The sequence below is a fragment of the Vibrio sp. L85 genome, assembly GCF_963871815.1.
Lineage (GTDB): Bacteria > Pseudomonadota > Gammaproteobacteria > Enterobacterales > Vibrionaceae > Vibrio > Vibrio harveyi.
The window spans coordinates 1-57,671 of the sequence record NZ_CAWMYL010000122.1 but is presented as its reverse complement, the minus strand read 5'-3'; the positions used below and the strand labels follow the sequence as shown (position 1 = coordinate 57,671).

Here is a 57,671-nt window from a genome sequence, read left to right as displayed (position 1 = left end):
CGAGTCAATTTCAGCAAGAATAGTCATAGCGTCAGAAATGCACCAATCCTCGAGAAACTCATTTAACGCACTTATATCACTTGCCTTAAACTGAGTTAATTTATAGAGAAGGGGGATTCCTGCCCTCGACTTTTCTATATTTATTGCAGCTTTAAATGCAAGTTCTAATAGCTCAAGCTTTATATCTGGGTTTTCAGTAAGTATCTGGTCTAAAAACTCGTACAACTCTCGTCGTGCAAGACTCGGTAACTCACTCATTTCATTCTTATGCTTGTCTACAACCTGCCGTTTAGCATTCGCGAGCTCTGTTTTAGAAAGCTCTAAGTAGCAGGCTTTGACAAACTTGGAGATGTCTTCACAAATCAGTGAAATTGAAGCGAAATCTGACCTAAATCCAGACCAATCAGCTTCTATGTAGTCAAATAAATCTTCTGACTCCGCGATAAGCGTATAACGTTTTGCAAACGAGCGTCTTCCATCTAGAATCTGAATTCCGTTAACTGCCCAAGAAGGATCACCTAAAAGTCGTCCTCCTAACCAAAACGCCACACCATGCTGTCTAGAGTTTCTTGAAGCAACCGAGGAATCAACCAAGGTAAGACGCAGTTTAATATTTCCTACAGGGTTGATCTCTGCTCGTCTTACTACGCCTGGATGCTCTGATAATGTAATCAAAACACCATTTATGAATACTTTAAACTCTGGATTAAACAGAAATCTAGCAGAGATAATTTCAGATAGTTCTTCAAACGATATTAAATTTCGCTTAACAACTACTGAAACCGTTGTGCCGTGTCCCTCAGCAGTCGTATCAGTATGATTGACAACTCTAATTGGTTGCATACCTGACGACAAAGCAAGCTCATAAGTGTTTTTTATCCCATCTTTCCTTGTTTCTACTCTGTATTCATCATTGAAACAAAGACCCGCATGCCGCCCGACACCATTTCGACCAAATGCTAACCTTTTCCGTTTAATTTCATTGCCCTCAGGGATTTCAACAAACGAACCCTGATGCTTTTTACGGTCATATCTTAATCTCAACCAACGTTGTTCAAATTGACCTGCACTCATTCCAATACCATTGTCAGATACCGTGAGCACTCCAGACTTGTCACTTGGTAAACTTACTCTGACTTCTGAAGCTCCTGCATCATGGGCATTCGCAATTAATTCAGTAATTGCTATATCTGGCTTGCTTGCTATGGAACCAATTTCTCGAACAAGAAAACCCTCTTCGTAAGTGACTGAATAATCCATAACACGATCCTTACTGACGTATAAAAAAATAAAAATTATTATATTTCATATAATTACTAATCACTAAAACTAGAAAGTAAACAAGATTAGATGCTAGTTATGTCGAAATTACTTAAGCATCGCAATCGCTGAGAATCTACTTCTTCACTATCCGTCCACTTGTATTATCCATACGGTACTTAGATATATCACCATCCAGAATATGCTTGATGACTTCAAGCACTGTCGCTAGCGGCACATGAAACCACTCTCTGGGGTTATAAGTTTGACCATCATGCCCTTTCAGGGTGACATTAAGCCTTTGTTTGCCTAAAAAACCGTGAACAAGCGTTTCAAGTTTATGAGCATCTATGTTGTAACATTCCGTCGTCATCACTATACGTACAGGTGCTTCTAGGAATGTTTTGTCCTTCTCAGCATATTTGATGCGGTCTTCGACATTGCCATCGGTAAAGCCAACTTTGTACAGGTTCGCCTTGTAAGGATCTAGTACACTCTCAGAACTCTTCGTTGCCAGAACGTAAACCATTCCGGTCGGAACTGGAGCATCACTAGGCTTGAGATCTGGTCCATGCCGGATAACTTTATAACCTTGCTCATCTCGCACTAGTCCATGCGTCAAAGATTGAAACAACATATGTAGCTCTGTGCCGTTTTCAAAAACTAAGTGCAGCCTTGCATTATAGCTACTGTAACCTTCCAACTTCTCACCAGCAGAGTGCACGTAACCCATGACACCATTAAGAATGAAAAAGTCGCCGACGTGCATTTTTAACTCATGACGAAAACGTTCTAATTTTGCAGCCCCAATTTTAAGCTCTTTCTGAGCAATCTCAAAAAGTGGCACATAACGAGGAAAATCCGCACATGGCTGCCGCTTGGCGATTTCATCTGGCTGTGATTTTTTCTCTACTGGTACATGGCGCATTGTAAAGATGTCTGGGGCATCAAACTCTAGTAAATCATCATCATCAGCAAAAATGTCATCCAGTGACGTCACCAACTCTGCTTTATCTACTTCATAAGACTTCACTGACTCTAGAACCGCTAAGTTTAGTCTCTCTACAGATGCCGCACCGTCAGCAAAATCGATCCCCAAAAGCAAACCAAAGGGATCGAAATCTTTCAATACATTATGTTGCTCTGGGTTTGATTTAAATGCCTTTAAACGTCTAGCTAGAAGCTTTTCATCAAAGGAATCTGCATCTTCTCTAGGCGTACGACCATGCTTTTCATAAAACGCGGTAATATCTTCAAACTGACTGACCAAAAGGTTTCCTGATGACGCTTTCTTTTTCGGTGGTGCAACATTTAGCAACCCCAAATCATCATCTTCAGAAAAAATATCATCCAACACACGCTTTGGCATTTTCTTCGAGGAACGTAACCTGATCACGTGTTAGCCCTCTTGCTGAGCCATTCGCTGTTGTTTCATCTTACGAATATAGGCAAGTACTTCAGCGTAACGCTGTTCGATTGGGTCTGATGAGTTTAAAGCAGGTTCACGCTGATGTTCCTGTCTAAACGCTTTAATTCTCGGCCACAGCATGACTGCCTCTTCCTCAGAAACCTTAGCTTGGCTAGCCCTCACCGTTTCTTGAATCGTTTTCAACATCGCCGCGTTAACAGACTTAGATAAAATTTCATAAGCCCCATGGAACGGGTTTACCGAATCAATCAGATCAATGTTAAGGTTTTCGATATTAATGAACTTATCGCCCATCTTAATAAATTGACGACTATTCCCTGCATCGTTGCTACCAGATGATGTATTTGAACCATGCTCTGGAGAGTTGTTCTCTTCAATCACAGCATCATCAGGCAAATCATTTTCATCAATCAACCCACCATGCTGACTGATATAAAGGCTCTGCAACAAGCCCGATCTCACCTGTTCGATTTCATGCTCTTCTAGGTCTGGATAAAGCGTTTGAATAACCGATGGCAATTCGATTTCGTTGATCACTTCTGGCGGCATTGTTTCTGTAATAACACCTTTCACTACAGGTTCTTTCGCCATCAGTGCTGATAGGATCTCACCTTTGTCACCATTCAGAATGTCTAGAACTTTCTGTGATACTTTTGAAACTGTATCATCGATGATAACGGTATTCTTGGGTAGGTCACCACCAGTCCATTGTGAACGAGGCTTGAATTGAATGCTCGGTGCAAGAATTTGCTCCATCAGTAGCGATGTTGTGATCGCTTTGAGCATGTTGTTCACCGACACCTTAACGTCATCATCTTTCGCATCTGGCTGTGCGATAAGGTTGGTAAACTGCGCATGCGTTTTGCCTTCACAATCTCTAGTGGCACGGCCAATAATCTGCACGATTTCAGTCATCGAACTACGATAACCAATGGTTAAAACGTGTTCACAATATGGCCAGTCAAAACCTTCCTTTGCCATTCCCAAAGCAATGATGATGTCCATTTGATCCGCGCTTTCGATGTTACGTAAGTAAGCTTGAACCTTTGGCCGCCAGTAGGCATCATCATCAACCAAGTTGGCAATAAGTAGCGTTTTCCCTGATTTCCGACATTTTACTTTATAGATACCGGTCTCGGGATCTTGCATAACATCGTCACCAAGAACTTCAAGAATAGCGTCGACTTCCGTGTATTTGTCCTTGGTCGACTCACCAGAATTGACATTAGGAATGTGGATAATCGTTTTCTTGGTCGGGTCAAGTACTGACGGTAAGGCATCTATGTATCTGTTCTGATAGAAGTGGTAACCAATACCCAATGTTTTTAGGTACTTGTAGCCATTTAACTGCTCGTAGTAGGTATACGTGACTTTAGTAAACTTTGCTTCGTCTTCAGGTAGCAAAATGGGTACAGTATCACCACGAAAATAGGAGCCTGTCATAGCCAGAATATGTGCTGATGAGTGGTTCATCAACACGTCAATTAGACTACCTAAACGGCTATTCTCATCCGCCGAAACATGATGAAACTCATCAATAGCAACTAGGCAATTATTAAAGTCCGTTGGAGAAAGCTTATCAAATACACTACGTAGCGTTGAATGGGTACACACCAATACTCGGTCTTTACTTTCCATAAAACGCTGAAAGGTAATCGCTTTTCCTTTTTCACTTCCGCTGATACAAAGGTTGTATTCAGGTTTTATCGTCCAATCAGCAAAAAAACCAAATTTTGTAAGGTCGGTGTCTTTAAAAGAACTACCGATAGACATTTCAGGTACGGCAACGATGACTTTATGCAGTCCTTGATTTATCAACTTATCTAGCCCTAAAAACATCAACGCACGCGATTTGCCAGATGCTGGTGGCGCTTTAATTAATAGATATTGACTGTTGCGCTCGGCGAACACGCGCGCCTGCATTTCGCGCATTCCCATTTCATTGTGACTGGCACTTTGCCCCGTTTGGGCATAACTAACTTGTAGGATGTTATTGTTCATTCGTTAAAACCTTTTGCCAACGTATCAGAATTTATTGTTCTTGTTTTGCAACCATTTCTTCGTAGCGAGCCAATAGACAGCTCAAACGATCGGCGGTGTCTTTAAATGGCTTTTCTCGGTACAGTTTATCAACTGCGATATCCAATTCTTGATGAGCAGCTAATAGCTCAGAAGGCATTGAGTCGGGGTTATATAGCTCAGCCAAAGTCTTTCCTGGGAAGTCTTCTCTAACAAAAAGTACATTCTCAGCTAATTTTACAATTTGACTTCTTTGTGCGTCATTTACACTTGGCCAAGGAAATGAGTTATATACGACAGATGCCGTGTATCTATAGTCACTTTTTAAACGCCCCGCTACAAGACGCATCCAATCATTGTGAATAGTTGAAGTAAGGATTCCGAAATCATAAAGACTACCGTTAGGTATAATGTAATTTAGGTTCGTGGAGATCACATCTGCATTAAAAATGCCTATAGGAATATATTTGCGTCTTTCAGAAGAAACACTAGGAATCAGAATGAAACTTTCAGGGTTATTTAAGTCACGAAACAGATGAGGCCGTTCTGCCAACTTTTGAGCCCCTTTGTCTGGACTAGCTGATCTTATAGCCGCAACTTTCTTTACTCGTTCGTAAACAAGAGGCATTGATTTCAGCTCATCTTCCGAAATACCCACTAACCATAAACACCATCTCTCTTTTCCATTTAAAAACTCAGTAGCACCCAATGCCTTTTTTAACCAGCGAGCCGAGGCTGGTTCCTTGGTCACAAGGTCTTCATATTCTGCACGTTCCAGAAGTAGGTGTCCTCCATCATTTGGCTTGTTCCCAAATAAAAGAGGAGGTATTTTATCTGTCAATGATTGACGATGAGCTAATACTGAAGTGTTGCTTCCCTCAACTAAATATGGACCAATGTTCTTAACTGATTTGCAATGCCACTCGCTCCCCACCATCTGATACAAGTTACGAGCTGACGAGTATGTAGTTAAGCCAACGATGACAACGTGCACTGCTGCCTTATCTCGTGCATTATTAGCCCAAGTAAAAGCGGGATATGCAAAATGTATATTAAGCCCCAGACCAAAAATATTTGGCCACAAAGTACCAACCTGCTCTCCCTGACAAATAGAATTGGTAGATACGAACGCTAATTCTGCACGTGACTCGCGAATGTACTGCGCACCTTTCCAAAACCAACACGCGACATAATCCAACGTCCCGAGTGTTTTGAAATCTCTAAAAACACTCTTCATATCTTCGCGCTGAGTTTCATTCCTTCCTACAGTCCCAAGAAATGGAGGGTTACCAATTACATAAACTTCGTCTTCTGATTTCTTAGGACAAACATCATTCCAGTTAAACCTTAGACTGTTTCCACTAACTATCTTACCCGTAGACTTTAAAGGTAAAGATGGCTCAGCGGGTCCTATATGCTCTTCCCATTGCTTATTAATTTGATGCTCTGCCAGCCAAAGAGACAGACGAGCAATTTCACAGGCAAAGTCATCGATCTCAATACCATAAAACTGATCGAGATGAATATTACTGATGAAGAAACCTTGGTCCAACTTCATTAGAGCTTGAATCACATCAATCTCAAGTAACCTAAGCTCTTTGTAAGCGATGATCAGGAAGTTGCCTGATCCGCAAGCAGGATCAAAAACTTTAATTTTACCCAAACGCACTAACAATTTTTTAAGACCATTGACGCTGTTACGTTGCTTCTCCAACTCTGATCGAAGCGGATCAAGAAACAGTGGTTGAATGACCTTCATGATATTGCTGTAAGAGGTGTAGTGCTGTCCTAATCGCGCACGTTGATCAACATCGATTACCGCTTGGAACATACTGCCGAAGATATCTGGATTAATCGCACTCCAGTCCTCCTGCCCACACTCGAGCAGAATTCGACGCCCCTTTTTACCCAACTCAGGAATTGGCTCATCACTCTCAAATAAACCACCGTTTACGTAAGGGAAATCCGTCAGGTGCTTTGGCAAGCGTTGTCTTAATTCGCTGCCATAGGGACTATTCATCACAGAGAACAAATCATAGAGGAATTGGTCTAAATCACTGCCGTCCTCAGCAGTACAACTCTTAATTGTCGATGAAAACTGACCTTTCTGCTTGAATATGCCGGTATCTTCTGCAAACAAACAGAACAGTAATCGAGTAAGGAATACGTTTAACGCATGTATATCTTCAGGGCTGCTGAGGTCATTGTTGATGCGGATCAGGTCAAACAACTTACCCATTTTCACTGCGGCTTTTACATCAGCGGGCTTTTCACTGTTTAAAATGGCCTTTTCCAAACCGACTAACGGCAAGAAAAAACTGTAGTTCAGGTGCAATACTTCAAAGTCAATATCCAAGCGCTCGTTAGTTGCAGTGTCCCATGCAAGGAAACGCTCAAAATCCGTCGTAACGATGTAGCGAATTTTGTTCTTCGCCATTGTTGGATCAGCAATTTTGTCATCGAAAGCGGAATCTATATCCTGCCCAGCTTCAATGGGAAAATAGTAAAGCTTGTTCTTTAATCCTACGTGACCAGGAATTTTTGCAATGTTGCGCGTACCACCCTGGCGTATCTGAGTGATCGTAGCTTTAGGAAATTGAAAGGCGGTAAGAAAGCCATAAATAAATTCGTTTCGAGCAGTCGAGGTTACGAGCTGTTCGAGCTGTTCTAAAATCTTTGCCTGATTAACGGCCATGCTGGTTCCTTGGTACGAAGGGTATACAACTTTATGAGCCAGATTATACACTTCCGAGTTTTTAACTCATCACTCTATTGCATACGCGAATCACGAACTGATTAAGACACCTCGTCACTATCTAATCTATAATCGTCTAGCTAGGCTGTAAAAATGGGAGCTGAATGCTCCCGGTCACCTTTTTTATTTTGTTTACCTTTTAAGCTGTTTTAGCCCCAGATATCGGTACAACGTTGGTAGCCGTCAGAGCTTGAACCTTCTCGCCCCAAGCCTGTAATACCACCAACTGCTCTTCAAGGTAATCGTGATGGTTGTATACCCGCAACATACCTGGTAGCTGGTGGCCAACCGTCTTTTCAATCGCCACAATATCTAACCCCATTTCACTACAACGACTGATAAAGGTGCGGCGCAGATCGTGTGGTGAGAAACGTTCAAAATCATCCGGTAAGTTACGTTTGATTAGCGCACGTACTGCTGCTGGCTCTTGAACCTTATCGACCAAAAGCTGAGGCCAAACTAGTTTCCATTTGCTTGGTACACTCTCACGCTGTTCTTTAAGCAGTGCCAACAGGTAATCGCTTAATGGTACTTTTCGGCTCTCTTGGCTTTTGGTGTGACGATCCTCTGAACTGGCAGGCAACAACCATACCTTCTCTTGCAAATCTACCTCACTCCAGCGCATTTCAAGCACGGCACTAATACGTTGCCCACACCCAAGTAAAAACTGCATTAAACGGACGTTTGAGGGCTCTGTACGCCAAGAAGGCAAACTGGTTAGCAAAGTCTTCAACTCTGAAAAGCTCAAATTGCGTTTTGTGACCTTAGAGCCACCACCGACATCCTTGGATTTCAAATGTGGTGCAGGGTGAGCGCCGAGCATATTCAAAGCCAGCGCATGGTTGATCACCTGATTGATGATTTTGTGGCATGCACCAATAGCCCCTGCTTTTCTCTTACCACTCTCATCAACCTTGGCATCAAACACTTTATTGAGATCATGAATTCTCAACTCTTCTAGTTTGATGTGACCTAGAAACGGTTTGATATCGCGGGTGTAGATTGCCCTCGCCTGTTCTCCCCGCAGCTGCTTAGATAAACGCTTTTCATCAAAACTGGCAAAAGCATCGTCAAAGGTTTTCGCTTCCTCTTGCTCGCGCTGCTCTCGCGCTAGTTCCTGCTTCGGATTCTTATTATTTTCCAGCCAACTGCGGTAACGCCCTGCTTCTGTTCGAGCCTGTTCAAGCGTCATCCCCGTTTCCGGTTTTAACTTAACATACCGCCCCATGGTGATTTTTTCGTGTTTGTTACCAGCCTGGAAGCGAAAGATCCAAGTCATCGTGCCCGTTGGTCGAACGCGAATATTTAATCCTTCTATTTTCTTATCTGGAATTAAATATTCCTTGTTTTGTGGCTTCAATGCTTTCAGTGTGGCGTTCGTACTAATTTTATCGACTGGCTTGATCATGACTGAAAAACCTCTGTATTTCTGGGTACGGCTCTGGGTACGGCGTGGGGTACGGGAAAAGACGAGTTTTCATTGTACGGCTAAAGACACCCTTGGACAACGAGCAATTGAAAACCAAATAAAAACAACAAATTAAAATTCAAACCTGGATTTTGGAAGACATTACAAGATTCAGAGTTCGATTTACACACCACATGGAAGCAGGTGTACTGTTGGAACGCAAAGCGTAATCCACCAGCATCAGACATAAAAAAGCGAGCTCAATGGCTCGCTTTTTTGTTGGATTCGTTTTGCTTATTCAGCGGTGGTCTTCTTTTCCATGAAGCCCAACTTCTTACCGATCCACGCTAGAAGAATCATTGAAACCAGAATTGCGAAGAAGTTAGAGCCTGCTTCTGGGTATTGCGCTTTAATAAACGCAGAGTGACCAAATGCACCTACGAAGAAACACGCCAGACCAACAAGTGGGATATCTTCTGATACTGGGTTGTTAAGGTATTCTTGGTACAGCGCCTGTACAGCTAGCACGAGTGCAATCAGAGGGAAGATTGAAAAAGATACTTCACTCATGGTCAACCATGACAACAAAGCATCACCACACATACCTGCAACCAGTGCCAAAATCAGCGTTTTCTTTTCAGATTTATTTCCATTCGACATTATTCTATCCCGCCTTTTAATCGGTTACGTTCACGTTCTTTGCGATACCAATAGGCCCCTTTGGCTATCATTCGCAATTGCATGATCAATCGCTCGGCGAGTTCATCGCGCTCGCGTCGATCTAAATCTAAAGCTTCCGCACCAGAGCTAAACACCAAAGTAACCGACGCCTCTGCTTGAGTGAACGCCTCTTCTTTGGTCATGCCGGTGCTCATTAAGTACTCAGTTAATTCTGCCGCAAAATGCTGAATTTCTCGAGCGACGGCAGTACGAAATTCAGAGGAAGTGCCGGAGCGCTCACGCAACAATAAGCGGAAAACGTTAGGACTACTTTCAATGAATTCCATGAAGGTTTCAACTGAAGTTCGAATCACACTGCCTTCTTTGACAATACGCTGACGCGCCTGACGCATCAGCTGTCGCAACAACAAACCACCTTCATCAACCATGGTTAAGCCCAGCTCGTCCATGTCTTTGAAGTGACGGTAAAAAGAAGTCGGTGCAATTCCTGCCTCTCGGGCAACCTCACGCAAGCTGAGATTGGAAAAGCTGCGATCCGCACTGAGTTGATTAAATGCCGCATCGATCAACGATCGACGTGTTTTTTCTTTTTGCTGCGCGCGGATTCCCATCGATTTCATTCTTTAACTTGCTCTTTTTCTATTGGGTACGAGAGCTTCAATATAACGCATATCGCCCCCACGTATAAAGCGACGTTATCTGCCGATAAGCGGCGAGCACGTTACTATCGCCATGCATCTAATTGCAATCGCCTCACTTCAAATAGTAGACATACAGCATACCAATTAGTTCTTTTGGGCGATTCTGCGTGATCACTTCCACTCTCTAGCAGGCATTACGTGTTCCCAATAGAGTAAATGAGTTAAAATCCCGCTACAGCAATGTTAAGCAAATATAACAAGGAAGACATCATGGCGCATGCTAATCACTATGACGTGATCGTAATTGGTAGTGGCCCGGGCGGTGAAGGGGCGGCGATGGGATTGACCAAAGCCGGACTGAATGTTGCCATCGTAGAAAAGGAAAGCAGTGTTGGTGGCGGTTGTACGCACTGGGGAACCATACCATCCAAAGCATTGCGTCACGCAGTTAGCCGTATCATTGAATTCAATAGCAACCCATTATTCTGTCGTAATAACACCAGCCTTCATGCAACATTTTCTGACATTTTAGGTCATGCGAAATCGGTCATTGATAAGCAAACTCGACTTCGTCAGGGCTTTTATGACCGCAATTCATGCACACTGTTGTTTGGTACTGCGCGCTTTATCGATAACTACTCCATCGCCGTCATGCAAAGTGACGGTACGGAAGAAGTGTACTCAGCGGATAAATTTGTTATCGCTACAGGCTCTCGTCCATACCAACCAAATGACGTCGACTTCTTGCATGAACGCATCTACGACAGTGACTCTATCCTGAGCCTGAAACACGACCCTCGCCACATCATCATTTACGGTGCAGGCGTGATTGGTTGTGAATACGCATCTATTTTCCGCGGTTTAGGCGTGAAGACCGACTTGATTAACACTCGCGACCGCCTGCTCTCTTTCCTAGATAACGAAGTCTCGGATGCATTGTCTTACCACTTCTGGAACAGTGGCGTGGTAATTCGTAACGATGAAACGTTCGAGAAAATCGAAGGCACCGAAGATGGTGTTATCGTGCATCTTCAATCTGGCAAGAAGATGAAAGCCGATTGCCTACTGTATGCTAACGGTCGAACGGGTAACACAGACAAACTCAACTTACCTGCGGTTGGACTTGAGGGTGATTCACGCGGACAGCTCAAAGTAGATGGTAACTACCGTACAGAGGTAGAACACATCTACGCAGTCGGTGATGTAATTGGCTACCCTAGCCTAGCGAGTGCAGCGTATGACCAAGGTCGTTTCGTGGCACAAGCCATCACTAAAGGACAAGCTGACGGCAATCTGATTGATGACATCCCAACGGGTATCTACACCATTCCAGAAATCAGCTCAGTAGGCAAAACTGAGCAAGAACTGACTGCGGCGAAAGTGCCTTACGAGGTGGGACGCTCTTCATTTAAGCACTTAGCTCGTGCGCAGATTGCAGGTAAAGACATCGGCAGCTTGAAAATCCTCTTCCATCGCGAAACCAAAGAGATTCTTGGTATTCACTGCTTTGGTGAGCGCGCCGCGGAAATCATCCACATCGGTCAGGCCATCATGGAACAAAAAGGTGAAGCCAATACGATTGAATACTTCGTCAATACCACCTTCAACTACCCGACGATGGCAGAAGCGTATCGCGTAGCGGCACTGAACGGTTTGAACCGATTATTCTAATTCAATTGGGTTGCCATGATCCAAAAGCTAAAACAGCAGGTTTCGACCTGCTGTTTTTTTATGTGTAACTAGGCAAGAAAGCTTCCCTTGCGCCATTGATAGAAGAAGATAGCACCAAGTCCAATCCCTCGCATTGCCATGAAACTGGTCATCGCAAACCATAGTGCATGGTTTTGCCAACCAGAGAACAAAAAGAATATCGCGAAGAAACAGCAAGTCGCCACAAACATACTGTTTCGCATGTCTTTACCTTTAGTGGCGCCAACAAAAATGCCATCAAATAGGAAACACCACATCGAAGCTAATGGCATGACCACCAGCCATGGTAAATATACCGAAGCTTGCTGCTGCACCGCGCCAATCGAAGTGATCATGGCGATCAACTGCGATCCCGCCAAACCAAATACTGCAGTCAAACCTAAACAGATGATAAGACTCCAGAAGAAAGTACCAATCAACGAAGCACTGAGCTGCGCTCGGTCTTTGGCACCAATCGCTTTGCCGACCATGGCTTCCATGGCGTAAGCAAAACCGTCCATGCCATAGGAAATCATCATCAAGAAACTCATCAATACCGCATTGGCCGCAACCACATCATCACCAAAGCTCGCACCTTGGAAAGTCATAAAGCTAAACGTAGCTTGTAAACATAGCGAGCGTAAAAAGATATCGCGATTGAGTTTTACGAACCGCCCTAGTCCATGTTGAGTATCGGTTAGCAGGCTTTTAGGTGATGGCAACAGACGGGCACACCACGTCCTCCATACACACATCAAGCCAAACGCCATGCCAGAGTAATCAGCAATCACTGAGGCTAGCGCTGCCCCTTCAACTTTCCAACCCAAACCAATCACAAACAGTAAATCGAGCGCAATATTGGTCACGTTGGTGATGATCACCATCCACATTGGGGCTTTGGAGTTTTGCGTTCCGAGTAGCCAGCCCAACAACACAAAGTTCATCAGCGCAGCGGGGGCACTCCACACTCGGATAGAGAAATATTGCATGCCGTAGTGCTTCACTTCAGCACTGGCATCACTCCAACCAAATATCAGATCCGCGATCGGGTTATGGGCAATAAGGAAGACTAACGCAAACAGCAGTGCCATCAGTGAGCCTTGCATAAACACCAAAGCAAGTTGTTTTCGGTCTTCACCACCATAGGACTGCGCCGCTAATCCAGTGGTCGACATACGTAAAAAGCCAAGCAACCAAAACGTCACACTGATCATGGTGCTACCAAGCGCAACACCACCTAGATACCAAGCGTGTTCAAGGTGACCGATCACCGCAGCGTCAACCAAGCCCAATAGTGGAACAGTAATATTCGACAGCACCATAGGGATAGCGAGCGCTAACACTTGGCGATGCACTTGAGGATTCGATAAAGGAGAGAAGATAGAGTTTGTCACAGGCACCTCGTTGTTTAGATCAGCGAGTGTACCTGAGTGTTCAATGCCTAGCCAATTACCACTTGATGTGAACGAGAACTGGCGTGAGACGATGCTTCAACATTGGGATCTTATTCAGCCAGCGCTGCCATGCTTTCCAGCGTGAGCAAAATCGGTCGAATGGCGAGAAGGCTTTGACCCATTGCGCCCATGGCAGCCAATGCAGTACTTGTTGTGCTGGTGCTTCAAAACCATGTGCATACGTATCTGAGCCGAGCTTCTGACCCCATTTACTTTCGGTTAGGTCACCCGCTAGCACCATGCACACTTCTGCCGATACAAAATAGCGACCCAGAGTTTGGATGAAAGTCGCAACACGCGATTCATCGCAATCGAGTAAAGCCATCTCACATAGGATCAGTACTGGTGCTTTTTCAGGAATGCGCAGTTCATCTAACCAACTCATGTCTTCTACGCTGCCGCAACGATGCTCGTAGCGTTCGTTTTTATGAAACAATCGCTGACGCCAAACCAGATTCTCGGTGACATCCAGTTCAATCCAGTGACAACGACCATTGTCCAAACGGTAGAAACGCGTATCTAAGCCCGCACCAACGTTAATGATCCAAGCGTCTGAGTGTTGTTGAAGAAAGTGACTAACCTGCTGATCGCACAGCTGAGTTAAAGTCACGTGCAGCAGCTGCTTCTGATCGACGTCGCCACTGATGCAATCTGGTGCCATCTTGCAGCTCAAGCACGCTTTTGCAGCGATCGGATCGTACACCAAGCCGTTATCGACCAAGCTTTCGCGGCTACGCAAAAACAACGGTTTCAACAGATGATTGGGTACGTGATGTTGAGGCTTGGACATGGGCATTTCCTTGCGCCGAAAAGAAAATGGTTAAATGGAATTAGATGATAATAAATCTCAATATCACTTGCAAGTTTTAACGCAACAGCCAAACGCTCTGAATCAGTGCGAGCGTAACTATGCTCGGAAGAAAAGAAATATGCTTTGAAGAAAATAAAAGTGGGAATAGAAAGTGCAGAAAACACAAAGCCCAGCAGAACGCTGGGCTTTTTATTAGAATGCTTGAGGTAAGAAACCTACATCCAGTCAGTGTTACGGATGATGCCAACCGCCAGACCTTCAATCGTCAGGTGTTGCGATGTTAGGTCAACTTGGATTGGTGAAAACTCTTCATTCTCTGCATGCAGTAGAACTGTAGAACCTTTACGCTCTAAACGTTTCACCGTCACATCATCATCAACACGTGCAACCACAACTTGACCGTCGCGCACATCTTGAGTTTTGTGCACAGCCAGCAAGTCGCCGTCCATAATACCGATGTCTTTCATACTTTCGCCATTTACGCGAAGTAAGAAATCTGCTTTTGGTTTGAACATCGCAGGGTCCACTTGGTAGTGAGACTCCACATGCTCTTGAGCCAGAATCGGCTCACCAGCAGCAACCTGACCAATCAAAGGCAGACCTTGATCGTCGTTTGCCGCATCTTCGAGTAGGATTCGGATCCCGCGAGATGCGCCTGGAATAATTTCAATCGCTTGTTTACGAGCAAGCGCTTTTAGGTGTTCTTCTGCGGCATTCGCAGAGCGGAAGCCAAGCTCACGCGCAATCTCTGCACGAGTTGGTGGCATTCCGGTGTCTTCGATTTTGCTTTTAATCAAATCGAAGACTTGTTGTTGGCGTGGCGTTAACGGCTTCATATGTCACCTGTCTTTTTATACAGTTAACTGTGAGTATATCCAGTAAATGAACAAATGAAAACCCAATTGGTTGTTTTTTAATTTATTTGCGCCCGTTTCAGATCCCACCCACAAACCTCAAGTGAACATGCGTTTTAAACGCGCAATAGCCAATTCGTCTAATGAAAGCAACAACCTAGGGGTTCGACTAATTTCCGCTCAATAAAATTAAAAGGTTTGACCAGTTTCTGGTATCCTTGCTGCGCTTAAAATTTATCGCCTAGGCTTATTTCTATAGCCGTATCTATTTCCTTTCCTATAGAAGAAGGGAAAGCGGACGCAGAAATAAGGTTAGGTTTGTTTGAATACCTATTGAGGCTGTGAACTTTATGTCTTCTGGACAATCATTTTCACGTTCATTACTAAAACTACCTTTATCGGTAATGGTAAAGGGCACCACAATCCCATCGAATCCGATTGACGATCTCAACATCGACCTAGCGAAACCGATTGTGTACGCCTTACCGTTCCGTTCGAACGTGGATTTGCTGACACTACAAAAACAAGCTTTGAGCCTTGGTCTCCCAGACCCGCTTAGCCCGCTAGAAATCAATGGCAAAAAACTGACTCGTTACGTGTTTATTGCCTCTCGTCCAACCGTGATGAGCAATGATAACGACGTACCGAGTGAGTCTGTTTCTCTGTTTACTGATTTACTTGAATTGCACAAGCTCGATAGCGAGCTAGACGTACAAATGATTCCAGCGACCGTACTTTGGGGTCGTAAGCCAGGTAAAGAAGAAAACCATAAGCCGTACCTGCAACCAATGAACGGTCCGCAAAAAGCAAAAGCGGTAATGGCAGCAGGTCGTGACTGTTTGGTGCGCTTTAGCCCAGTGGTTTCACTGCGTTACATGGCAGACTCTCACGGTACCGACAGCGCTATTGCACACAAGCTAGCGCGCGTTGCACGTATCCACTTCTCTCGTCAGAAGCTCGCGGCATCGGGTCCAAACCTGCCTCAACGCCAAGTGCTGTTTGCACGCTTAATGAAATCGCCAGCAATCGAAAAAGCGATTGAAGACGAAGCGCAAAGCAAAAACATTTCTATCGAGAAAGCACGCAAAGAAGCCCATGACATCATGGATGAGATTGCAGCGGACTTCTCTTATGGCTTGGTGAAAAACGGCGATCGTATTCTTGGCTGGTTGTGGACGAAGCTGTACCAAGGTCTACACATAAACAACGCTTCGACTGTTCGTCGCCTAGCGCAAGATGGTCATGAGATCGTGTACGTACCATGTCACCGCAGTCACATGGACTACCTACTGCTTTCTTACGTTCTATACCATGAAGGTATGGTGCCACCGCATATTGCTGCGGGTATCAACCTGAACTTCTTCCCAGCGGGTCCAATCTTCCGTCGTGGTGGTGCGTTCTTTATTCGTCGTAGCTTTAAAGGCAATAAGCTGTACTCCACGATTTTCCGTGAGTACCTATCAGAGCTGTTTGCTAAAGGCTACTCGGTTGAGTACTTCAGTGAAGGTGGTCGTTCACGTACTGGTCGTCTACTTCAAGCAAAAACCGGTATGTTGGCAATGACGATTCAAGCCATGCTACGCGGTCTAAACCGTCCAGTAACGTTAGTGCCTGTGTACATCGGTTACGAGCACGTAATGGAAGTGGGTACTTACGCCAAAGAGCTTCGAGGTTCACGCAAAGAGAAAGAAAACGCGGGTCTTGTGCTGCGTACTCTGCGTAAGCTGCGCAATTTTGGTCTTGGTTACGTTAACTTCGGTGAGCCAATTCAGCTAAACCAATACCTGAATGAACACGCTCCTGAGTGGACGAAAGACATCGATCGCATGGGCGGCAGCAAGCCACAATGGATGAACCCAGTGGTGAACGGTCTGGCAAACAAGATGATGACGCACATTAACGATGCAGCAGCGACTAACGCGCTGACTCTATGTGCGACCGCGCTATTGGCGTCTCGTCAGCGTGCATTGTCTCGTGACTCTCTGATCAATCAGATCGAATGCTACTTGAAGCTACTTAAGAACAACCCATACTCAAACACGTCAACGGTTCCAACAGAAACGGCTGAAGAGTTGGTAGATCATGCGATCTCACTTGATAAGTTTGTGATTGAAACCGACACCATGGGTGACATCATTTCGTTGGATCGTAGCCAGTCGATTCTGATGACTTACTACCGCAACAACATCATTCACCTGTTCGCCCTACCATCATTGATTGCTCAGATGATTATTCGTCAGCGCAACGTGACCGTAGAGAAAATTCAAGAAAACGTCGCTCAAATCTACCCATTCCTGAAAAAAGAGCTGTTCCTAAGCTACAAGGAAGAAGAGTTGAACGAGCTGGTCGTGAAGATCTTGAACGAGTTCATTGAGCAGAAGATGGTTTGCCAAGATGGTGACAAACTGGAAATTAACCAGTCAAACAACCAATCATTGGTTTTGTTGGGTCGTACTATCACTGAAACACTGCAACGCTACTCTATTGCGATGAACTTACTGGTAGCTGACCAAGAACTGGGTAAATCAGACCTTGAACAGCAGAGCCAAGACATTGCGCAGCGTTTGGGTCGTCTACACGGTATTAACGCGCCAGAGTTTTTCGACAAAGGTGTGTTTGCTGCAATGTTCAATACGTTGAAAGAGCAACAATACCTAGATAGCGACGGCAACTGCGATCTTGAGAAGACACAGCAATTTGCCAAACTACTCTTCGCTTTGCTCTACCCAGAAGTGAAATTGACCATCGAAGAGAGTATCCACCAGCTGCAAGCATAATTGGCTTAAGCTCGGTATTCATCTCGACAAAACATAAAAGGCATCCAATTGGATGCCTTTTTTCTATCTGAGTGTTTGTACTATGCCGTTACCAGAAAGCGATAAACAGACCAACCGCAATCACCATTCCCACATAGTTGTTGTTAAGAAAGGCTCTGAAGCACAAGTCGCGCTCTCGGTGGCGAATCAAGTGTTGCTGGTATACAAACAAAGAAGCCGCAACCAAAATCGTCCAATAGTAGCTTTGCCCAAGTTCGTAATGTTGACCAAGCAACACTAACATCGCCAAGGTAATCAACTGCAGAACACCAATCACCAGCTTATCGTGACGCCCGAACAAGATAGCCGTTGATTTAATACCAATCTTTAAATCATCATCACGGTCGACCATCGCGTATTGAGTATCGTAAGCAATGGTCCACAAAGCGTTAATCACAAACACAAACCACACAATCCAAGGCAATTCGCCTGTTTGTGCTGCCCATGCCATCGGAATCGCCCAACTAAAAGCCAAACCTAAAAACAGCTGAGGCAAATGGGTGTAACGCTTCATAAATGGATAAATGAACGCTAAAAAGATACCAGCAAAGGAGAGCTTGATCGTCAGCGGGTTCATGGTCAGCACCAATAAGAATGAGCTGATACCTAGAACTAAAAACAGACCAATCGCTTCTTTCGAGGTCACTTTGCCTGAGGGTAAAGGGCGCTGCTTGGTACGTTTCACATGACCATCAACTTTACGGTCAGCAAAATCGTTAATCACACAACCGGCGCTTCGCATTAGGAATACACCTAACACAAACACGATGAGTACATTCCAACTTGGCATGCCTTGGGCGGCAATTACAAGTGCCCAAACCGTCGGCCACAATAACAAGAGTGAGCCAATTGGGCGATCCATTCGCATCAGTTGCCAATATGCTTTGGCTTTTTCTGCGGACATTTACACCTTCTCCTTAGCGTAAACTGGTGAATTGGGTAAGAATAGCTCAGCAACCAGCATGGGTTTGTGATTCATCCACAGTCTTGAGCGTCGCGCTAAAAGGCGCCCCTGTGGCAAATTAACCCATCCCATTTGCAGAGCATCGCGTTCAACGTTATCGGCGCTGAACACAGTTAAGCCCAGCGGAATATCTCCTTGCTGAGCTAAGTCATACTGTTGATCGACCAAGGTTGAACGAGGAATGAGCGTGCGTCCAATGACCCAATCTGTATTGTCGCCACATAAAATCACCTCTCTCAGTAGGCAATCTTGCTCAGACAATAGCTGGCTCTCATCCTGTTTTAACGTCTTGGCAGTGACGATCTGATTGTGCAGCAATTCCACTGTTAAGCGTTGGCAGTGCTGACCTAAACGACGTGACAAAGAGCCCTTTTCTTCAAGCCAATGCTTGGCGAATTCGTTAGGGAATACAAAATCTTCGGGGTTTTGCCACTCTACTTCCAATAAAGAAGTAAGATAGAGTGATGTCGGCTGATTCATACTAGTATTCAATTGGAGGCTTTATGCGTACAATAAAGCAACAACTTACCGTCTTATTGAAACTGTAAGTTCCGTTATTTGTTATAGACGGTCTATTGTATCAAGACTGAAGCGATTCGAATATCGCGATCCAGAGAAAGAAAAGTTAGAAATATGTACAAACGTTATATAGCCCAAATTATTTTCGCGCTAAGTCTGCTTATTTCAGCACCGAGTTGGGCTGAATCTGAAGAGGCAGCACCTAAGTTAGCCTACTTTACGCTCGAACCCGATTTAACTACGAACTTCTATACCAAGGGTAATAAACTGGGTTATGTACAGGTGCGTATCGATATCATGGTGATGAGTCAGCAAGACCTCACCGTTGTCGAGCACCACCAACCATTAATCCGAGATGCGGTGATTGAACTATTGGGTAAACAAACAGAAGATACGATTAAGTCTTTATCTGGTCGTGAGGATCTGCGCAAAACGTTGGTGAAAGAACTCAATGAAACCCTACTACCAGAGACGGGTAAAACCATCATCGCTGATTTGCTGTTTACCAAATACCTTTACCAATAATATGAACAGTTAAAGCTGACGAGCTGCTCCTATTAAACGAAAGACAGATAAACAAAAGACCACCGATTGGTGGTCTTTTTGTTGGTGTCTGTAAATCATTAACTTAGGAGGTTTGTTGGTATTTCTGTTTACCAGAATCAAACAACGCTATCGCCATACCAGAAAGTAAGCCAACTAAGTGGGCCGTGTTGGCAATCGCCATAAATGGTTGAACATAGCCAAGAACCAACCACACCAGCATAAAGCCAATAATAGGTTTAGGAAGTGTTAAGCCAAGATGTGGACAACGGTAACCAAGGATCCACAAGTAACCAAGTAGCGCATAAACCACACCAGATAAACCGCCGAAGTTTGCTCCTTCAACATAAAACTGACCCGCGCCGGAGAGCGCTGCAGAAATAAGGAAGATTTGCAGTAACTTTCCAGAGCTTAAACGGCGCTCGATATCGCCTCCCAATTGCCACCACCACAAGAGGTTGAACACAATATGGGTAACAGAAAAGTGCAATAACGCATGGCTAACCCAGCGCCAGAGCTGCCATTGCTGCCCTTCGAACGCAGGAAAATGCAATAAAGCAAACACACCATCACCAAAGCCGAACATCTGCAAAAAGTAGATAACGGCACAGACAACCATGATCAGCAAGGTCACTGGGCCCGCCTTAGCTTTCACCATACCCATAATGCTCGGGCTGGAATAATGAAATTTGCTCTTACGAGTATCGGCAACGTCCCACGAAGCGGCGCTATATTTCGACGCTGATGGATTGGCTAAGAATTGTTTTAGCTCGGCTTCGACTTCAATTTCATGCTGCGCATCCGTCAGCCAAAGTGCAAACTGTCCTTCACCTTCCGGCATCATCTGAATATCAATCTTGCGTGATGCCATGTAATCAATGAAGGCTTGCGCCATACGTGGATTATTTAACGTTACCAATCTCTTCATTAACTTCTCACTATCGGTAGTTCTGCTCGTTGCCAGGCTTCAAAGCCGCCATCCACACTGTACACCTGTTCGAAGCCTTGGTTAACCAAATATTGTGCCGCACCTTGGCTACTGATGCCGTGGTAACACATCACTAGGATTGGTTGTTCGAATTCCACATCGTTCATGAAAGGAACGATCGAATCATTAGTCAGATGAAAAGCAGATTCTGCATGCGCGACAGCAAAAGATTGAGGGTCACGAATATCTACAAGTTTTGCTTCACCTTGTTCGAGCAATGCCTGAGCGCCTTGAACATCGATATGTTGAAACTGGTCCATTTACTTTCTCTATGTCGTTTTCGTTATTGACGCCATTGTAACCTATCCAAAGCCAAACTTAGACACAGAGATAGTCAGGTCATTGAAAGCTGTACACATTCGCACCGTTTGTGGATAAATCTGTGAATTGCGTTGATAAAGTATATTTGGATCATTTGATCCACAAGATGTAGTAATGATCTTGATCTAACTGTGTGTATATTTACAACTATCCCCAAGTGAAAAACCACGCCTAAGCCTTATTTAGTCCGGCTTTCGAACAGTTGATGAATAATTACTTCACAGAGTTATACACAGGTAGCACAGATAAATTAGATCGCAAACACTATCGATTTTCGATCGAAAACAAAAAAGCCGAGATCACATGATCTCGGCTTTCTATGAAAATCTTACTTTAGATTAGAAGCGAAAGTTAGAACTCACCGACAGCAAGTTTCAGTTTCTTCATCGCGTTCTTTTCTAGCTGACGAATACGCTCGGCAGATACACCAAACTCATCCGCTAGATCTTGAAGTGTTGCTTTCTCGTCATCCAACCAACGAGAACGGACAATACGTTGACTACGCTCATCCAAACTCGCAAGAGCGTGACCTAAACGATTATTAGTATGCGTTTCCCAGTTAGCAGCTTCAATATTATCTGCTACATCAGACGATTTGTCCTCTAGGTACAACATTGGCGCTGTGTACGAGTTTACATTGTCGTCGTCATCCATTGGCATATCGAACGTTGAGTCCACTGCCGCTAGACGCGATTCCATTTCACGTACTTCTGAAGGCTCGACACCTAGCTCACGAGCTACGGTTTCAACTTCACCGTTGTTGAACCAACCTAGACGCTTTTTCGACTTACGTAGATTGAAGAACAGCTTACGTTGCGCTTTGGTTGTCGCGATCTTAACAATACGCCAGTTACGCAATACGTATTCATGGATTTCAGCTTTGATCCAGTGAACAGCGAAAGAAACCAAACGTACACCCACTTCAGGGTTAAAACGCTTAACCGCTTTCATAAGACCGATATTGCCCTCTTGTACTAGATCTGCCATTGGCAAACCGTAGCCTGAGTAGCCACGAGCAACGTGAACAACGAATCGTAGGTGTGACAAGATAAGGCCTTTCGCCGCGTCAATTTCACCCTTGTAGTGTAATCGTTCTGCAAGCTCACGCTCTTCGTCTGCAGTTAGCATTGGGTAGCTGTTTACAGAACGGATATAGCTATCAAGGCTATCTTGCGTGACTAGAGCCATCGGATACGCTTCTTTTGTCATTCAATTCCTCATCAATCTCTGATCTGGAGCATTACATTGCAATTTAGCTTGGCCATCTTGAACTTAAAATGAACAAGTTTCAAGAAGGGCGAGTAATTATCCATAAACAAATTGTCTAAACAAGAGGTAAAAATTAGCTTGTGCTAATAAATTCCAAGTATAAGACCTTTATCACCTAAACTGGTTCAATTTCTTTTAGATGACGCTGCGCGGATACTCGTGCGGCGATACAACCCAGCAAACTACCAGTGATAATTAATAGCAGAGATTCATCCCAGCTCAGACCAATCAAGCGGAACTGACTGTCGTATAGTGAAGCCAATTGCTCAACGGCATTGTTCATCACCACAGTAATCAATGCGGTGACTAACCAAGCAATGCTCGCCCCCAGCACACCGAACCACATACCCGTGTACAAGTAAGGACGCAGAATGAAACCGTCGGTCGCACCAATCAGCTTCATGGTTTGAATCTCTTCTTTGTTCGCCAGCACATTAAAGCGCAATGTATTGCCGACGATTAAAAATACAGCACCTAACATCAGTATTGTCAGGGTGATGACAATAATGCCAGCAAGGGTTTTTATGGCATCAAGACGCGCCAGCCAATCTTCATCGAGCCTAACGTCAGTAACGTCTTGTTGCTCACGGACTTGCTTGGCTATCGACTGAATATCACTCTTTACTTCTGAATCCGGAGTGATCACCAACACGCCTGGTAGTGCGTAACCACTCAACAGACTCAACGCTTGGTCAAAGCCAGCGTATTGGCTTAAATCAGATAGACCTTGTTGCGGCGAAATATATTCCACCTCTTTTACCAAAGGCCACGTTTCGATTTGGTCTTTTAACACCATCACACGCGCATCAGGCATGCCTTCTACTAAGTAAGCACTAACTTGCGATGGTGAAGCGACGTCTTGTGCTGCGCTCGCCACGTTTTTACCCAGCAAGTACAAGCAAGCTGGCATCGCTAATGCCACTGAAATAACAGCTAAGGTAAGAATGTTACCTAAAGGACGACGCCATAACGCGCCAAAAGAAGATTTTGCTTGTTTTGCATGGACAGAGAAAAAACCATCGGTATTTGCACGCTTGGCACTGCGACCTTTCCCTTTCTTCTGGGTGCGCTTGTTACCTACCATAGTCTTCTACCTCACTTAGGAAGCCTTGGTTCAATTCAAAATGGCGATATTGTGGGCGAGTGTTTACTAACCCGATATCGTGCGTCGCAAGGAGAATCGTTACGCCAGCACGGTTAAATTCTTCAAACAATCGTAACACACGGTTAGACAGCTCTGGATCAAGGTTACCAGTTGGCTCATCGGCCACCAGTAGAGTTGGTCGGTTTACGACAGCGCGTGCAATACCAACACGTTGTTGTTCACCACCCGAAAGTTGACTTGGCAAACAACGGGCTTTATCCAACAAGCCCGTTTTATCCAACGCCGCAGAAACACGGCGTTTGATTTCGTTTTCAGAAATCGATTCGATGCGCATCGGCAGTGCAACGTTGTCGAATACACTGCGATCCATCAATAGACGGTGATCTTGGAAAACAATCCCGATATTGCGACGCAAGAAGGGAATGTCTTTGTTTGGGATACGAGTGATATCGTGACCATTGAAATGGATTTTGCCATCGGTTGGTCGCTCTATCGCACATATCAGTTTCAACAAGGTACTTTTACCTGCCCCGGAATGCCCACCTAAAAACGCCATTTCTCCGCGTCGAAGGTGAAAATCGACTTTCTGTAAGGCTTGTCGACCACCTCGGTAAGCTTTGCTCACTTGCTGAAATTTGATCACCGTTGATTTCCTCTAACTCTTGTTACTCTTCACGACTAAACAGAGCGTCAATGAACTCTTGAGTTTCAAATGGACGCAAGTCTTCGATGCCTTCGCCTACACCGATGTAGCGAATTGGGATTTCGAACTGATCAGCGATAGCGAAGATCACGCCACCTTTCGCTGTACCATCCAGCTTAGTCAATGTAATCCCGGTTAGAGGGGCAACATCACTGAAAAGTTTCGCTTGGCTAATTGCATTTTGACCTGTACCTGCATCTAGCGTCAGCATGATCTCGTGTGGCGCTGAGTCATCAATCTTCTTCATTACACGTACAATCTTACGCAGCTCTTCCATTAGGTTCGCTTTGTTTTGTAGACGACCGGCAGTATCGGCAATCACGACATCGACGCCACGCGCTTTTGCCGCTTCAATCGCATCATAGATAACCGAGGCACTGTCCGCGCCAGTGTGCTGAGCAATCACAGGAACGTTATTACGCTCACCCCATACTTGTAGCTGCTCAACCGCAGCCGCACGGAAGGTATCACCCGCCGCAAGCATGACTTTCTTACCTTGGTTTTGGAATTGCTTCGCCAGCTTACCGATTGTGGTGGTTTTACCGACACCGTTCACGCCAACCATTAAGATAACGTAAGGGGTTTTGCTGCTGTCGATTTCGAGAGGCTGTTCTACTTTCGCAAGGATTTCTGCCATCTCTTCTTTCAGCAGGCCATAAAGCGCTTCACCATCTTTAAGATCACCGCGAGAGGCTTTTTCAGTCAGATTGTTGATGATTTTTGTGGTGGTTTCCATGCCTACATCAGCAATCAACAGTTGTTCTTCTAGCTCTTCGAAAAGGTCATCATCGATCTTCTTACCGCTGAACAAACCAAAGAAACCCGCACCGATGTTTGCTTTTGTGCGGCTTAGGCTACGCTTCAGGCGAGCAAAGAAGCTCTCGGTTGGTTTTTCTTGTTCTTGAACGCGAGGTGCAACTGGTACTTGTGGCTCTTCTGCTTCTGCTTCTGCTTCTGCTTCTGCTTCTGCTTCTGCTTCTGCTGGGGCAGCCTCGGCTTTCTCCGGCTCCACTTCAACCGCTGTTTTTTCTTCTGCTTGCTCGGCAACGTCTTCTGTTGGTTGTTGCTCGGCGGCAGGAGCTTCCGCTGCTTCTTCTTTTACTGATTCTTCAGTTGTCGGTTTTTGGCTTTGCTCTTCATCACCAAAACCTAGCCACGAAAGTAATCCGCGCTTCTTTTTTTCCGTCATCTGGGGCTATCCTAGATTGTCTTCTTATCTATTAATGACTCTTTTCTGACAAGAATATTAACTTTACAGAAAAGGCGAATGACAAAGTTGTGAAAACTTTCCAATTAGGTAAATCTAATCTTATTAGTGTTACACTCTGTCATCTTGAATATTCTGGGCTGTATCCAAGCTCAAAGCTTGGGCGATTGGGTATAGTATCACTTTATTAGCGGTCAAAAAATCTATGGTAAGACGTCGCCAGCAAAACTCATCACAAAAAACGCCAACAACGGGCTTTGTACGCATTATTAGTGGGTTATGGAGAGGTAGAAAGCTCCCTGTTCATGATGCAGAGGGCTTACGCCCAACCACGGATCGCGTAAAAGAAACCCTGTTTAACTGGTTAGCTCAAGATGTACCGCAGGCGAAGTGTCTCGACTTGTTTGCGGGCTCAGGCGGTTTAGGCTTTGAATCAGCTTCACGCCAAGCTGACCAAGTAACTATGATTGAGCTAAATCCACAAGCATTTCAGCAACTGCAAAAGAACGTAACTTCCTTGAATGCCAACAACATTCAAGTAGTGAACACTGATGCAATTAGCTTTTTGCAGCAACCAGGGACACCTCACCACGTAGTATTCATCGATCCGCCATTCCGCAAAGGATTATTGGATGAAACCGTGACCTTGCTAGAGCAAAACGGCTGGCTTGCTGAAGATGCGATGATTTATATTGAAACTGAAAAAGAGCTGAACATTGCTGGGCTACCAGAGAGCTGGCACCTACACCGCGAGAAAACCGCAGGTCAAGTGAGCTACCGTTTATACGAACGCTCACCAGCTTAAAGCCTCGATTTAAAAGGATAGTTAAATGAAAGCATTATTGATAATGGCTAAAGCGGCCATCGCCTTTGTCTGGTTCGTGTTGATCCTCAACTTCTTTATGCCATTCCCTGGCAAAGCAGCGATTGCGTTGTACATCATGACCGCTTTCTTGTTCATCATGCACGGTTTGCAAATGGCGATCTTCATTGGTGCATTTGGCGACAAGATTAAGATGAGCGCATGGGAAAAGTACTCCATTTTGATTTTTGGTATTTTTGCTCTGCTCGATATTCGTCGTAAGCACATGATGTAATAAGACAGATAAACGAAAGCCGCTCATAAGAGCGGCTTTTTTGTATTTATCATCTCGGTAATGGCTCAGCCCATGTAGCTCTTCACCCCATCAAGGAACATTTGGGTAGATATCATCACTAGCAGTAGTCCCATCAATCGCTCAACGGCTTTTAAGCCACGCTCTCCTAGGATACGGTGGAAGAAGCTGTAGAACATCAAAATAAAGAAAGTCGCGCCCCAAGCAATTAACACGGCGGCAGACAGCTCCATAATCTTATCGGGATGCTGAGAAGAAAGTAAAAGCAGCGCTGCAATCACCGAAGGTCCCGCAATCATCGGGATAGCCATTGGTACAATAAACGGCTCTTCGCCGGCAGCCAATCCAGTAATGCTGCCAGCGCTTGGGAAAATCATCTTAATGGCGATGATAAACAGAATGATACCACCAGAAATACTCAAGGTTTCAGGCTGAACATGAAGGAAGCTCATGATGCTCTGCCCTGCAAATAAGAACAGCATCAAAATCATCAAGGCAAACACTAACTCACGGATCAGTACTTTGCGACGACGCTTTGCATCGAGATGTTTGAGAATGGATAGCACAATCGGCAAATTGCCGAGCGGGTCCATAATAAGAAACAGCATGGTCGCTGCAGAAAGAATGTCCATGTTCTGACCTCGACAGGAAAATTGGCGGCCAGTATAACAAAGTGACTACATGAATATATGTTTGAAGGCGAAATGCATTTATCGCCTTCACAGAACAACGCTTAACCGCCGCTTAGTGATTGCAAACGCGCGCCATGTTTACGACAAACTTACCTTCTAGCTCGCGTACTTTTTCTCGCTTTAGCAAAAACTCTAGCAATGCATCTAAGTCTAGATCATTCAGCTTACAGGTATGAAAGCGTGCCTCAGAACCAAAGTGACCCGCAAGCTCATCACGGTTCATTGGGGTTTCACGAAGTAGGTTCAGTAGATTGTGAGCATGAATTTCAGTCATTATTGACTCCGGTCATCAAGTTGAATTCGTCCAGTTTACTGAAAAAAAGACGAGGTACTTTGACCTGAGTTAGTAAATGATAGAGGCAACAATTAACGCATGAGCAAAAAAGTAGCTGCCACTCACCCAGACATAGGCGCGTTTCATCGGCTTACGATAGCCATGTATTGCATAAGCTAAGGCGGAATAAATCATCACTAAGGTGCCGCTAAACCCGAGCGCACTAGCAAAGCTCGGCACTTGCAACCACACCTCTCCCGCAGCCCAAGCCAGTTGAACCAGCATAATGCCCATAATCACGACCGGAAAGACCATGGAATCCAATTGTGGCAATAGTAGGAAAAACGCGACGATACTTGCTGCGAGAAGCAGAGCTAACAACCACCAAACGATGTCACCATTGAGCTGAACCCAAAATGATTTGCTATAGCAGATTTGTGCTAGGAGATAACCCGCGAAATAAAGAGGTTTGCGAGATTTAAATGAATGAAGAGTGTCAGCAAACATCGAAACCACTAAACCACCAACGATCCAATATGTGTGTGGTGCTGAAGAACCTTCGGTCAGTGCCAAAATCAGCAGCAATAGCAGAGTAAAGATTTTAAATGTGAGAGACTGCGTTGGATTGGCTTGTTTCGCCCCCAACACGGAATACATCCCCGATAGCCCTATCGCTAACCAACTCCACATGCCGATACACCTTTCACGTAATCTCGCCGCTAGTCTAGGTAGACCAATCTTGATGTAAAGATGCAATCAGTGAAAGTTGGATCTCGATAGCGAATCGCAACATTTTGTAGCCGCAACTTACTCAATTAATGGTTATCGTTTTTCTCGCAATCATTGAGGTGAATGATTTAGTGAAAGCAATCAACGGCAGCGAAATAAATTCGCTGACTTTCAATAAATTGAAAAACAAACCGCCAATTTGTTCGCCATGCAACCGTTATGGACAAATAACCGACACAAAAACCAAATCCACCACCTCTGACCACTCAGAAAGCTAAAAACACCGTTCCATAACAAGACTCGTAACTACCAGAGTAGTAAAACCTCAGGTTAAAAGTTCAAACAACCACACCTAACCACATGATATAAAAAAGAATAGTCAACAAAAGCAATAAAAACCTAACCTTAGCTATTGTAGATTATAGCTAAAGCCTTTTGATACTGTAGTTTTCTCATTAGATAGGAAAAATAAGACGAAATAGACGTCCATAAGTGTTCACTTCATTAGCACAAAACCTAATTTTCTCAACTTTTGAGAAATTCAGCAAAAATAGCCAACCAACATCACCACCCAGACAAGAAACACTATTTCATCATAAGATTACTCATATTTAACACAATAAAATCATATACTTAAAAACAAAAAGAAGAGAAAAACAACAAGTCGAACACTTAAAGAACAGCACAAAAAACACAGTTTTATTAGTCAATTTAGGGTAAAAACAGTTAAGTTAAGTGCGAGTTTTGAAAACTTTTCCGCTTTAAAGTTGATCAAAGCTCAAAAACAGTGCTATATTATTTACATCGAGTTCATCAATGATTTTAGGGGTAGTGTTATGATTTCTTCTTCTCAAAAACAAGGGCTGGTAATGATTGCAGTGGTTGTTGGTTTAATGACACTGCCAATGATGTACTAAGTTACTGTTTAAAATAAAAAAGGGACGCTTTCGCGTCCCTTTTTTATTATTCAAATTTTATCGTCTACAAATGCTTAACCAGAATGTCCCAATGCATGTAGTAGAAACCAAGTGCAGCGAGCGTAATCAAGGCCATTAACAAAATCGCCGCTCGCCAAATAAAGCGTGAACTTCGTGGTGTCAGCTCCTTTTCGCATGCATCGCACGCAGCTAAGAAACCTTTTCGATCGTCCAGCTTGTAATCCTCTTCGTGAACAACCTTGTTTCTTACGGTCGCAATAAACCGCAACTTAGCAACAACGTCATGCGGCAAGCGCTCTTCACAACTAGTGATAAGCTGATGTAACCCTTTCCCTTCCGCGTGGTATTGCGTACGCAGAAGTTTCTCGATCGTTCGGGTACGCATGACTACTTTCTCAATATCTGACATCGTAACCCTCCTTACTTGACCCTTCCTTCGTCAGTCATTTCATTCTTCTATAAATTTAGAACTTTTTCGAGCCAAAAGGTGCAAATTTCCTTTTAAATTGTGCTCTTGAACGCATATAAAATGTGAAGTGCGCCGAATAAAATCTACGACGCTTTTACTAGATCACGAATAATTTATCTCAACTCATAGTTTAATCAGGGAGTTCTGTAAAATAGGTGCCAATGAAACATTGGAGGTTATCATGCCAATCTCACTTATTTTGGCTTTGTTCGCTCTGATTGCGCTCGGCGCATGGGCGTTTTTCCGCTTCTACAGCAAACATTACTTTGGCGAAGATGCACCTGAGCAAAGTGCTCAAGTGACCATCTTAGACAAACAAGCAATAGAAGTACCGGATGCAGAGCCAGGTCAAGACGATCAAGAATATTGGATTTATGTACAACGCGGTTCGATTGGACCAAAACGCGAATTTCAAATCGGTGTGCACTATTACCACGCACTCAATCCGGGTGATAAAGGCACACTGACTTACCGTGGCGATAAGTTCTTACATTTCGCCTTAAAGCGCTAATCTACGGTAGCAACCAGCGAGTCTTGGCGGACTTGGAGAACAGATAGCTCATCGCCAAGGCTCCAGCACCACTCAATACAATCCAGACAGGAATCACCCATGCAGGGTGGCCTTGATACCAACCGAATGCTTTCATCGGCCATAAGAAGATTGGGTGAAGAAGATAAATGCCTAAACTGTGCTGGCTAATAAAACTCACCACTTTTTGCGCTTTCGGTGCCAAGCCCTCTCCAAAGTAACGACACAACATAAAAATCATCGATGCTGCGAGAATCACATTCAATGTTTTGTATGAGAACCAGCGCCCTACTGTGTATTTGTCTGCTTCTAAACTGTTGGTCACAACCATAGTAAACGTCACTGCTAATGCCACCAACCCAAACGCAGTAAACGCCGTCACAACGGAACGGTTTAATGGAATTTTCTTAAACAACACATACCCTAACGGTAAATACCCCATGTAAAGCCAATATTGATTACTCCATGGTCCATCAATTTTGAATAGGAATAAGGTGCTCGTGAACAACCAAAGCGCTAAGTAGGTGTAAATAACGCTGTCATCGACATTGCGAACCATCCATTGAAACAACGGAATCACAAAATAGAGTGGAATAAAGTAGTAGAAAAAACCAAGGTGATAATAAGTTGCATGATACGGACTGTTACTCACCACTTCTTTTACCGTGGCAAAATCAAAACCTTGCGCTGTCCAACCCGATAAATACGCGTAAAACATCGACCAAACCAAAAAAGGCACCAGCACTTTGCCTAAACGTCGTTTGACGTAGTATTTGGCATCAAAAGGACGCGTATCGCTGAGCATCAATGCACCAGTTATCAAAATAAACACTGGCACCGCCCAACGCGTCACGCTGTTCACTCCGACTGCCGTCGCCCATTGATCGAATGGAATCACGCCCAATTCATTACGATATGGCGCTAACACGTGAATAGCGATCACTGCCACAGCAGCGACACAACGTAATAAGTCGAAAAACAGAACCCTTTCTCTCATACCCTTTCCTAGTTTGTGTAACTTCACGTCTATAGCATAGGGTAATTTTCGCTCAGTTAAATAGTTAACAATCTGTTTTTGCTTATTTTTAACTCAGCTATGAAGCTCTAATAACATTGATCTGCACAATAGTTAGCGACAAATCCTATTGTACAAATAGGATCACCAGCCCTAAGCTTTCTTGGATATGAAACAGATTTAGCCGTTTCTTTCCATTAGGATGCTGGACAGATTATTAAGAGAGGTCTTTATGAAGAAAACATTATTAGCATCACTGGTTTGTGTAGTGGCTTTAGCTGGATGTAATCAAAAGGAAGAGACCGTGGCACCAACACAATCGCAATCGGAAGCGAACCCTATCTGCAGCACGGAAAATCTTGCTGGCGGCTGGTCACAAGGTGAAGTAACACCTGAGGCTCAGCAAGCGCTCGACTTTGTTCTTGGGCAGATGAATACCGCTGCTAAACTAAAAGAAATCTTGAGCGTACGAACTCAAGTCGTGAATGGCATTAACTACGCGATTGAATTCGAAATGGACAATGGTGAAGTCTGGAACACCATCGTTTACCGTTCGTTAAAAGGTGATATGGAAATGAAGCAACCGGCACAGCAAGGTCGCCTTTGCCCATAACCAAGATTTACTGATTTGCGATACTGAATCGTAAATACAAAAATGGCTCCCAATATGGAGCCATTTTTATTTCTAACTCGTAAATCGATTTAAGCCGTAGCTACTTTGGTTTTTGGTAGCTTGATAGAAATGACCGTTGTCAGCGCTAAGAAGGCAAAGGACACCCACAAACATGCAGCAAGCCCTGCTTCTTGGTAAATCCAACCAGAAAGAACCGTACCGATCAAACGTCCCATCGCATTCGCCATGTAGTAGAAACCGACATCCAATGAAACACCGTCGCCTTTTGCGTAGCTGACGATTAGATAAGAGTGCAAAGATGAGTTCACCGCAAATACGGCACCAAAAATCATCAAGCCCACCACAATAACAAGCTCTGGTTGCCAGCCAATCTGCACGCCGTAAGCAATTGCACCAGTGATAACAGCAAGGATACCAGCCCAAATTAATGCCGCGCTGCCATCTGGCACTCGACCTTGCGCTTTACCGGTAATACGAGGTGCAAAGCCTTGAACGAATCCGTAAGCAATCACCCAAGCTGCCAGGAAGCCGCCTACCATCAGGTGATCCCAACCAAATACGCTGCCAAGGTAAATCGGCAGTGCAACAACAAACCACACATCACGAGCACCAAATAGGAACATACGCGCTGCAGAAAGGATGTTCACCGATTCTGACTTAGAGAAAATCTGACGAAATTTAGGTTTGCTCTTCGCCTTACCCATATCCGCTTCTAACCAAACTAAACTGCACACGAAGACAATCGCCAACACACTTGCCATGATGATCATCGAAGTTTGGAAACCAAACGCTGATAGCAATAAACCACCAACAAAGAAACCCGCACCTTTCAGCGCATTCTTCGAGCCCGTTAAGATTGCAACCCACTTATAAAGTGCACCTTGTTGCTCGTCTGGCACTAAAGTTTTGATCGCGCTCTTGGCACTCATCTTATTTAAGTCTTTGGCAATACCCGAAATTGCCTGCGCAGCCATTACCCAAGGAATGGTCAACCAAGCACTGGGCACAGCCAACATCAGCAAAGCAAAAATCTGCATCCCTAAGCCGACGTTCATGGTTTTGTTCAAACCAAGTCGAGCACCTAGCCAGCCGCCAACCAAGTTGGTCACTACGCCAAAAAATTCATAGAAAAGGAACAGCGAAGCAATGGCTAAGCTTGAGTAACCTAAGTCATGGAAGTAAAGCACCACCAGCATACGTAGTGCACCATCCGTCACGGTGAAGTTCCAATAGTTGAACGTCACCAGCATATACTGACGGATACTTTTGCTTAGTTTTGAAATCATAACGACCTCAGATGTACAGCATTTAGAGTATTTAGATCATGATGTTCCAAATGCTCTATGACCTGAACACCAGCATTGAGTCATCTCAATACTGGCGCTAAATAGTGAAACAAGAACTGATGAGATATCTAAATATTATTCATTAAAAAACAATAGGTTAAATACAAAACCAATAAACAAGAATCACATAAATTGGTAAGCCATTACGGCATAAAGAGAGCTTTTGGATCATGATGTACCAAAAGCCCTATAAGCTGATCAAGCGTTTTGAGCTACACGCTCGATGTACTCAACTTGTACAGGCTTTGTGAAAGCACCAGGACGTAGCGCTTGCACTTCACGCACGATGTCTTCTAGCGCCCAATCTTTCTCTAGCAATAGGTGTGCAGCGAACAAACCTGTGCGACCAGAGCCACCCATGCAGTGCATTGCAACCTTGCCATCTTGAGCTAGAATCGCGTGCAGTTCAGGACTCGCTTGTGACCATTTAGCAGCGAACTCTTCGCCCGGAGCACAGTCATCTTCAATCTCAATTTGGAACCATTTCATGCCCAACTGTTGGGTTAATTCGCCCAACGCAGACACGTCTTTAGACGCTAATTCAACATCATCAAGGGCAGTAACAATTGCTTCTACGCCTTGCGCTTTTAGCTGCTCTAGCGAAGCTTGCAGTTCAACACCTTTGGTGCCTGGACATGGAGTCAGTACCAACGCGCCCGCTTCTAAATCTAATTGCCATGTAGGATGAGACATCTTAAAGCTCCTTATGCCATACCAACGTTACGAACCAATTCTGCAGTACGCGTCGCGTAACCCATTTCGTTATCGTACCAAGCGTAAATCTTCACCATACGAGAACCTACTACCATGGTTGATTGCGCATCAACGATCGTTGAACGTTGGTCGCCTTTGTAATCAATAGAAACCAATGGGCGCTCTTCAAAGCCAAGGATGCCTTTTAGCTCGCCTTCAGAAGCTTCTTTCAGTAATGCGTTAACCTCTTCTGCTGTGGTATCACGTTTCACATCAAAAATAATGTCAGTGAGTGAGGCGTTTGCTAGAGGAACACGAACCGCGTGACCGTTAATCTTGTCTTTCAACTCAGGGAAGATTTCAACAATCGCTTTTGCACTGCCCGTTGTGGTTGGGATTAGGCTCATGCCACACGCACGTGCACGACGTAGGTCTTTGTGCGGCGCATCCAGAATCGTTTGTGTGTTAGTTAAATCGTGAATCGTTGTGAATGACGATTGTTCAATGCCCAGTTTTTCGTGAATCACTTTCACAACAGGTGCAATACAGTTCGTTGTACAAGACGCTGCGGTTACGATGCGGTGCTGCGCAGGGTCGAAGATGTGGTCGTTCACACCCACTACGATGTTAGCTACGCCGTCTTCTTTTACTGGTGCGCTAACAACAACACGTTTTACGCCTTGCTCTAGGTATTTGTTTAGGAATGAGGTTTTGCGATGAACGCCCGTTGCTTCAATCACAACATCACATTGACCCCAGTTCACAGCATCGATATCACGCTCTTGTGAAGTCGTGATGCGCTTACCGTTGATCACCATGTCTGTGCCTTCAACTTGCACTGCATGGTTCCAACGACCTTGAACTGAATCGAACTCAAGTAAGTGACCCAGAGTCGCCGCATCACCCGCTACATCGTTGATGTGTACGAACTCTAGTTCTGGCCAATCAAACGCTGCGCGTAATGCCAAACGACCAATTCGACCGAAACCGTTAATACCTACTTTAATCGTCATAATCTTCTACCTTTAAGCTTTCGCTGGTTAACAGCACGCTGCGCGAGCTTTGTCGTGCAAACGTGAAATATCTTCTTGGTACTCTTGCTTCAAGCAGTTCGAGGCTACCAAGTCATCAATCAATTTTTGCATCCATCCCGGTAATTGATCTGACAGCTCGTAGTACACCCATTGCCCCTGACGTTTATCAACCAAAATACCATTTGATCTTAGCTGAGCCAGATGGCGAGAAATCTTTGGTTGGCTTTGTTGTAGCGCATGGGCTAAATCACCAACACAAGTTTCCCCTTCACGAACCACCAGCATTAAGCAACGCACACGAGTCTCGTCGGAAAGAAGTTTGAAAAACTGATGTGGAAGCATACCTACATACCTATATATGGATATGCGTATATAGTTATTTAAAAATAGAATAACGTCAAGCGATCGTGCTCGACTGTAATAAAAGTTTAATATTTGATCAGATTAGGCGCCAGAAAAGGTCTGGCTCCAGCGAACGGCTTCGCCAAGTTCAGACTTAACATCATCCACAGAAAGTCCGAGTTGCTGGGAGAATTGCTCAACGCCTGCCCAATCGGCACGTTCGTAGCACTCCTCAATTGCCAGCAACGCGCCGTATTCACCTTGGCGATGCAACAAGGCTTGCTGCACGGAAGGACTTAAAGGCAGCTGTCCCACTAAAGATTCCACAGACAAATCAAGCATGGCGTCGAGAATCGATAACAAGCCAACCATAAAACCCTGCTCGTTGAGATGTGCAAAAGGTTGATAGCGCGACATAGCTTCGCAGAATTGAGCGCGTTGCAAAGATAAGTTGTACAACTCGCGCGGCTTCTGCCCGGAGATATATGACGCAACCACCAGTGAGACAAACATTTTGAGCTTCTCTTGCCCAAGGTAAATCAAAGCTTGGCGGAATGAAGTGATGGTCACTTCTAACGTGGTCGATTGTGTATTCACAAAACGCAGTAACTTGTACGACAGCGTGACATCTTGAGTAATGATGTTTTCAATCCGGTCAAAGTCTGGATCGGGGACACACACTTCTCGAAATAGCTTGAGCGCCAACACTTGCTCGGGACTCACGTATTTAGTCTGCATCACTTCAGGCTTGCTGAAGAAGTAGCCTTGGAAGAATTTAAAGCCTGCCTCTTTGGTCGCTTCAAACTCAGCTTCGGTTTCTACTCGCTCAGCTAAGAAATGGTATTTGGTGCGCTTTTTAGTGTGCTTCTTAACTAAGTCGCATGCCTTTTTTAGCCCCATCGCCATGATATCGAGTTTCACGATATGGACATACGGTAAGAACCGGCGCCATTCATCAGTCAACGTGAAGTCATCAAGCGCGATCAAATAGCCTTCACGGTACAGTTCGCGAATGGCTTCAAGCAGCTCATCGGTTGGTTGGCAGGTTTCGAGTACCTCAACCACGATTTTGTTTTTCGGCAAGCTTCTTGGCAGCCGACGCAGCAAACTTTGGTGAGGAAAATTGATGAAGCATCGTGAAGATGCAATCAGAGGATTGGTTCCGACAGAGAGAAAGTTCTCTACTATCAATCGGTATGTCGCCCTGTTTGAATCGATGTGCGCAGGATAGGCATTACTTTCACCATCACGGAACAACAACTCATATCCCAGCGTCTGTCTTTTACGGTTAAAGATTGGCTGGCGGGCGACATATGCGTTTTTCATTCGAAATTATTGTGCTTTTTATAACTTGTTACTTAGCTGCCGCTAATAATGCACCACATCCCATGAACATTGAACCGAATACTTTATTAATTTTGCCCATGATCTTATCTGAGCGAATAAAGCGTCCCATTTGTGCGGCCAAACTGGTGTAGCCCAGCATCACAAACGCGTCAATGGTCACCGTCGTCACGCCCAATACCAACAGCTGAGTTAGTTGATCTTTCGCTGGATCGATAAATTGTGGAAACAGTGCCACCAAGAATACGATCGATTTCGGGTTAGTCAGGTTGATAAGAATGGCTTTGTACAACAGAGAAGTACCTGACATGGTTTGGTGACTTTCGGTCGCAACCAAGCCGGATGTATCACGCCACTTTTGAATGCCGAGCCACACAAGGTAAGCTGCACCAACCCATTTGATCACAGTAAATGCCGTTGCCGATTGCGCGACTAAAGCACCAATGCCAGCGCCAACCAAAGCAATATGAATTGCCAAACCAATCTGTAAACCAACGATAGCACCCAATGACTTGCGCGTGCCGTAACTCAAACCATTACTGATTGAGTTGACGGTGCCAGATCCCGGAGCCAGACTAAAAACGATTGCAGTTACCACATAGGCTAACCAAACATGGGTATCCATTGCATTTCCTCAATAATTCTTCGATGATACATCGCGTAAACAACGTATCTTCAGGTAATCGACTAATGGCTATTAACCATTCACCTTTGACTTATACTCAAGAGACCTTATTTGAGCAAGCAATAGGTGGTCCGATCGCAGCACTTTGGCAAGAACGCCAAGAAGGCTTTGTAAAAGGGACAGAGAAAAAGAAAATCTACTGGTGCAAACTCACCAATCCCGAACACACCAAAGCCGTACTGATCGTCAACGGTCGCATTGAAGCCTCCTGGAAATACCAAGAACTGTTCTACGACCTATATCGACAAGGTTATGACGTGTATTCGTTTGACCACCGAGGACAAGGTTTATCAGATCGTCTGCTACCAGACTCAGACATGGGTCACGTCTATGACTTTAATGATTATATTGACGATATGGAATTGGTACTGCAGCAACTCAATTTGAGTGGATACCAGCAGCGCTTTGTCATTTCCCACTCGATGGGCGGTGCAATTGCAACACGTTACCTGCAAACTCACCCAGACCACAACTTTGACGGTTTGATTCTGAGTGCTCCGATGTTTGGTATCAACCTTCCTTGGTATCTCAGCCCTATCGCGATTCCAGTCACGCAAATCCTTGCAGCGGTTTCCCCGCAACCAAGCTATGCGCCAGGTCATAAGGAATACTACCCAAAACCGTTTGAAGATAACCCACTTAGCCAAAGCTACGATCGTTATCACTGGTTCCGTGGTTTATACCGCGATAAACCAGAGCTACAAGTGGGCGGTCCAAGCACACGCTGGGTATGGCAAGGCTTGATGGCAGCCAAGCAATGTATTTTGCTAACACGCCAAATTAAAGTTCCGGTTTTATTGGTTCAATCAGGTAACGATCGCATCGTGAGTAACGCCGCGCAGCAACGCTTTATCGATAAGCTAAGTAAGACTAACCCCAATGCCAGCCTAGTTTCTATTGCTGGCGCAGAGCACGAAATCTTGTTTGAAAAAGACCAGTATCGCAACCAAGCACTTGATGCGGTTTTTGCCTTCATGCGTGAGCACAACCAATAAATCAGATTAAAGAGGAAATACGAGCTCAGCGATTTACCCTCTTTTTCCTCCTTATTTTGGCGTAGACTTCATCATGTTCCCCGCACTCGGAGCAGTACGATCTAGTCAATCTACTGCGCTCCGTGTGCAATCAACCTGTTCTACTCTATCCGAACCGTTTACGAGGGCTTCATGAGCACACCGCTACCTTGCAAAGAGATCACTAAAATCGTTGCCTCAGATCTGGATGGCACTTTACTCGCACCAAACCACCAGCTAAGCGCTTACTCGAAAGAGACGCTCAAAGCGCTGCATGAACAAGGCTACACATTTGTCTTTGCAACGGGTCGCCACCACGTAGACGTCGCAAGCATTCGTCGCACGGTAGGTATTCCGGCTTATATGATTACTTCGAACGGAGCACGTGTGCACGACCAGAATGATCAAGAGATGTACAGCCAGAACGTACCTGAAGATTTGGTTCAATCAGTGATCGACACGATCAAAACGGATCCTGAAATACTTATCCACATGTATCAAAACGACGACTGGTTGTTGAACAAAGATGACGATGAGTTACGCGAATTCCATGAAGAGTTCACTTATAAGTTGTACGATCAAGACAACGCACCAACTGATGGCATTGCGAAAATCTTCTTCACTCACCCAGCAAAAGATCACGACCATCTTGTGACCTTCGAGACTAAGTTACGTGAGCAATTTGGCGATCGACTAAACATCGCATTCTCAACACCTTGGTGTTTGGAAGTGATGAGCGCTGGTGTGTCTAAAGGTGATGCGTTGAAGGCAGTCGCGGAGTCTATTGGGCTAACATTGGAAAACACCATCGCCTTTGGTGATGGCATGAACGACGTAGAAATGCTATCCATGGCGGGTAAAGGATTGGTGATGGGCACATCTCACGAGAAAGTGATGAAAGCACTACCAAACAATGAAGTAATCGGCAGCAACGTTGACGATGCGGTTGCACACTACCTACAAGATCATCTGCTATAACCTGTATTGGCTATCAACAACAGGTTATCGGCAAAATCACAAAGGGCTGCACTATGCAGCCCTTTTCTTTTATCGCTGACTCGGCAACTTCTCTTTACCGAGGATTGCTTGCCACTCTTCTTCGCTCACAGGCATGATCGATAAGCGATTGCCGCGTTTCACCAATGGCATGTTTTCTAGTTCTGGCATCGCCTTCATGACCGACAACGGAATCAAGCGTTCAGTCTTACGCACAAACTCAATATCCACCATAATCCAACGCGGATTTTCTGGGTCGGATTTCGGGTCGTAATAATCGCTCTCAAGGTCAAACTGGAAGTGATCGGGGTACGCTTCACGAGTCACTTTGGCAATACCAGCCACACCCACGTTCTTGCAAGAGGAATGGTAAATCAGCACCAAATCACCCAATTTGACTTGGTCACGCATCATATTACGCGCCTGATAATTACGAACTCCCTCCCAACATGAAACCTTTTGGGTTCGAAGCGTGTCAATAGAAAAGGTATCTGGTTCTGTTTTAAATAACCAATATGCCATAATGCCATCCGATGCAGATTAAGTAATGAGGAAGATATAACATGAAGGCTTTGAAAAACCCAGTGGCATTAGCCACACTGCTGGTCCTGCAAGCATGTAGCATGCAACCGCAGCAGTCCGATGCAGACACCCCAACCACTCCGCCTGCATCCTTAGATAAGCCGGAAACCATCTTACCTCAAACCTTTATGCTGCGTGGTGAAGTAGTGATTGGGCATGAAAGCCAGTACATCACACCTTGTGGCAGCGACAAACAATACTGGCTGCAACTGTCACCGCAACAAATCCAACGTGCAGTAGCCATCACCAATGAACCTTATCAAACCATGTATGGTGAAGTGATTGGTCATCTCAACCCGCCGGGCATCGACGGTTTCTCTGCAGATTTCGATGCTAACTTTGTGGTTGAGCAGGTGAACTTCCTCACCACAGAAAATCCGCATCGCTGCAAACAAACCAGTAAACCCACTCGCGTATTTGGTAATGAACCTTCGTGGGCTGCCAACTTTGAAGGCAATACGCTCAAGTTCCAGCAAATGGGCAAGTCGACACAAACACTCGAGATTAAAAGCAGCAAACTGCAACCTCGTCAGCGTACTTACCAGTTGGATGACGGTGAACTGCGCATGACCGAGAACTTGTGTTCAGACACCATGAGCAACTCTCTCTACGGCTGGAAAGCAACACTAGAGCATGGCGATAAAACCTATCAAGGCTGTGGTATGACAGCCAACGTAGATTCAACATTAGAATGGGTGAACACTTACGTCGCGACGTCGACCCAGTCACAAGGCTTCGAAGTGCAAATGACACTCAACAGCGACCACAGTGCCATCACCAAATACAGCTATTCAGACGGACAACCGCCATTGGTTGAACGCGGCTACTGGCAACAATTGAGTCCATCGCAAGTCCAAGTATTGATGACTCATCACCAGCAACAACGCTTAATGACTGAGCGCCTATTCACTCGCGAAGGCAACCAGCTGAAAGCAGTCAAAGAGAAAGTGGGCAATTTGGTTTATCTCATTGCCGATGGCGGTTTAGTGCTATACCCAGCAACAGTGCGTAACTCTGGCACAGAACAACCAGCAGCCGAGCGCAACAACGATCCAATTGGTGCAGCTGATGTGCCATCCAGTGCCGAATTTAATTCAAAAGTGGATGCGGCGGTGCGAAACTACTTTTTCATTAATCAAACCAACCCAAGCAATAACCAATACCGTTGGCTGACCTATGATCTGAATGGCGATGGTGATGAAGAATTACTGGTGCAACTTGATTGGTGTGGCTCTGGCGGTTGTACTCTGCTGATATTCGAAAACCACGAGAAAGAGTGGCGTTTCAATAGCCGTATGACGCTAGTGCAAAGCCCAATTATGCTTGGTCAACAAACCTCACACGGCTGGCGTGACCTGATTTTCAATGTCAGCGGCGGTGGTGCAACACCGGGACAACACGTGATGCAATACACAGGCGTGAGCTACCCAATCAACCCAAGCTTGGCGCCAAAAGCGAGCAAAGAGCAAGTCAGCGGCGTGCGTCTGTTCTCAGATGGTATCAGCCCTGTTCGTGATGGAGTGCGCTTGTAATGGCGCAGCCTTGTCCACATTGTGGCTTCCAGTTCAACTGCATCTGTTCATTGCTGCCTAAGTTAAACAGTGAACATACGCTGATGCTGTTGATGCACCCCAATGAACTGACGCGCGATACCAACACTGGCAAACTGCTCGCTCAGTGCCAACTGAATGTCACTCAAGTCGTTTGGGATCGTAAAACGCCACCAGCGGAGCTATTAGAAACGTTAGCTAATCCAAGCCTACTGCCAGTACTACTTTTCCCAAGTGAAGAGAGCCTGACGCTTGAACAAGTGCAGCAACAAAGTACCGAGCAAGATAGACAACCGTTGTACATCATTCTTGATGCAACTTGGCAAGAGGCGCGCAAGATGATCAACAAAAGCCGTTGGCTAAAGGGCGTCGCGATGATGGGCTTAACCACTCAAGCCGATTCCCAGTATCAACTGCGTCGCAACCAACAAGAAGGCAACTTATGTACCTTTGAAGTGGCAGCTCAATTGCTCGGACAACTTGGTGAAGAGCAAAACCAGCAACAGATGCAGGACTTCTTCGAGCAATACCTTCCTCGTTTCCAAGCCGAGAAAAGTGGTCACGAGTTCAAAGCCTAACATTCTTAAGAATCAAAAAAACGCAGCTCTAACGCTGCGTTTTTTATTGAATGCTGTTTCACGTGAAACAACTGTTAGAGCTCTTAAGCTCAATTAGAGCAAAGCTACATTAAAACAAACGTGTCGGTTCACCTAAGTAATAACCTTGCAGATAGTCCACCCCCATGTCCTGAGCAATATCGCACACCTCTTTGTTGTGCACGAACTCCGCGACGGTCTTAGCATTAAATACCTGACACAAACGCACCAACTGCGAGGCAATCTTGCGCTGCTTTTGGTCTTTATCGATGTAGCGAATCAAACTGCCATCGAGCTTAATCACTTCTGGCTCTAACTTGAGGATCTCATCAATATTGGAGTAACCCGAACCAAAATCATCCACAATGATGCGTGCACCTAGGCTTCTAAAGTGACTGCACACCTCAATCATTCGCCCGTAGTCTTTGATTTGCTCCGACTCCAAGACTTCTAAACCAATCCGTCTTGGGTCGTTCAGCTGAGTAATAGCATGTTCAAGCAACATCAAGGTTTTATCGCTGAGTAAATCCTGAGGTGACAAATTAATTGAGAAGTCGCCTTGTTTGTCCTTCATGTAATTCAACGTGGAACGGATCATGTGACGGCTCAAACGCGTGTACAAATGCGTATCAGAAATGATAGGTAAGAAACGCCCCGGCGCAATGATGCTGCCATCCTCTTCCATGATGCGCACCAAACACTCTTGGCTCGCGGGACGATGGTTGTAAGCGTGCACAATTGGCTGACTGTAGGTAATGATGTTCTGCTTGAGAATGGCGCGGCTCACACAGCTCAACCAACCCAACTGCTCTTTTCGCACATCTTCATTGACCTCAATGTCTTTGGCATTACAGATATGAGTATTACTTCGCACCCCTGCTCTTCTCGCTTCAATGCCTTTGAGGAGCAATTCATCCGGCGATGCGGTTGGAAAATCACGACGGCTAACTAAGCCACCGCACAATGAAATCGAAAGGTAATCAATATCTCGTAAGCCACTTGGTTCAAAGTTGGTTTGCTCAACCGCATCAGCAAAGCGAGTAAAGTGTTGCTTAATCATTTCACTGCTTCCATCAGCTTTGAATAAGAACGCCCACTCACCGACACCAATGCTATAAAGTTGCAGCGCGGCAGGTTTACCAAGCCGTTTACGCAGGCGATTACTAAAGTGCATCGACAAGTCTTTCAGCAGTTGGTCGCCAACGCGATAACCGTACTTTTCGTTGATATGGCTAAAGTTAAGCAGTTTGAGCGTCAGTAAATGCTCATCGGTATCAATGCTGATCAAACGCTCTTGCAGCGCAACACGATTTTGTAATCCTGTGCGGCTATCTCGGCGGAAGCTCTGTTCTAGCTTTTTCGCTTGGCGATCGAGTTGATACCCCATATGAGCGTTCATGTTATTTAGATCGCCAATCGCATTGCGGATCAGGCTAAACAAGGGAGAGATAGAAGTGCTCACTTCTTGCTGTGGCATGTTAAGCGCAGTAACTTCATCCCCTTCACGCATCGCCAAGTAAGTCAGGCTATGGTGCAGAATTTCTTGTTGGTGATTCTCCCCGTACAACTCACCCATGCAGTAACTGCCCGACGTGTGGGAAATGTCCGTGAAGGCGCGAACTTCATCACTGCTATCAATAAAATCAAGTCGCGATGCGCAGTTATAAATCATCACTGCTTCAGGTTGATGCATGGAAAGCTCCACCACCCCATGGCGAACTTGCTCAAGCGTTAACGAAGGATGGTTGTAACAGAACTGAACTTCATCACCCAAACACCAAGGACGGTCGAAGCTCATGCTGCCGTCGGGATGGATTTCCGTCACGGCACACACCTCTTTTCGCCCAATGGATTCTCGATAAAGTGGGAAATTCAGCAGTTGATTGAGCGATAGGTCGTGCCCGTCAGCAAGGTAATGTTTGTACACTTCCAACGCTTTACGCTCGCCCAAGCGATACAAGCGCGTCCCTTTGGCGTGAGTAACCTTATGCGGCATACCAATCGGGTTCCACTCAGAATACGCGCTCGTCCATGTTTTCAAAGTATTGCTGTGCAAGGCAACCGCGACAACCGCTTCATCATAAACTTGGTCTTGATGCAGAACCCAACAACCGTCATCGATGGTTTGAGCCAAACCGCCAGAAACCTTCGGACCGTCGGCATCAAATACGCGATACACCGGATAATCACGGCGTTCGATTTGGACAGAAAAGCTAATAATGGCTTTGGAGTTATCTTGCAGTTGTAAAGCTTGCTTGAGATCGTAGCCATCGATATCTGGCGAGAAGGAATAATGTTGTACCGCAGACGTGAGCGTGGTTTGTTCAAACTCCATCACACACACTAAGCAGCCATGGTTGATGATTTCACCTTCCAAGATAACGTGACGGGTGCTGTGACCGATGATATGCGTGTTGGGTAATCTTTCGAGTATTGCCCGTGCGAGCGAGACGGCGGAGTCGCGTGATTGGGTGGATAAGAGTTGCACCAGATAACGTTTATCTGCACAACACTGAGAAGTGACTAAAAAGTCATTAAGCTGATCCACATTTTGAACCAGTTGAGAGAATGCTCGCATTTACCCTACCACTGCCGTCATCAAGCCACACCACATGAAAGTGGTCTTATTATTTTACTTTGATGAGAGTAATTTACGTGGCTTTAGGCGGCTTTTCTAGAGCCAGAATGAAGATTGAATGGATTAATGCGAAAGTGATTACAAAAGCGCGAGTAACGACTGCAAGTTATTGATTTCAATGTCAGGTAACGTTCGCGTTTTTGCCTGAGTAATGACATTTTTATTCATGTCATTAAACCAGCATGCGGCAAAACTCGCGAGTTTTGCACCTTGAACATCCGTCACCAGATGATCGCCAACATGAAGAATGTGCTCACTAGGCAAATCCAGAAACTGCTGCGCTTTGGTGAACATATCCGGCGCAGGTTTCGCGCTGCCATCCGGTCCTGCTTTCAGCACTTGCTGGAAATAAGGCGTAAGACCAATTCGATCTAAATCCACATTACCGTTAGTGATTGCTACCAGCGGGATTTCTTGCCCGAGTTCAGCAAGTACATCGAGGCTTTGCTGTGGTACTTCAAAACGGTTACGCCAGTCTAAAGCAACCTCGACTGCGGCTTGCGCAGCGGTATGCGCCGCTTCGTTATCGTATCCAACTTGAGAGAAGGCTTGCTTAAGTTGTACTAAGCGCCACAAAGTGACGTCACTCTTCAGCTCAGGTTGTTGCTGCACGACACGTTGCTTGAGTGCAAACCAATCGGCTTTATCCATGTGAGCGACCGCCGGATGATGGAGTTTAAGCCAAGACAACAACTCACGCTCCATACGAACTATCACTGGATAGTTATCATAGAGGGTGTCATCAAGGTCAAACGTCATCGCCTTTACAGGCGCAATACGGCGGTAAAATTTCATGAGATTCCTTGGTTAGTCCGACTTATCGTCGTTTCTCTTACGGGCTCTTGGATGCGCCTGATCATAAGCTTGTGCTAAATGTTGGAAATCCAAGTGGGTGTAGATTTGGGTAGTGGAAATGTTTTCGTGCCCCAATAGCTCTTGCACCGCACGTAAGTTATTGCTCGATTCCAACATGTGCGTCGCAAACGAGTGACGCAGTTTGTGCGGGCTGATATGGCTCGCTACCGACTGTTTCTGCCCCCATTCCGCCATACGCTTTTGCACACTGCGATGTGAGATTCGTGTACCCAGCTTAGAAACAAACAGTGCCGGTTCACCCGGCGCGGCTAGATCACCACGCACACGCAGCCACTTGCCAACCCATTCGGTTGCCATACCAGAGAATGGCACTTTACGTTCTTTATCGCCTTTACCAATCACTCGTAATTCGCCACTGCGCAGCTGAACATCACGCACGTCTACGCTCACCAGTTCTGCCAAACGCAGACCAGCGCCGTACATTAGCTCCATCATGGCACGATCGCGTACCGCTAACGGGTCGTCCTCGTTCACTTCGAGCAATTGGTTTACTTCATCCACATCGAGGTTCTTTGGTAGTGGACGTTTCTTACGTGGCGCCGAAACCCCTTTGGCTGGGTTAGCTGACATTTCTCCACGTAGGATCAGGAAATCGAAAAAGCTGCGTAGAGAAGATAAGCGCGTCGCTAAGCTGCTGGCTTTCATGCCTTCACGAATGCCTTTACCTGCCAATTGACGAACCCAACCAGCATCGACTTGAGACCAATCTTTCAACCCCATCTCAGCCAAGTGGTGAGCCATGGTTTCCAATTGTTGTTTGTAGTTGCGTTGGGTGTGCAGGCTAAGCCCCTTTTCGCTTCGCAGGAATTCGTAGAAGCGTTCAAGAGGCTTTTGAAGACTATTTGGCAGAGGAGTGTTGGGAGTTGTCGTCATCGTGACTTTGCCATACCAATGTTTGAGCGAGATGTGCCACTACTAAGGATAGGTGACGCAAAAACAAGGTATCCATATCTGGTTGGAAATGACCGCCATCTTCGCTAGAAAACGCCAGTACGCCAAGCGTCTGCTTTTTCACAAGCGGTAACACCACATAGGAACCCATTTCTGGAACGTCCATATCTCCAAACAACGCTTCGCGATCCACTTTACGCAGACGACCTAAATACGCCTCTTTGCCATTTAAGTGGTTGGTAGCAAAACGTTGGTAGCTTTCCTTACTCAATTGAGTCGCAGCATCACACTGGCTCAATAGACGCACATACGCCTTCAAGCCAAGGTCTTTGGCTTTCAGCTCAATGGCGTTGATGACTTGCTTAAAGTCGCCGCACTTAAGGATTTGTCCTTGCAGATCCATGAACTCGTAGAAGGTGCGATCATTGTTCGCCGCTAAAGACATCAGTGTGGTGATCTCTTCTTCTAGCTCTTCAATTCGTTGACGTTGGCGGTTCATTTGAATGTGAACTAACGAGACCGTGCCTAAATCTGCATGAGGCATAGAAAGGCGATCAACCAATTCTGGGCGTTGAACGAAGAAGTCAGGATGATCTTTTAAATACTGAGCAACGACTTCTGCGGTCAGCGCATCCGCTTCAACTTCTGGGATTTGGTTTTCTTGTTCTTCAACTAGCACGACAATTGACCATCAAATACGTGAGTTGCTGGACCGGTCATAAACAATGGTTTGCCTGGACCTTGCCAAGATATGCGTAGGTCACCACCAGGAAGTGAAACTTTCACGTTTTCATCCAATAGACCTTGCAGGATGCCCACCGCAACTGCGCCACAGGCACCGCTGCCGCAAGCTTGTGTTTCACCCGCACCACGCTCATACACGCGTAGGCGGATGTGATTGCGATTCACAACTTGCATAAAGCCCGCGTTCACACGCTCAGGGAAGCGTTCGTGTGATTCTAATAGCGGTCCGAGTGTTTCCACTTCTGCCGTATCCACATCGTCGACCACAGTCACCACGTGCGGGTTACCCATGCTCACTGCGCCACAGAACAGGGTCTTATCGCCTGCACGCATGATGTAGGTTTTCTCTTTCTGCTTCGCTTTGAAAGGGATCTTGTTCGGCTCGAATTCAGGTACGCCCATGTTCACCGTGACTTCACCATCATCTTCAACATCAAGAATCATCTTACCTTTCTTGGTGCTAACGCTGATGCTGTACTTATTAGTCAAACCTTTCAAACGGACGAAACGCGCGAAACAGCGAGCGCCATTACCACACTGCTCAACTTCACTACCATCGGCATTAAAAATGCGGTAGTGGAAATCGGTTTCTGGATCATAAGGCGCTTCAACCACGAGCAATTGGTCAAAACCGACGCCCGTGTGACGATCCGCCAAACGACGGATCAAATCTTGCGAGAAAAACACGTTCTGGGTAATGCAGTCGACGACCATAAAGTCGTTGCCCAAACCGTGCATTTTGGAAAAGTGGAAATGCATTTGTTGTGTGTTACTCCGGTAGAATCTGTTCCAGCTGCCACAAACTGGTCAGCTCCTCACGCTGGCGAACAAGGTGGCTTTGGTTGCCATCCACCATCACTTCCGCCGCTCGGGTACGAGTATTGTAGTTCGAAGACATCACAAAACCATAGGCGCCAGCAGAGCGAACCGCGAGTAGATCACCTTCTTGCAGTACTAGTGCTCGATCTTTGCCCAAGAAATCGCCCGTTTCACAGATAGGTCCGACTAAGTCGTAAGTCTGTGCTTCACCTTCGCGTGGTGAAACTGGGACAATATCTTGCCATGCTTGATACAGCGCAGGACGCATTAAGTCGTTCATCGCGGCATCGATAATCGCAAAGTTTTTGTGCTCAGTGTGTTTTAGGAATTCCACACGCGTCAACAAGATACCAGCGTTAGCTGCAATTGCACGACCTGGTTCGAAAATCAGTTCAAGATCTTGATGGTTCTCAAGACGACCTAACAGTGCTTTCGCGTAATCAGAAGGCTGTGGTGGCAATTCATCACGATATACCACACCCAGACCACCACCAACGTCCAGATGACGGATGTTGATGCCTTGTGCTTTCAGATCATCAATCAGAGCCAAGAGGCGATCTGTCGCGTCGATGAACGGTTCAATCTCAGTCAACTGAGAACCAATGTGGCAGTCGATACCTTGCACGTTGAGATTTGGTAGGCTCTGAGCAAATTTATATACTGCCGGAGCACGGTCAAAAGCGATACCAAACTTGTTGTCGCGCAGACCAGTCGAGATATAAGGGTGTGTTTTTGCGTCTACGTCAGGGTTAATTCGTAGAGAAATCGGTGCAACCACACCTAACTCACCTGCGACTTTGTTCAAGCGCTCAAGTTCAGGTTCTGATTCCACGTTGAAGCATTTGATGCCCAGCTCCAGTGCGCGTTTCATCTCTGCTGGCGTTTTACCAACACCCGAGAACACCACCTTCTTCGCATCACCGCCAGCCGCGATAACGCGTTCAAGCTCACCACCCGATACAATATCGAAACCTGAACCCAAACGAGCCAGTGCATTCAATACGCCAAGATTAGAGTTTGCTTTTACTGCGTAACAAACAAGATGAGGATGCTGACCCACAGCGCTATCAAACGCATTCCAGTGACGCTCTAGCGTTGCTCGTGAGTAAACATAAAGAGGAGTGCCATGTTGCTCGGCGAGAGCTTGGAGTGAGACGTCTTCGGCCCAAAGCTGGCCATCATCCTGATAGTTGAAGTAATCCAAAATTTGCTTCCCTTAATTAATTCGACTGCTAAACCCTGTTTTCACCCGAAGGTGTGGCTGATTATTGTGACTGCTCGTTTTGTTGAGCGTCATCTGGGATATAAAGTGAACCTGATTGACCACAACCAGCAAGGGTCGCTGCAACCATCACAAACAACACCGTAAGTAATTTTTTCATTTTGCATATCGTGATTATTAAACCAATGCCCCCTATAATCGCACCACACTCAGGAAAAGCAATAGGATAGACGGATGAACGATACTGAATTTCATCAACTGGTGGATGCGCAGATGCAACTCATCGAAGAATCCATCGATGATTCAGGTGCAGACATTGATTACGAAGTCACTGGCAACGTAATGACATTAGAGTTTGAAGACCGCAGCCAAATCATCATTAACCGCCAAGAGCCAATGCATGAGATCTGGTTAGCATCGAAGTCTGGTGGCTTCCACTTTAAGCTAGTCGATAACAAATGGACTTGCTCTAAAACGGGCATGGAACTGTTTGCAATGGTGAAAGAAGAATGTGAAAAACACGCTGGTGAAACGATCGATTGGGCATAAGCCAAATGGGTCTTCGTGGCGACCAGTCACCTAAACGACAAAAGAGCACCAAGGTGCTCTTTTTTGTTGTTCGTTTTACGCATTAACCGCTTTGGTTGGGCGAGTCGGCGTACAGCCATCATTGCGGTAAGGGATAATGTAGGTATTCCCTTCTTCCGGATGAATAATTTGGTAGTACTGCGGCAAGTTAAAGTTAATAAACTTCGACGATACACGACTGTCGTCTTTCACCGAGGTGTAGAAGCTGTTCACTGACGCAATCATTTCATCTTTAGAGCCACTGAATTGATGGTAAACCTCAACTTGGTTTGACTCATCCAATACATAGATATTGAAACCATCGTCAGTATCTTCAAAGAAGAACTGCACCAAACCTTCACTGGCAAAGCCATCCACTACTTCTGGTAGTTGGTACTCTTGTTCACGATCCAGCATCAACAGCGGCGAACCTTTCAGCTTGTTGGTTGAAATGCTGCGGTAGAAATCGACCGAGTTTTCTAGCTTCTGAACCGATACACCACGACGCTCAAAGAACAGACCGTAAGTTTGGTTAGCGAGACGCATGGCTTTAAAGCGACGGCGTTTCTCTTGCTCAACCGGCTTCAAACGTAAGTCGATACACTCTGCCAATAGCTGATACACCATATTGCGCATCACGCCACGCATGTTCTTCGCGTAGCAGAATACATCCACCGACTCTGGCGGAATCGCATCTTGGTGCATTTTGCCAAGAATGGTCTTCAATGCATCCAACATCGCGGTTTCACCTTTGAAGTGCAGGGTACGCACTTCGTGCCATGAGTTGCGATAAACCAAATCGACACTGCCGACCAAGTTAATTTGCTCAGGACCAAAGCTGAAGATATCGGTATTTTTCACATCCACTTTGAGTGAGCGACCAGACAACTCTGCCGTCGGGTCATTTTCAAAGTTGATGAACATCGCCATCTGACTAATTTCACACGGGCTACCCAGCGCTTGCATGGTTGGGCGACGTTTACGTAACGAGAAGGTGTTACGTAAGTCACTTACCATTTGGTAGAACTTATCGATGTCTAACTGCGCCTCACGCACCACCGCGTGCAAACGCGTTGACTCGGTAATCAAACCGTTGAAGAACGCCCAAGAAACCAACTTACTCAAGTACTCATGATGCTCAAGACAAGGCTGACCAAGAATACGGTGCGCAATCAGTGGTTGCTTGTACAAGTACCAACCTGATTTGTTCACCCCACCCTCTTTTACTTCAATGAAGCTCAAGTCGGGTTCGTGCAAATCTGGCGAGATCTGAGGGTTAAGCAAAGTAACTTTACCCGGCAGCACTTCGAATGCCGCGTACAGCTTACGAGCAAGAATACTGATGTCTTGCGGACTGATCGCTGAAGTAATGTCGTTACGACGCGCAAACTGAATCAAGTTACGGTAGCTTTGCATCAAAGCATCCAACAGTGCATGGTGCACCACTTTCACTTGTTCTACTTTCCAGTTACGGCGATCGTCGAGCTCTGCCAATACCACTTCATCCCAATCCCATTTCGCAATCATGTCGCTCAAGGCTTCACGACGCCAAGCTACAGAGCCTACATCAGGTTCACGAGACAGTTTTTCATGGGTTTTAAGGTAGAAACAGCGACGAACTAAATCCAAACGTGTGTCGTCTTGGATTCGCTCTAGGTAACGCGTTACTTTCTCTAGCATCAAGTAGTACGCATCCATGCCGTACAAGTCAGGCTCGTGGGCAAAGAAGCGACGTTTGGTGTCGATACTGAGAAGTTGTGTGTGCGGGTATTCCCACGAGTAAGCTTCAAGCAAGATCGCTTTCAACACGGATTTGTAAGGGGAATCGATACTCTTGTACAGCTGCCACAAGTTCGAGCCGAAATACTCTTCAGCAGGAATGCGGTTAAGCTGACCAAAGTTGATCCACTCATCACAGTTGATGTAGCCATCTTTACAAAGCTGTGCAACGTACTCGTCGTAACACTCTTCCATTTCTGGTGGCACGATTTGCCACAACAAACGCTGTCCTGCCAGACGAACCGCAGAACGGTAGAATTCATCCAGCAGTAATAGATGCTGAGAAGAACCACAGTTATCGCCGGTCATCTCTTCAGAACGGTTGCTACGAAAACGCTCTTCATCCATTAAGAAGAAGTTCGCTTCTACACCTTGGCTTTGTGCCCAATCGGTGATCAGCAAGCATTTGTTGGTCAGCAGTTCACGTTGGTCGTTATCCATCTCCGGTGAGATACACACCCAAATATCCAAATCACTTGAAGTACTTTGACCAATAGAAGAGGTACTGCCCATGGTATACAAACCTAAGATCGCAGGTTGCTCTGCTGTCTTAAGCGGTTGACCGATTGTCAGTTGGGTATCATCAAGGAATTGTTGCTGGAGATCGTTCAGCTCTAGACCAAACACACCATAAGGTACGTCTGCATCGTAGTAGCCGGGAATAACAGGATGGTTGTAGTTCAACAAGGCAGGAATCAAGTGGAAGACTTGCTGGCTTTGCGAATCCATAAGCGCCAGCGCACGGTCGATCCGTTGCTGGTTCAGGTTATCTAATCGCTGAATAAGTTTTTGGGTGTAAGCCTGCAAGGGAAGTTCCTTGGTTGAACAATCACGAAAATCTGCTGATGTTTTAAACCAAAATGGTGTAAAAACGTGATCAATTTAACACTTTCATCAGGGTTGGTAAAGATTTCCACCCGCAAATAGTTGTGGTCTGAAAACCCCACACTAGTCGCAAAAATCGATAGCGCAGTAGTGTCGCTTGTATTCACCTATAACTAATAATAGTCCTTAGCCTAAATGAGAATCCAGTCACACTATTTTCATAACGTCATGTAATTCGATTCATGACACCAAGAGAAGCCTAACTAACATTAAGACTTTCACGCGTTGAGTGGTAGGATTAGGCAAAACTAAAACAGCATTGAGAAGACCATGACACAATCTACGCCAATTCGCATTGCAACTCGAAAAAGCCCTCTTGCCCTATGGCAAGCTCACTATGTAAAAGACGCACTTCAAGCCGCTCATCCAGGTCTGGAAGTTGAGCTGGTTACTATGGTGACCAAAGGCGACATCATTTTGGATACACCGCTAGCCAAAGTCGGTGGTAAAGGCTTGTTTGTGAAAGAGCTAGAAGTGGCAATGCTTGAAGGTCGTGCGGACCTTGCGGTGCACTCAATGAAAGATGTTCCAGTAGACTTCCCTGAAGGTCTTGGCTTGGTGACGATTTGTGAACGTGAAGACCCACGTGATGCATTCGTTTCTAACACTTACAACAACATTGATGAACTGCCACAAGGCGCAGTTGTAGGTACTTGTAGCCTGCGTCGTCAGTGTCAGTTAAAAGAATACCGCCCAGACTTAGTTATCAAAGAGTTGCGTGGCAACGTAGGTACTCGTCTAGGTAAGCTAGATGCAGGTGAATACGATGCAATCATTCTTGCAGCGGCAGGTCTGAAACGCCTTGAGCTAGAAGAGCGCATCCGTAGCTTTATCGAGCCAGAGCAATCACTACCAGCAGTAGGTCAAGGTGCGGTGGGTATTGAGTGCCGTGTGGATGACGAGCGTCTACTTAAACTGCTTGAGCCACTAAACCACCAAGACACAGCAGATCGCGTACGCTGTGAGCGCGCGATGAACCTCACCCTTGAAGGCGGTTGTCAGGTGCCAATCGGCAGTTACTCACTGCTTGATGGTGACAACATCTGGCTACGCGCACTGGTTGGTGAACCAGACGGCAGCCTAATTGTGCGTGGTGAAATTCGCGGTCACCGCAATGATGCCGAAGCACTCGGTGTTCAACTGGCTAACGAGCTACTTGAAAACGGTGCGCGCGACATCCTAACCAAACTGTACGCAGACCACGAATAATCATGGCAGTGTTGGTCACTCGTCCGGGAGAGCAAGGCATGGCGCTTTGCTCTCTGCTCGAAAGGCACGGCAAAACTGCAATTCATCATCCTCTGATCGACATCGTCGCCGATCTCAGCGACACACAACTCTCCAAATACATTGAAACCGCTCAAATCATCATTGCTGTTAGCCAACATGCGGTGCAATGCGCAGAGCAAATCTTGCAGAACCACGCTAAATCATGGTCTAAGCAGGCTATATACCTTGCCGTTGGTCAAAAAACAGCACACTATTTGAGCAAATGTACCCAACAGAAAGTACACTATCCACAAGTCAGTGATAGTGAGCACTTGTTGCAGCTTCCCGAGCTAAACAATGTAGAAAAACAAACAGTTCTGATCCTCCGTGGCAACGGTGGTAGAGAACTGATAAAAGATGCATTGGTGAGACGTGGAGCAAAAGTTCACTATAGTGAGACTTATAAGAGAGAATTTATCCCATTCGATCCAGTAAGCTGTGTCTCACTATGGAAAACCCAACAAATCGACCAGATTATCGTCACCAGTGGTGAACAACTGGATTATTTGTGCAGCCAATTGACGTCAGAGCAATTGACTTGGCTTAATCAACAAGAGTTGTATATCCCCAGTCAGCGAATCGCTGACATCGCAATTCAACGGGGCTTCACTCAGGTCAGGTGCACAGGAAGCGCATCCAACCAAGAATTACTGGCTGCTCTCCAGCCCTAGCTACACAGGATATAGGCATGACAAGTAAAAATAACGACCAAAAGAATAACGATAAAAACCTTTCCGAAGAAACTACATCGGCACCGCTAGCTGAAAAAGACACGCCTAAGAAGGAATCTGAGCCAAGCAAGGCAGAATCAAAGCCTGCTGAGCCAATCAAACCTGCAGAACCAAACAAAGTTGAATTTGAGGAGAAGCAAGGTAAACGCGGCGTGAAGCTGGGTACTGTCGCTATCGTCTTATCACTGATTTTTGGTGGCGGTCTTACTTACAAAATGCTTGAGCAGCAATCTGAATACCAAACTCAGATCGCTCAGTTGCAAAGCCAACTTGAACAAGCTCAATCAGCAATGAAGCAAGAGCTTAGCCAAGTAAAAGAAGAAACCATTGAAAAAGCGACCACTGTCACTCACAAAGCAGAAGTGGTACTGGGTCAGCAACAAAAGAGCATCGAAAGCCTGCAACTAGCAGTCGCTGATGTGAAAGGTCGTCGTCCAAACGACTGGCTATTGGCAGAAGCTGACTATCTAGTAAAACTGGCAGGTCGTAAATTGTTCTTAGAGCACGATGTAGAAAGCGCGACTCAATTGATGGAAAGCGCGGACCAACGTATCGCTGCGCTGAACGATCCAAGCTTGGTCGGTCTGCGTAAAGCCATGGCAAATGACATTACTAAGCTGCGTGTTGTTCCTTTGGTAGACCGTGATGGCTTGGTATTGCGCCTCACAGCGCTACAGCAGCAAGTCGACAAACTGCCACTTGCGAATGCTTTGCTACCAGAAGCAGCTGCGGTAGAGAAACAACAAGTGTCTGAAGACATTGCAAACTGGCAAGATAACCTGATGACGTCATTAAAAGACTTCTCAGAAAACTTCATCACCTTCCGCACTCGTGACGGCAACGTAATCCCTCTATTGTCACCACAACAACACTTCTACTTGAAAGAAAACATCAAAGCGAAGTTAGAGACGGCAATTAAAGCGGTTTACCAAGAGCAAGGTGAAATCTACACTACCTCTTTGGAAACGGCAGACAAATGGGCAATGGCATTCTTCAATCAAGACGACAACTCGGTGAAAGAATTCAACAAAACACTGAGCCAACTGAGCAAGCAAGACATTCAAGTTGAATACCCTGCGAAGCTAGAAAGCCAAAACCAACTTTCTGACGTGATTCGGGAGCGCCTACGTCGTGAAGTGACCACAATGACAGGTACGGAGGATAAGTAATGGTTCGTCTTATTTTCCTATTTGTTGTTCTTGGTGCCGGCTTATTTGTTGGCACTCAATTCTCAGGTCAGCAAGGTTATGTCCTGATCTCTATTGCCAACAAAACCATTGAGATGAGTGTAACCACCTTAGTGATCTTCGTGATTGCGACCTTGGCGGCACTGTTCTTCTTAGAATACGTGGTCAAGAAAGTGGTTTACGCAAGCTCAAGCACATGGAATTACTTTAGCGTGCGCAAAATGCGTCGCTCTCGTCGCTACACCAACGAAGGCATCATCAAGCTACTTGAAGGTGACTGGAAAGGCGCAGAGAAGAAAGTAACACGCTGGGCAAACCACCACGACATGCCTCTTCTGTGTTACTTAGTGGCTTCTGAAGCTGCGCAAGGTCAAGGTGACAAAGCGAAGCGTGACCAGTACCTAGAACTGGCAAGCCAGCAAGAAAACGCGCACCTAGCGGTAGAGTTGACTCGCGCGAAACAGTTCATTCGTGATAACGAATTCGAATCTGCATTCGATACACTGCAAGCATTGAAAGGTCAGTACGCGAATAACTCGATTGTTCTTAACCTGCTAAAGACCACTTACATGCAGCTTAAGCTGTGGCAACCGCTGATCGATCTGATGCCTCAGTTAAGCAAAGCCAAACTGGTAACTGAAGAAGAGCAAGCGGAACTGATTCAGAAAGCACAATGCGGCTTGCTACACGAAGTGGCTCAGCAACAAGGCAGCGAAGGTCTTATCTCACACTGGAACGGTTTGCCACGTAAGGTAAAACAAGACGCTCATTTGATCGGTTGTTTTGCTCACGAGCTCATCTCACGTAAAGCAGATAACGAGGCATTCACAGTAATCAAAGAAGCACTGAAGAAGAGCCCAACACCAGAGCTGTACCAGTTACTGCCAGAGCTAAACTTACCGGATAGCCACCCAGTCATCGTATTCTTGGAAGGTGTCTTGAAGCGTGAACCAGAAAACGCAGCGGCGCAAAGTGCATTAGCGCACTTCTTCTTCCGCCAAGAAAAATGGCAAGAAGCGCAAGAGCACTTTGAGGTTGCGCTAAAACTTCGCTCAGACGTTTCTGACTATGCTTACCTAGCCGATACACTAGAGAAGCAAAACCTAACAAAAGCGGCTCACGAGGTCTCTCGTAAAGCGCTAACGCTAGTTCAAACCAACTAAGCGGTTCCGAAAGTAGAAAGCCGACAGATTACTGTCGGCTTTTTTATTGCCTGCAATTCTTCTTGCCCTATCATCGTACGACTGACTCCCCCAAGAGCAGGGTTCTCTCTACTGACTGCACCTGATTAGAAATAATCATCAAAGCTTCTGTCGTTCATTCCAAACTGCTCTTCTTCGTGTCACTAAGAACCACGTGAAGCAACCGCGATCACTTTCTGCAAGACATAGCGACTGGTTTTAAATGGTTAGGAGGGAAAACCTCCTTCAGAACACAGTAAAGCGTAGTGATGGGCAAAGAAGTAACTAGGAGTAATGTTATGCACTTATTCGATGTGAGAACCCCATATAGCGCTTGGGTAACGTTTGTTGTAAAAGCTAAAGCAAAGTCATATTCATCATCAGAGGAGGCTCAGAAGCGCTAATACACATTGAATGCTGCTGCGAGTAGAAACGCTCTTTTGCTGATGCAATAGAGATAGGAATGGCAAGGAGAAAGCTCAATCACTTTCTCTGGAGGACAGTTTCTATAACCCTACGAGGCGAAGATGGCAGAAAGCCTCAAGGTACGCGTAGCACAAGACTTCTCAATAGACGAAGAGTAAAGGCGCTTAGTTTGGAGCGTGTTCGGTTGGGAGGTTGATTCAGACGCCTCAAAGCTACTTTCCAAGAATAAGAAACGACAAAAGCCCGTTGTTTTCTCAACAGGCTTTCTTTGTAGTGACTGAGTTCGAGGACGACTAATCCTAAGTCGCGACTGACTTGAGATTTGATGCAAATCCCGTCTAATTCTCAAACGTCAGAAATGAAAAAAGCCTCGCTATTTCTAGCGAGGCTTCTTAATAGTGGCGGAGAGATAGGGATTTGAACCCTAGATACGCTATTAACGTA

Annotated in this window: 54 protein-coding genes (1 of these 54 running past the window's edge); 16 read left to right on the top strand and 38 right to left on the bottom strand. The window is 45.5% G+C overall.

The genetic code is table 11. The features are described from left to right. The 7 genes from AACR11_RS13215 to fabR all read right to left on the bottom strand — a co-directional run. Positions 1-1,260 carry the 5' portion of an ATP-binding protein gene (locus AACR11_RS13215; protein ID WP_050582041.1) on the bottom strand. The gene continues 675 nt to the left of window position 1, outside the view, so only the first 1,260 of its 1,935 coding nucleotides appear in the window; it begins with the start codon at positions 1,258-1,260; its stop codon lies beyond the left edge, outside the window. 136 nt (positions 1,261-1,396) lie between these two features. Beyond that, complete coding sequence (locus tag AACR11_RS13210; protein WP_079324784.1) at positions 1,397-2,656, bottom strand: GIY-YIG nuclease family protein; 1,260 nt, start codon at positions 2,654-2,656, stop codon at positions 1,397-1,399. Between the two features lie 3 nt (positions 2,657-2,659). Then, positions 2,660-4,690 (bottom strand): DEAD/DEAH box helicase, encoded by a 2,031-nt coding sequence (locus AACR11_RS13205; protein ID WP_029789238.1) that lies wholly within the window; start codon positions 4,688-4,690, stop codon positions 2,660-2,662. Positions 4,691-4,721: 31 nt separating this feature from the next. Next, positions 4,722-7,403: a class I SAM-dependent DNA methyltransferase gene (locus AACR11_RS13200; protein WP_079324782.1), complete on the bottom strand. Its 2,682-nt coding sequence runs from the start codon at positions 7,401-7,403 to the stop codon at positions 4,722-4,724. 199 nt (positions 7,404-7,602) lie between these two features. Continuing rightward, positions 7,603-8,871, bottom strand: coding sequence for a tyrosine-type recombinase/integrase (locus AACR11_RS13195; RefSeq protein WP_047517546.1), 1,269 nt, complete (start codon positions 8,869-8,871; stop codon positions 7,603-7,605). Positions 8,872-9,165: 294 nt separating this feature from the next. Further along, positions 9,166-9,531, bottom strand: a complete 366-nt coding sequence (locus AACR11_RS13190; protein WP_005430908.1) for a YijD family membrane protein — start codon at positions 9,529-9,531, stop codon at positions 9,166-9,168. Further along, complete coding sequence (fabR, locus tag AACR11_RS13185) at positions 9,531-10,172, bottom strand: HTH-type transcriptional repressor FabR (protein ID WP_005430912.1); 642 nt, start codon at positions 10,170-10,172, stop codon at positions 9,531-9,533. Before fabR ends, AACR11_RS13190 begins: the two co-directional genes overlap by 1 nt. A 261-nt stretch (positions 10,173-10,433) precedes the next feature. On the opposite strand from fabR, the gene sthA reads away from it, so the two are divergent. Further along, positions 10,434-11,864 (top strand): Si-specific NAD(P)(+) transhydrogenase, encoded by a 1,431-nt coding sequence (sthA, locus tag AACR11_RS13180; RefSeq protein ID WP_012126563.1) that lies wholly within the window; start codon positions 10,434-10,436, stop codon positions 11,862-11,864. A gap of 68 nt (positions 11,865-11,932) precedes the next feature. Here the strand turns inward: sthA and dinF are convergent, their stop codons facing one another. The 3 genes from dinF to lexA form a co-directional block, all read right to left on the bottom strand. Continuing rightward, positions 11,933-13,276: an MATE family efflux transporter DinF gene (dinF, locus tag AACR11_RS13175; protein ID WP_029789241.1), complete on the bottom strand. Its 1,344-nt coding sequence runs from the start codon at positions 13,274-13,276 to the stop codon at positions 11,933-11,935. A gap of 55 nt (positions 13,277-13,331) precedes the next feature. Then, positions 13,332-14,126 carry a class I SAM-dependent methyltransferase gene (locus AACR11_RS13170; RefSeq protein ID WP_029789242.1) on the bottom strand — a complete coding sequence of 265 codons (795 nt, stop codon included), beginning with the start codon at positions 14,124-14,126 and terminating at the stop codon, positions 13,332-13,334. A 236-nt stretch (positions 14,127-14,362) separates the two neighbouring features. Continuing rightward, entirely contained in the window at positions 14,363-14,983 is a 621-nt protein-coding gene (lexA, locus tag AACR11_RS13165; RefSeq protein ID WP_005438488.1) for a transcriptional repressor LexA, read from the bottom strand. A gap of 368 nt (positions 14,984-15,351) precedes the next feature. Here lexA and plsB point away from each other — a divergent pair, with 368 nt between their 5' ends. Continuing rightward, the gene (gene plsB / locus AACR11_RS13160; RefSeq protein ID WP_005451993.1) at positions 15,352-17,778 is read left to right on the top strand and encodes a glycerol-3-phosphate 1-O-acyltransferase PlsB; all 2,427 of its coding nucleotides are present in this window, start codon (positions 15,352-15,354) and stop codon (positions 17,776-17,778) included. 88 nt (positions 17,779-17,866) lie between these two features. On the opposite strand, the gene ubiA is transcribed toward plsB, so the two are convergent. Next, the gene (gene ubiA, locus AACR11_RS13155) at positions 17,867-18,721 is read right to left on the bottom strand and encodes a 4-hydroxybenzoate octaprenyltransferase (RefSeq protein ID WP_005451994.1); all 855 of its coding nucleotides are present in this window, start codon (positions 18,719-18,721) and stop codon (positions 17,867-17,869) included. After that, complete coding sequence (locus tag AACR11_RS13150; protein WP_029789243.1) at positions 18,722-19,261, bottom strand: chorismate lyase; 540 nt, start codon at positions 19,259-19,261, stop codon at positions 18,722-18,724. A 153-nt stretch (positions 19,262-19,414) separates the two neighbouring features. Between AACR11_RS13150 and AACR11_RS13145 the strand changes: the two genes are divergently transcribed. Continuing rightward, positions 19,415-19,825, top strand: a complete 411-nt coding sequence (locus AACR11_RS13145) for a flagellar basal body-associated protein FliL (protein ID WP_029789244.1) — start codon at positions 19,415-19,417, stop codon at positions 19,823-19,825. A gap of 103 nt (positions 19,826-19,928) precedes the next feature. On the opposite strand, the gene glpG is transcribed toward AACR11_RS13145, so the two are convergent. From glpG to ftsY, 6 genes are all read right to left on the bottom strand, one after another. Then, positions 19,929-20,771, bottom strand: a complete 843-nt coding sequence (glpG, locus tag AACR11_RS13140; RefSeq protein WP_005451997.1) for a rhomboid family intramembrane serine protease GlpG — start codon at positions 20,769-20,771, stop codon at positions 19,929-19,931. Beyond that, entirely contained in the window at positions 20,771-21,091 is a 321-nt protein-coding gene (gene glpE / locus AACR11_RS13135) for a thiosulfate sulfurtransferase GlpE (protein WP_009701354.1), read from the bottom strand. The genes glpG and glpE overlap by 1 nt, the downstream gene beginning before the upstream one ends. Before the next feature lie 412 nt (positions 21,092-21,503). Beyond that, positions 21,504-22,361, bottom strand: coding sequence for an RNA polymerase sigma factor RpoH (gene rpoH, locus AACR11_RS13130; protein WP_005452003.1), 858 nt, complete (start codon positions 22,359-22,361; stop codon positions 21,504-21,506). A 175-nt stretch (positions 22,362-22,536) separates the two neighbouring features. Then, positions 22,537-23,505, bottom strand: a complete 969-nt coding sequence (ftsX, locus tag AACR11_RS13125; protein WP_005452004.1) for a permease-like cell division protein FtsX — start codon at positions 23,503-23,505, stop codon at positions 22,537-22,539. Continuing rightward, positions 23,495-24,169, bottom strand: a complete 675-nt coding sequence (ftsE, locus tag AACR11_RS13120; protein ID WP_005452005.1) for a cell division ATP-binding protein FtsE — start codon at positions 24,167-24,169, stop codon at positions 23,495-23,497. The genes ftsX and ftsE overlap by 11 nt, the downstream gene beginning before the upstream one ends. Before the next feature lie 22 nt (positions 24,170-24,191). Further along, complete coding sequence (ftsY, locus tag AACR11_RS13115) at positions 24,192-25,418, bottom strand: signal recognition particle-docking protein FtsY (RefSeq protein ID WP_079324780.1); 1,227 nt, start codon at positions 25,416-25,418, stop codon at positions 24,192-24,194. A gap of 223 nt (positions 25,419-25,641) precedes the next feature. Here ftsY and rsmD point away from each other — a divergent pair, with 223 nt between their 5' ends. Together rsmD and AACR11_RS13105 are read left to right on the top strand one after the other, a co-directional pair. Then, positions 25,642-26,241, top strand: a complete 600-nt coding sequence (gene rsmD / locus AACR11_RS13110) for a 16S rRNA (guanine(966)-N(2))-methyltransferase RsmD (protein WP_005452007.1) — start codon at positions 25,642-25,644, stop codon at positions 26,239-26,241. A gap of 25 nt (positions 26,242-26,266) precedes the next feature. After that, a complete protein-coding gene (locus tag AACR11_RS13105; protein WP_009695933.1) occupies positions 26,267-26,533 on the top strand; it encodes a DUF1145 domain-containing protein in 267 nt (88 codons plus the stop codon). A 65-nt stretch (positions 26,534-26,598) separates the two neighbouring features. Here AACR11_RS13105 and AACR11_RS13100 read toward each other — a convergent pair whose 3' ends face one another. The 4 genes from AACR11_RS13100 to AACR11_RS13085 form a co-directional block, all read right to left on the bottom strand. After that, entirely contained in the window at positions 26,599-27,183 is a 585-nt protein-coding gene (locus AACR11_RS13100; RefSeq protein WP_005452008.1) for a YhgN family NAAT transporter, read from the bottom strand. A gap of 112 nt (positions 27,184-27,295) precedes the next feature. Further along, the gene (locus AACR11_RS13095) at positions 27,296-27,517 is read right to left on the bottom strand and encodes a YecH family metal-binding protein (RefSeq protein WP_005452009.1); all 222 of its coding nucleotides are present in this window, start codon (positions 27,515-27,517) and stop codon (positions 27,296-27,298) included. Between the two features lie 69 nt (positions 27,518-27,586). Further along, positions 27,587-28,207, bottom strand: coding sequence for a lysoplasmalogenase (locus tag AACR11_RS13090; RefSeq protein WP_009695934.1), 621 nt, complete (start codon positions 28,205-28,207; stop codon positions 27,587-27,589). A 1,020-nt stretch (positions 28,208-29,227) separates the two neighbouring features. Then, on the bottom strand, positions 29,228-29,593 hold the full coding sequence (locus AACR11_RS13085; protein WP_005430355.1) for a hypothetical protein: 366 nt from the start codon (positions 29,591-29,593) through the stop codon (positions 29,228-29,230). Between the two features lie 241 nt (positions 29,594-29,834). On the opposite strand from AACR11_RS13085, the gene AACR11_RS13080 reads away from it, so the two are divergent. Then, positions 29,835-30,164 carry a DUF2500 domain-containing protein gene (locus AACR11_RS13080; RefSeq protein ID WP_009695938.1) on the top strand — a complete coding sequence of 110 codons (330 nt, stop codon included), beginning with the start codon at positions 29,835-29,837 and terminating at the stop codon, positions 30,162-30,164. Between the two features lies 1 nt (position 30,165). Here the strand turns inward: AACR11_RS13080 and AACR11_RS13075 are convergent, their stop codons facing one another. Then, positions 30,166-31,179, bottom strand: coding sequence for an acyltransferase (locus tag AACR11_RS13075; RefSeq protein ID WP_005452013.1), 1,014 nt, complete (start codon positions 31,177-31,179; stop codon positions 30,166-30,168). Positions 31,180-31,429: 250 nt separating this feature from the next. Between AACR11_RS13075 and AACR11_RS13070 the strand changes: the two genes are divergently transcribed. Next, the gene (locus tag AACR11_RS13070; protein ID WP_009695940.1) at positions 31,430-31,810 is read left to right on the top strand and encodes a cystatin domain-containing protein; all 381 of its coding nucleotides are present in this window, start codon (positions 31,430-31,432) and stop codon (positions 31,808-31,810) included. A gap of 89 nt (positions 31,811-31,899) precedes the next feature. Here AACR11_RS13070 and arsJ read toward each other — a convergent pair whose 3' ends face one another. The 6 genes from arsJ to rhtB all read right to left on the bottom strand — a co-directional run bounded on the left by arsJ (position 31,900) and on the right by rhtB (position 37,215). Then, on the bottom strand, positions 31,900-33,117 hold the full coding sequence (gene arsJ / locus AACR11_RS13065) for an organoarsenical effux MFS transporter ArsJ (protein ID WP_017817450.1): 1,218 nt from the start codon (positions 33,115-33,117) through the stop codon (positions 31,900-31,902). 258 nt (positions 33,118-33,375) lie between these two features. After that, the gene (locus AACR11_RS13060; protein WP_029789246.1) at positions 33,376-33,870 is read right to left on the bottom strand and encodes a cyclin-dependent kinase inhibitor 3 family protein; all 495 of its coding nucleotides are present in this window, start codon (positions 33,868-33,870) and stop codon (positions 33,376-33,378) included. Between the two features lie 11 nt (positions 33,871-33,881). Then, positions 33,882-34,883, bottom strand: a complete 1,002-nt coding sequence (locus AACR11_RS13055; RefSeq protein WP_005430364.1) for an ArsJ-associated glyceraldehyde-3-phosphate dehydrogenase — start codon at positions 34,881-34,883, stop codon at positions 33,882-33,884. A gap of 27 nt (positions 34,884-34,910) precedes the next feature. After that, entirely contained in the window at positions 34,911-35,246 is a 336-nt protein-coding gene (locus tag AACR11_RS13050) for a metalloregulator ArsR/SmtB family transcription factor (RefSeq protein WP_005452016.1), read from the bottom strand. 102 nt (positions 35,247-35,348) lie between these two features. After that, entirely contained in the window at positions 35,349-36,572 is a 1,224-nt protein-coding gene (locus AACR11_RS13045) for an EAL and HDOD domain-containing protein (protein WP_005452018.1), read from the bottom strand. Positions 36,573-36,600: 28 nt separating this feature from the next. Beyond that, positions 36,601-37,215 (bottom strand): homoserine/homoserine lactone efflux protein, encoded by a 615-nt coding sequence (gene rhtB, locus AACR11_RS13040; protein ID WP_005452019.1) that lies wholly within the window; start codon positions 37,213-37,215, stop codon positions 36,601-36,603. Between the two features lie 65 nt (positions 37,216-37,280). On the opposite strand from rhtB, the gene AACR11_RS13035 reads away from it, so the two are divergent. Beyond that, positions 37,281-38,270 (top strand): alpha/beta fold hydrolase, encoded by a 990-nt coding sequence (locus tag AACR11_RS13035; RefSeq protein ID WP_029789247.1) that lies wholly within the window; start codon positions 37,281-37,283, stop codon positions 38,268-38,270. A gap of 171 nt (positions 38,271-38,441) precedes the next feature. Continuing rightward, positions 38,442-39,266 (top strand): Cof-type HAD-IIB family hydrolase, encoded by an 825-nt coding sequence (locus tag AACR11_RS13030; protein ID WP_029789248.1) that lies wholly within the window; start codon positions 38,442-38,444, stop codon positions 39,264-39,266. A 69-nt stretch (positions 39,267-39,335) separates the two neighbouring features. Here the strand turns inward: AACR11_RS13030 and AACR11_RS13025 are convergent, their stop codons facing one another. Further along, positions 39,336-39,806 carry an EVE domain-containing protein gene (locus AACR11_RS13025; RefSeq protein WP_005452022.1) on the bottom strand — a complete coding sequence of 157 codons (471 nt, stop codon included), beginning with the start codon at positions 39,804-39,806 and terminating at the stop codon, positions 39,336-39,338. Positions 39,807-39,847: 41 nt separating this feature from the next. Between AACR11_RS13025 and AACR11_RS13020 the strand changes: the two genes are divergently transcribed. Both AACR11_RS13020 and AACR11_RS13015 read left to right on the top strand, forming a co-directional pair. Beyond that, on the top strand, positions 39,848-41,398 hold the full coding sequence (locus tag AACR11_RS13020) for a COG3650 family protein (RefSeq protein ID WP_079324778.1): 1,551 nt from the start codon (positions 39,848-39,850) through the stop codon (positions 41,396-41,398). Next, positions 41,398-41,994, top strand: a complete 597-nt coding sequence (locus AACR11_RS13015; RefSeq protein ID WP_029789249.1) for a tRNA-uridine aminocarboxypropyltransferase — start codon at positions 41,398-41,400, stop codon at positions 41,992-41,994. Before AACR11_RS13020 ends, AACR11_RS13015 begins: the two co-directional genes overlap by 1 nt. A 109-nt stretch (positions 41,995-42,103) precedes the next feature. On the opposite strand, the gene AACR11_RS13010 is transcribed toward AACR11_RS13015, so the two are convergent. The 7 genes from AACR11_RS13010 to lptM form a co-directional block, all read right to left on the bottom strand. Next, entirely contained in the window at positions 42,104-44,590 is a 2,487-nt protein-coding gene (locus AACR11_RS13010; protein WP_029789250.1) for a bifunctional diguanylate cyclase/phosphodiesterase, read from the bottom strand. A 138-nt stretch (positions 44,591-44,728) separates the two neighbouring features. Further along, positions 44,729-45,445 carry a 5-amino-6-(5-phospho-D-ribitylamino)uracil phosphatase YigB gene (gene yigB, locus AACR11_RS13005; protein ID WP_005430399.1) on the bottom strand — a complete coding sequence of 239 codons (717 nt, stop codon included), beginning with the start codon at positions 45,443-45,445 and terminating at the stop codon, positions 44,729-44,731. A 12-nt stretch (positions 45,446-45,457) separates the two neighbouring features. Then, positions 45,458-46,399, bottom strand: coding sequence for a tyrosine recombinase XerC (xerC, locus tag AACR11_RS13000; RefSeq protein WP_079324776.1), 942 nt, complete (start codon positions 46,397-46,399; stop codon positions 45,458-45,460). Continuing rightward, a complete protein-coding gene (locus AACR11_RS12995; RefSeq protein WP_033001370.1) occupies positions 46,365-47,069 on the bottom strand; it encodes a DUF484 family protein in 705 nt (234 codons plus the stop codon). Before AACR11_RS12995 ends, xerC begins: the two co-directional genes overlap by 35 nt. A 20-nt stretch (positions 47,070-47,089) precedes the next feature. After that, positions 47,090-47,920 (bottom strand): diaminopimelate epimerase, encoded by an 831-nt coding sequence (gene dapF / locus AACR11_RS12990; RefSeq protein ID WP_005430401.1) that lies wholly within the window; start codon positions 47,918-47,920, stop codon positions 47,090-47,092. 10 nt (positions 47,921-47,930) lie between these two features. Then, on the bottom strand, positions 47,931-49,184 hold the full coding sequence (gene lysA / locus AACR11_RS12985) for a diaminopimelate decarboxylase (RefSeq protein WP_005452029.1): 1,254 nt from the start codon (positions 49,182-49,184) through the stop codon (positions 47,931-47,933). A 61-nt stretch (positions 49,185-49,245) separates the two neighbouring features. Continuing rightward, a complete protein-coding gene (gene lptM / locus AACR11_RS29870) occupies positions 49,246-49,362 on the bottom strand; it encodes an LPS translocon maturation chaperone LptM (protein ID WP_005533626.1) in 117 nt (38 codons plus the stop codon). 74 nt (positions 49,363-49,436) lie between these two features. Between lptM and cyaY the strand changes: the two genes are divergently transcribed. After that, a complete protein-coding gene (gene cyaY / locus AACR11_RS12975; protein WP_005430390.1) occupies positions 49,437-49,751 on the top strand; it encodes an iron donor protein CyaY in 315 nt (104 codons plus the stop codon). Between the two features lie 75 nt (positions 49,752-49,826). Here cyaY and AACR11_RS12970 read toward each other — a convergent pair whose 3' ends face one another. Further along, positions 49,827-52,355, bottom strand: a complete 2,529-nt coding sequence (locus AACR11_RS12970; RefSeq protein WP_005452031.1) for a class I adenylate cyclase — start codon at positions 52,353-52,355, stop codon at positions 49,827-49,829. 348 nt (positions 52,356-52,703) lie between these two features. Here AACR11_RS12970 and hemC point away from each other — a divergent pair, with 348 nt between their 5' ends. The 4 genes from hemC to AACR11_RS12950 are packed head-to-tail and all read left to right on the top strand — an operon-like array spanning position 52,704 to position 56,783. Next, positions 52,704-53,642 carry a hydroxymethylbilane synthase gene (hemC, locus tag AACR11_RS12965; RefSeq protein WP_005438556.1) on the top strand — a complete coding sequence of 313 codons (939 nt, stop codon included), beginning with the start codon at positions 52,704-52,706 and terminating at the stop codon, positions 53,640-53,642. A 2-nt stretch (positions 53,643-53,644) separates the two neighbouring features. Then, on the top strand, positions 53,645-54,373 hold the full coding sequence (locus tag AACR11_RS12960; protein ID WP_009705176.1) for a uroporphyrinogen-III synthase: 729 nt from the start codon (positions 53,645-53,647) through the stop codon (positions 54,371-54,373). Positions 54,374-54,390: 17 nt separating this feature from the next. After that, on the top strand, positions 54,391-55,602 hold the full coding sequence (locus tag AACR11_RS12955; protein WP_029789252.1) for a uroporphyrinogen-III C-methyltransferase: 1,212 nt from the start codon (positions 54,391-54,393) through the stop codon (positions 55,600-55,602). Beyond that, complete coding sequence (locus AACR11_RS12950) at positions 55,602-56,783, top strand: heme biosynthesis protein HemY (protein WP_029789253.1); 1,182 nt, start codon at positions 55,602-55,604, stop codon at positions 56,781-56,783. Before AACR11_RS12955 ends, AACR11_RS12950 begins: the two co-directional genes overlap by 1 nt. Positions 56,784-57,671: the final 888 nt, after the last annotated feature.

What these genes read in the sequence shown, in the direction of transcription:
- plsB (WP_005451993.1), top strand. Translation starts at nt 15,352, where the DNA reads ATGTCTTCTGGACAATCATTTTCACGTTCATTACTAAAACTACCTTTA.
- rhtB (WP_005452019.1), bottom strand. Translation starts at nt 37,215, where the DNA reads ATGGATACCCATGTTTGGTTAGCCTATGTGGTAACTGCAATCGTTTTT.
- fabR (WP_005430912.1), bottom strand. Translation starts at nt 10,172, where the DNA reads ATGAAATCGATGGGAATCCGCGCGCAGCAAAAAGAAAAAACACGTCGA.
- glpG (WP_005451997.1), bottom strand. Translation starts at nt 20,771, where the DNA reads ATGAAGAGATTGGTAACGTTAAATAATCCACGTATGGCGCAAGCCTTC.
- AACR11_RS13025 (WP_005452022.1), bottom strand. Translation starts at nt 39,806, where the DNA reads ATGGCATATTGGTTATTTAAAACAGAACCAGATACCTTTTCTATTGAC.
- AACR11_RS13030 (WP_029789248.1), top strand. Translation starts at nt 38,442, where the DNA reads ATGAGCACACCGCTACCTTGCAAAGAGATCACTAAAATCGTTGCCTCA.
- lexA (WP_005438488.1), bottom strand. Translation starts at nt 14,983, where the DNA reads ATGAAGCCGTTAACGCCACGCCAACAACAAGTCTTCGATTTGATTAAA.
- AACR11_RS13035 (WP_029789247.1), top strand. Translation starts at nt 37,281, where the DNA reads ATGGCTATTAACCATTCACCTTTGACTTATACTCAAGAGACCTTATTT.
- ftsX (WP_005452004.1), bottom strand. Translation starts at nt 23,505, where the DNA reads ATGGTAGGTAACAAGCGCACCCAGAAGAAAGGGAAAGGTCGCAGTGCC.
- AACR11_RS13090 (WP_009695934.1), bottom strand. Translation starts at nt 28,207, where the DNA reads ATGTGGAGTTGGTTAGCGATAGGGCTATCGGGGATGTATTCCGTGTTG.
- sthA (WP_012126563.1), top strand. Translation starts at nt 10,434, where the DNA reads ATGTTAAGCAAATATAACAAGGAAGACATCATGGCGCATGCTAATCAC.
- yigB (WP_005430399.1), bottom strand. Translation starts at nt 45,445, where the DNA reads ATGAAATTTTACCGCCGTATTGCGCCTGTAAAGGCGATGACGTTTGAC.
- AACR11_RS13150 (WP_029789243.1), bottom strand. Translation starts at nt 19,261, where the DNA reads ATGAATCAGCCGACATCACTCTATCTTACTTCTTTATTGGAAGTAGAG.
- arsJ (WP_017817450.1), bottom strand. Translation starts at nt 33,117, where the DNA reads ATGATTTCAAAACTAAGCAAAAGTATCCGTCAGTATATGCTGGTGACG.
- xerC (WP_079324776.1), bottom strand. Translation starts at nt 46,399, where the DNA reads ATGACGACAACTCCCAACACTCCTCTGCCAAATAGTCTTCAAAAGCCT.
- AACR11_RS13075 (WP_005452013.1), bottom strand. Translation starts at nt 31,179, where the DNA reads ATGAGAGAAAGGGTTCTGTTTTTCGACTTATTACGTTGTGTCGCTGCT.
- hemC (WP_005438556.1), top strand. Translation starts at nt 52,704, where the DNA reads ATGACACAATCTACGCCAATTCGCATTGCAACTCGAAAAAGCCCTCTT.
- AACR11_RS13145 (WP_029789244.1), top strand. Translation starts at nt 19,415, where the DNA reads ATGTACAAACGTTATATAGCCCAAATTATTTTCGCGCTAAGTCTGCTT.
- ubiA (WP_005451994.1), bottom strand. Translation starts at nt 18,721, where the DNA reads ATGTCCGCAGAAAAAGCCAAAGCATATTGGCAACTGATGCGAATGGAT.
- AACR11_RS13045 (WP_005452018.1), bottom strand. Translation starts at nt 36,572, where the DNA reads ATGAAAAACGCATATGTCGCCCGCCAGCCAATCTTTAACCGTAAAAGA.
- AACR11_RS13100 (WP_005452008.1), bottom strand. Translation starts at nt 27,183, where the DNA reads ATGGACATTCTTTCTGCAGCGACCATGCTGTTTCTTATTATGGACCCG.
- AACR11_RS13085 (WP_005430355.1), bottom strand. Translation starts at nt 29,593, where the DNA reads ATGTCAGATATTGAGAAAGTAGTCATGCGTACCCGAACGATCGAGAAA.
- AACR11_RS13195 (WP_047517546.1), bottom strand. Translation starts at nt 8,871, where the DNA reads ATGATCAAGCCAGTCGATAAAATTAGTACGAACGCCACACTGAAAGCA.
- lptM (WP_005533626.1), bottom strand. Translation starts at nt 49,362, where the DNA reads ATGAAAAAATTACTTACGGTGTTGTTTGTGATGGTTGCAGCGACCCTT.
- AACR11_RS12955 (WP_029789252.1), top strand. Translation starts at nt 54,391, where the DNA reads ATGACAAGTAAAAATAACGACCAAAAGAATAACGATAAAAACCTTTCC.
- AACR11_RS13020 (WP_079324778.1), top strand. Translation starts at nt 39,848, where the DNA reads ATGAAGGCTTTGAAAAACCCAGTGGCATTAGCCACACTGCTGGTCCTG.
- AACR11_RS13170 (WP_029789242.1), bottom strand. Translation starts at nt 14,126, where the DNA reads ATGTCCAAGCCTCAACATCACGTACCCAATCATCTGTTGAAACCGTTG.
- AACR11_RS13015 (WP_029789249.1), top strand. Translation starts at nt 41,398, where the DNA reads ATGGCGCAGCCTTGTCCACATTGTGGCTTCCAGTTCAACTGCATCTGT.
- AACR11_RS13095 (WP_005452009.1), bottom strand. Translation starts at nt 27,517, where the DNA reads ATGACTGAAATTCATGCTCACAATCTACTGAACCTACTTCGTGAAACC.
- AACR11_RS13050 (WP_005452016.1), bottom strand. Translation starts at nt 35,246, where the DNA reads ATGCTTCCACATCAGTTTTTCAAACTTCTTTCCGACGAGACTCGTGTG.
- AACR11_RS13105 (WP_009695933.1), top strand. Translation starts at nt 26,267, where the DNA reads ATGAAAGCATTATTGATAATGGCTAAAGCGGCCATCGCCTTTGTCTGG.
- AACR11_RS13080 (WP_009695938.1), top strand. Translation starts at nt 29,835, where the DNA reads ATGCCAATCTCACTTATTTTGGCTTTGTTCGCTCTGATTGCGCTCGGC.
- AACR11_RS12960 (WP_009705176.1), top strand. Translation starts at nt 53,645, where the DNA reads ATGGCAGTGTTGGTCACTCGTCCGGGAGAGCAAGGCATGGCGCTTTGC.
- cyaY (WP_005430390.1), top strand. Translation starts at nt 49,437, where the DNA reads ATGAACGATACTGAATTTCATCAACTGGTGGATGCGCAGATGCAACTC.
- AACR11_RS13070 (WP_009695940.1), top strand. Translation starts at nt 31,430, where the DNA reads ATGAAGAAAACATTATTAGCATCACTGGTTTGTGTAGTGGCTTTAGCT.
- AACR11_RS13190 (WP_005430908.1), bottom strand. Translation starts at nt 9,531, where the DNA reads ATGTCGAATGGAAATAAATCTGAAAAGAAAACGCTGATTTTGGCACTG.
- AACR11_RS13010 (WP_029789250.1), bottom strand. Translation starts at nt 44,590, where the DNA reads ATGCGAGCATTCTCTCAACTGGTTCAAAATGTGGATCAGCTTAATGAC.
- AACR11_RS12950 (WP_029789253.1), top strand. Translation starts at nt 55,602, where the DNA reads ATGGTTCGTCTTATTTTCCTATTTGTTGTTCTTGGTGCCGGCTTATTT.
- rpoH (WP_005452003.1), bottom strand. Translation starts at nt 22,361, where the DNA reads ATGACAAAAGAAGCGTATCCGATGGCTCTAGTCACGCAAGATAGCCTT.
- AACR11_RS13060 (WP_029789246.1), bottom strand. Translation starts at nt 33,870, where the DNA reads ATGTCTCATCCTACATGGCAATTAGATTTAGAAGCGGGCGCGTTGGTA.
- AACR11_RS13200 (WP_079324782.1), bottom strand. Translation starts at nt 7,403, where the DNA reads ATGGCCGTTAATCAGGCAAAGATTTTAGAACAGCTCGAACAGCTCGTA.
- dapF (WP_005430401.1), bottom strand. Translation starts at nt 47,920, where the DNA reads ATGCATTTCCACTTTTCCAAAATGCACGGTTTGGGCAACGACTTTATG.
- AACR11_RS13055 (WP_005430364.1), bottom strand. Translation starts at nt 34,883, where the DNA reads ATGACGATTAAAGTAGGTATTAACGGTTTCGGTCGAATTGGTCGTTTG.
- AACR11_RS13205 (WP_029789238.1), bottom strand. Translation starts at nt 4,690, where the DNA reads ATGAACAATAACATCCTACAAGTTAGTTATGCCCAAACGGGGCAAAGT.
- rsmD (WP_005452007.1), top strand. Translation starts at nt 25,642, where the DNA reads ATGGTAAGACGTCGCCAGCAAAACTCATCACAAAAAACGCCAACAACG.
- glpE (WP_009701354.1), bottom strand. Translation starts at nt 21,091, where the DNA reads ATGGACCAGTTTCAACATATCGATGTTCAAGGCGCTCAGGCATTGCTC.
- ftsY (WP_079324780.1), bottom strand. Translation starts at nt 25,418, where the DNA reads ATGACGGAAAAAAAGAAGCGCGGATTACTTTCGTGGCTAGGTTTTGGT.